General features: G+C 63.6%; 53 protein-coding genes (1 of these 53 only partly in view). 25 read left to right on the top strand and 28 right to left on the bottom strand.

Going from position 1 to position 54,380, the window contains the following annotated elements; genetic code table 11:
• Positions 1–143 precede the first annotated feature (143 nt).
• The 6 genes from BLU39_RS24680 to BLU39_RS24655 all read right to left on the bottom strand — a co-directional run bounded on the left by BLU39_RS24680 (position 144) and on the right by BLU39_RS24655 (position 3,222).
• Positions 144–482, bottom strand: coding sequence for a hypothetical protein (locus BLU39_RS24680; RefSeq protein WP_092718200.1), 339 nt, complete (start codon positions 480–482; stop codon positions 144–146).
• Between the two features lie 21 nt (positions 483–503).
• Positions 504–890: a phage holin family protein gene (locus BLU39_RS24675; RefSeq protein ID WP_092718197.1), complete on the bottom strand. Its 387-nt coding sequence runs from the start codon at positions 888–890 to the stop codon at positions 504–506.
• 18 nt (positions 891–908) lie between these two features.
• A complete protein-coding gene (locus tag BLU39_RS24670) occupies positions 909–1,211 on the bottom strand; it encodes an ElaB/YgaM/YqjD family protein (RefSeq protein ID WP_035826246.1) in 303 nt (100 codons plus the stop codon).
• 58 nt (positions 1,212–1,269) lie between these two features.
• Complete coding sequence (locus BLU39_RS24665; protein WP_070304102.1) at positions 1,270–1,806, bottom strand: ferritin-like domain-containing protein; 537 nt, start codon at positions 1,804–1,806, stop codon at positions 1,270–1,272.
• An 86-nt stretch (positions 1,807–1,892) separates the two neighbouring features.
• The gene (locus BLU39_RS24660) at positions 1,893–2,792 is read right to left on the bottom strand and encodes an OmpA family protein (RefSeq protein ID WP_092718195.1); all 900 of its coding nucleotides are present in this window, start codon (positions 2,790–2,792) and stop codon (positions 1,893–1,895) included.
• A gap of 25 nt (positions 2,793–2,817) precedes the next feature.
• The gene (locus BLU39_RS24655; protein ID WP_092718193.1) at positions 2,818–3,222 is read right to left on the bottom strand and encodes a DUF4398 domain-containing protein; all 405 of its coding nucleotides are present in this window, start codon (positions 3,220–3,222) and stop codon (positions 2,818–2,820) included.
• A gap of 257 nt (positions 3,223–3,479) precedes the next feature.
• Here BLU39_RS24655 and BLU39_RS24650 point away from each other — a divergent pair, with 257 nt between their 5' ends.
• Both BLU39_RS24650 and BLU39_RS24645 read left to right on the top strand, forming a co-directional pair.
• Positions 3,480–5,516, top strand: coding sequence for an AsmA family protein (locus BLU39_RS24650; protein ID WP_092718190.1), 2,037 nt, complete (start codon positions 3,480–3,482; stop codon positions 5,514–5,516).
• A gap of 174 nt (positions 5,517–5,690) precedes the next feature.
• On the top strand, positions 5,691–5,909 hold the full coding sequence (locus tag BLU39_RS24645) for an osmotically-inducible lipoprotein OsmB (protein ID WP_092718188.1): 219 nt from the start codon (positions 5,691–5,693) through the stop codon (positions 5,907–5,909).
• An 84-nt stretch (positions 5,910–5,993) separates the two neighbouring features.
• Here BLU39_RS24645 and BLU39_RS24640 read toward each other — a convergent pair whose 3' ends face one another.
• Positions 5,994–6,770, bottom strand: a complete 777-nt coding sequence (locus BLU39_RS24640; RefSeq protein WP_092718185.1) for a Crp/Fnr family transcriptional regulator — start codon at positions 6,768–6,770, stop codon at positions 5,994–5,996.
• Between the two features lie 186 nt (positions 6,771–6,956).
• Here BLU39_RS24640 and BLU39_RS24635 point away from each other — a divergent pair, with 186 nt between their 5' ends.
• The 4 genes from BLU39_RS24635 (at position 6,957) to BLU39_RS24625 (ending at position 9,151) form a co-directional block, all read left to right on the top strand.
• A complete protein-coding gene (locus BLU39_RS24635; protein WP_092718182.1) occupies positions 6,957–7,610 on the top strand; it encodes an outer membrane lipoprotein in 654 nt (217 codons plus the stop codon).
• Positions 7,611–7,703: 93 nt separating this feature from the next.
• Positions 7,704–8,012, top strand: coding sequence for a hypothetical protein (locus BLU39_RS24630; protein WP_100429289.1), 309 nt, complete (start codon positions 7,704–7,706; stop codon positions 8,010–8,012).
• 166 nt (positions 8,013–8,178) lie between these two features.
• Positions 8,179–8,325 (top strand): lmo0937 family membrane protein, encoded by a 147-nt coding sequence (locus BLU39_RS28405; RefSeq protein ID WP_121670992.1) that lies wholly within the window; start codon positions 8,179–8,181, stop codon positions 8,323–8,325.
• Positions 8,326–8,467: 142 nt separating this feature from the next.
• A complete protein-coding gene (locus BLU39_RS24625; protein WP_232731346.1) occupies positions 8,468–9,151 on the top strand; it encodes a YiaD family glycine zipper/OmpA-like lipoprotein in 684 nt (227 codons plus the stop codon).
• A gap of 70 nt (positions 9,152–9,221) precedes the next feature.
• Here the strand turns inward: BLU39_RS24625 and BLU39_RS24620 are convergent, their stop codons facing one another.
• The gene (locus tag BLU39_RS24620; protein ID WP_092718176.1) at positions 9,222–12,068 is read right to left on the bottom strand and encodes a M16 family metallopeptidase; all 2,847 of its coding nucleotides are present in this window, start codon (positions 12,066–12,068) and stop codon (positions 9,222–9,224) included.
• A gap of 292 nt (positions 12,069–12,360) precedes the next feature.
• Here BLU39_RS24620 and BLU39_RS24615 point away from each other — a divergent pair, with 292 nt between their 5' ends.
• The 3 genes from BLU39_RS24615 (at position 12,361) to BLU39_RS24605 (ending at position 14,913) form a co-directional block, all read left to right on the top strand.
• A complete protein-coding gene (locus tag BLU39_RS24615; RefSeq protein ID WP_092718173.1) occupies positions 12,361–12,636 on the top strand; it encodes a hypothetical protein in 276 nt (91 codons plus the stop codon).
• Between the two features lie 83 nt (positions 12,637–12,719).
• Complete coding sequence (locus BLU39_RS24610) at positions 12,720–14,267, top strand: TerC family protein (protein ID WP_092718170.1); 1,548 nt, start codon at positions 12,720–12,722, stop codon at positions 14,265–14,267.
• A gap of 67 nt (positions 14,268–14,334) precedes the next feature.
• The gene (locus tag BLU39_RS24605) at positions 14,335–14,913 is read left to right on the top strand and encodes a DUF3617 domain-containing protein (protein WP_092718168.1); all 579 of its coding nucleotides are present in this window, start codon (positions 14,335–14,337) and stop codon (positions 14,911–14,913) included.
• Here BLU39_RS24605 and BLU39_RS24600 read toward each other — a convergent pair.
• Positions 14,901–16,010, bottom strand: a complete 1,110-nt coding sequence (locus tag BLU39_RS24600; RefSeq protein ID WP_092718165.1) for a porin — start codon at positions 16,008–16,010, stop codon at positions 14,901–14,903. The genes BLU39_RS24605 and BLU39_RS24600 overlap by 13 nt on opposite strands.
• Positions 16,011–16,328: 318 nt before the next feature.
• On the opposite strand from BLU39_RS24600, the gene BLU39_RS24595 reads away from it, so the two are divergent.
• A complete protein-coding gene (locus BLU39_RS24595) occupies positions 16,329–18,440 on the top strand; it encodes a site-specific recombinase (protein WP_092718162.1) in 2,112 nt (703 codons plus the stop codon).
• Complete coding sequence (gene cls / locus BLU39_RS24590) at positions 18,437–19,828, top strand: cardiolipin synthase (RefSeq protein WP_092718159.1); 1,392 nt, start codon at positions 18,437–18,439, stop codon at positions 19,826–19,828. The genes BLU39_RS24595 and cls overlap by 4 nt, the downstream gene beginning before the upstream one ends.
• Positions 19,829–19,934: 106 nt before the next feature.
• Here the strand turns inward: cls and BLU39_RS24585 are convergent, their stop codons facing one another.
• The 3 genes from BLU39_RS24585 to BLU39_RS24575 are packed head-to-tail and all read right to left on the bottom strand — an operon-like array spanning position 19,935 to position 22,407.
• Positions 19,935–20,753, bottom strand: a complete 819-nt coding sequence (locus BLU39_RS24585) for a metallophosphoesterase family protein (protein ID WP_092718157.1) — start codon at positions 20,751–20,753, stop codon at positions 19,935–19,937.
• 4 nt (positions 20,754–20,757) lie between these two features.
• Positions 20,758–21,660 (bottom strand): diacylglycerol/lipid kinase family protein, encoded by a 903-nt coding sequence (locus tag BLU39_RS24580; RefSeq protein WP_092718154.1) that lies wholly within the window; start codon positions 21,658–21,660, stop codon positions 20,758–20,760.
• A 12-nt stretch (positions 21,661–21,672) separates the two neighbouring features.
• Complete coding sequence (locus tag BLU39_RS24575) at positions 21,673–22,407, bottom strand: phosphatase PAP2 family protein (RefSeq protein WP_092718240.1); 735 nt, start codon at positions 22,405–22,407, stop codon at positions 21,673–21,675.
• Positions 22,408–22,572: 165 nt separating this feature from the next.
• Between BLU39_RS24575 and BLU39_RS24570 the strand changes: the two genes are divergently transcribed.
• A complete protein-coding gene (locus BLU39_RS24570; protein ID WP_010396348.1) occupies positions 22,573–22,797 on the top strand; it encodes a hypothetical protein in 225 nt (74 codons plus the stop codon).
• 107 nt (positions 22,798–22,904) lie between these two features.
• Here the strand turns inward: BLU39_RS24570 and BLU39_RS24565 are convergent, their stop codons facing one another.
• The 3 genes from BLU39_RS24565 to BLU39_RS24555 form a co-directional block, all read right to left on the bottom strand.
• Positions 22,905–24,005: an AI-2E family transporter gene (locus tag BLU39_RS24565; protein WP_092718152.1), complete on the bottom strand. Its 1,101-nt coding sequence runs from the start codon at positions 24,003–24,005 to the stop codon at positions 22,905–22,907.
• Between the two features lie 89 nt (positions 24,006–24,094).
• Positions 24,095–25,285: a DUF1501 domain-containing protein gene (locus BLU39_RS24560; RefSeq protein WP_092718149.1), complete on the bottom strand. Its 1,191-nt coding sequence runs from the start codon at positions 25,283–25,285 to the stop codon at positions 24,095–24,097.
• An 11-nt stretch (positions 25,286–25,296) separates the two neighbouring features.
• Positions 25,297–26,841 carry a DUF1800 domain-containing protein gene (locus BLU39_RS24555; RefSeq protein WP_092718146.1) on the bottom strand — a complete coding sequence of 515 codons (1,545 nt, stop codon included), beginning with the start codon at positions 26,839–26,841 and terminating at the stop codon, positions 25,297–25,299.
• Positions 26,842–27,092: 251 nt separating this feature from the next.
• Between BLU39_RS24555 and BLU39_RS24550 the strand changes: the two genes are divergently transcribed.
• The gene (locus tag BLU39_RS24550; RefSeq protein ID WP_092718142.1) at positions 27,093–27,470 is read left to right on the top strand and encodes a c-type cytochrome; all 378 of its coding nucleotides are present in this window, start codon (positions 27,093–27,095) and stop codon (positions 27,468–27,470) included.
• A gap of 48 nt (positions 27,471–27,518) precedes the next feature.
• Here BLU39_RS24550 and BLU39_RS24545 read toward each other — a convergent pair whose 3' ends face one another.
• A complete protein-coding gene (locus tag BLU39_RS24545) occupies positions 27,519–28,424 on the bottom strand; it encodes a LysR family transcriptional regulator (protein WP_092718139.1) in 906 nt (301 codons plus the stop codon).
• Between the two features lie 172 nt (positions 28,425–28,596).
• Here BLU39_RS24545 and BLU39_RS24540 point away from each other — a divergent pair, with 172 nt between their 5' ends.
• A complete protein-coding gene (locus BLU39_RS24540; protein WP_092718137.1) occupies positions 28,597–29,613 on the top strand; it encodes a zinc-binding alcohol dehydrogenase family protein in 1,017 nt (338 codons plus the stop codon).
• Here BLU39_RS24540 and BLU39_RS24535 read toward each other — a convergent pair whose 3' ends face one another.
• Entirely contained in the window at positions 29,614–30,882 is a 1,269-nt protein-coding gene (locus tag BLU39_RS24535; RefSeq protein ID WP_092718134.1) for a glycerate kinase type-2 family protein, read from the bottom strand. It abuts the gene before it with no gap.
• 37 nt (positions 30,883–30,919) lie between these two features.
• Entirely contained in the window at positions 30,920–32,251 is a 1,332-nt protein-coding gene (locus tag BLU39_RS24530) for an MFS transporter (RefSeq protein WP_092718132.1), read from the bottom strand.
• 114 nt (positions 32,252–32,365) lie between these two features.
• On the opposite strand from BLU39_RS24530, the gene BLU39_RS24525 reads away from it, so the two are divergent.
• Together BLU39_RS24525 and BLU39_RS24520 are read left to right on the top strand one after the other, a co-directional pair.
• On the top strand, positions 32,366–33,556 hold the full coding sequence (locus tag BLU39_RS24525) for a sugar diacid recognition domain-containing protein (RefSeq protein ID WP_254789060.1): 1,191 nt from the start codon (positions 32,366–32,368) through the stop codon (positions 33,554–33,556).
• Between the two features lie 43 nt (positions 33,557–33,599).
• Complete coding sequence (locus tag BLU39_RS24520) at positions 33,600–33,953, top strand: YnfA family protein (RefSeq protein ID WP_092718129.1); 354 nt, start codon at positions 33,600–33,602, stop codon at positions 33,951–33,953.
• A gap of 6 nt (positions 33,954–33,959) precedes the next feature.
• Here BLU39_RS24520 and BLU39_RS24515 read toward each other — a convergent pair whose 3' ends face one another.
• Positions 33,960–34,361, bottom strand: a complete 402-nt coding sequence (locus BLU39_RS24515; protein WP_254789059.1) for a TerB family tellurite resistance protein — start codon at positions 34,359–34,361, stop codon at positions 33,960–33,962.
• A 63-nt stretch (positions 34,362–34,424) separates the two neighbouring features.
• Positions 34,425–35,387: a TerC family protein gene (locus BLU39_RS24510; protein ID WP_092718123.1), complete on the bottom strand. Its 963-nt coding sequence runs from the start codon at positions 35,385–35,387 to the stop codon at positions 34,425–34,427.
• Positions 35,388–35,546: 159 nt separating this feature from the next.
• Here BLU39_RS24510 and nhaR point away from each other — a divergent pair, with 159 nt between their 5' ends.
• Positions 35,547–36,446 carry a transcriptional activator NhaR gene (nhaR, locus tag BLU39_RS24505; protein ID WP_046682401.1) on the top strand — a complete coding sequence of 300 codons (900 nt, stop codon included), beginning with the start codon at positions 35,547–35,549 and terminating at the stop codon, positions 36,444–36,446.
• Positions 36,447–36,449: 3 nt separating this feature from the next.
• Here the strand turns inward: nhaR and BLU39_RS24500 are convergent, their stop codons facing one another.
• A complete protein-coding gene (locus BLU39_RS24500) occupies positions 36,450–37,463 on the bottom strand; it encodes a zinc-binding alcohol dehydrogenase family protein (RefSeq protein ID WP_092718118.1) in 1,014 nt (337 codons plus the stop codon).
• A 98-nt stretch (positions 37,464–37,561) separates the two neighbouring features.
• Between BLU39_RS24500 and BLU39_RS24495 the strand changes: the two genes are divergently transcribed.
• Together BLU39_RS24495 and BLU39_RS24490 are read left to right on the top strand one after the other, a co-directional pair.
• Positions 37,562–38,488 (top strand): LysR family transcriptional regulator, encoded by a 927-nt coding sequence (locus BLU39_RS24495; protein ID WP_314606934.1) that lies wholly within the window; start codon positions 37,562–37,564, stop codon positions 38,486–38,488.
• Between the two features lie 77 nt (positions 38,489–38,565).
• A complete protein-coding gene (locus BLU39_RS24490) occupies positions 38,566–39,900 on the top strand; it encodes a chloride channel protein (protein ID WP_092718115.1) in 1,335 nt (444 codons plus the stop codon).
• Position 39,901: 1 nt separating this feature from the next.
• Here the strand turns inward: BLU39_RS24490 and BLU39_RS24485 are convergent, their stop codons facing one another.
• From BLU39_RS24485 to BLU39_RS24465, 5 genes are all read right to left on the bottom strand, one after another.
• Positions 39,902–40,450, bottom strand: coding sequence for a MarR family winged helix-turn-helix transcriptional regulator (locus BLU39_RS24485; protein WP_232731343.1), 549 nt, complete (start codon positions 40,448–40,450; stop codon positions 39,902–39,904).
• 24 nt (positions 40,451–40,474) lie between these two features.
• Positions 40,475–41,590: a toxin-antitoxin system YwqK family antitoxin gene (locus tag BLU39_RS24480; RefSeq protein ID WP_175539407.1), complete on the bottom strand. Its 1,116-nt coding sequence runs from the start codon at positions 41,588–41,590 to the stop codon at positions 40,475–40,477.
• A 101-nt stretch (positions 41,591–41,691) separates the two neighbouring features.
• A complete protein-coding gene (msbA, locus tag BLU39_RS24475) occupies positions 41,692–43,527 on the bottom strand; it encodes a lipid A export permease/ATP-binding protein MsbA (protein ID WP_092718106.1) in 1,836 nt (611 codons plus the stop codon).
• A gap of 108 nt (positions 43,528–43,635) precedes the next feature.
• On the bottom strand, positions 43,636–44,019 hold the full coding sequence (locus BLU39_RS24470) for a hypothetical protein (protein WP_092718103.1): 384 nt from the start codon (positions 44,017–44,019) through the stop codon (positions 43,636–43,638).
• Positions 44,020–44,065: 46 nt separating this feature from the next.
• A complete protein-coding gene (locus BLU39_RS24465) occupies positions 44,066–45,028 on the bottom strand; it encodes a Dyp-type peroxidase (RefSeq protein ID WP_092718100.1) in 963 nt (320 codons plus the stop codon).
• Between the two features lie 159 nt (positions 45,029–45,187).
• On the opposite strand from BLU39_RS24465, the gene BLU39_RS24460 reads away from it, so the two are divergent.
• Positions 45,188–46,609 carry an aminotransferase-like domain-containing protein gene (locus BLU39_RS24460; protein WP_092718097.1) on the top strand — a complete coding sequence of 474 codons (1,422 nt, stop codon included), beginning with the start codon at positions 45,188–45,190 and terminating at the stop codon, positions 46,607–46,609.
• 5 nt (positions 46,610–46,614) lie between these two features.
• Here BLU39_RS24460 and moaA read toward each other — a convergent pair whose 3' ends face one another.
• Both moaA and BLU39_RS24450 read right to left on the bottom strand, forming a co-directional pair.
• Entirely contained in the window at positions 46,615–47,682 is a 1,068-nt protein-coding gene (gene moaA / locus BLU39_RS24455; RefSeq protein WP_092718094.1) for a GTP 3',8-cyclase MoaA, read from the bottom strand.
• A 102-nt stretch (positions 47,683–47,784) separates the two neighbouring features.
• Positions 47,785–48,066 (bottom strand): helix-turn-helix domain-containing protein, encoded by a 282-nt coding sequence (locus BLU39_RS24450; protein ID WP_092718091.1) that lies wholly within the window; start codon positions 48,064–48,066, stop codon positions 47,785–47,787.
• A gap of 166 nt (positions 48,067–48,232) precedes the next feature.
• On the opposite strand from BLU39_RS24450, the gene BLU39_RS24445 reads away from it, so the two are divergent.
• The 5 genes from BLU39_RS24445 to fdhD form a co-directional block, all read left to right on the top strand.
• Positions 48,233–50,545: an FdhF/YdeP family oxidoreductase gene (locus BLU39_RS24445; protein WP_092718088.1), complete on the top strand. Its 2,313-nt coding sequence runs from the start codon at positions 48,233–48,235 to the stop codon at positions 50,543–50,545.
• 13 nt (positions 50,546–50,558) lie between these two features.
• On the top strand, positions 50,559–51,938 hold the full coding sequence (locus BLU39_RS24440) for a cytochrome ubiquinol oxidase subunit I (protein ID WP_092718087.1): 1,380 nt from the start codon (positions 50,559–50,561) through the stop codon (positions 51,936–51,938).
• A gap of 30 nt (positions 51,939–51,968) precedes the next feature.
• Positions 51,969–52,949 (top strand): cytochrome d ubiquinol oxidase subunit II, encoded by a 981-nt coding sequence (locus BLU39_RS24435; RefSeq protein ID WP_092718084.1) that lies wholly within the window; start codon positions 51,969–51,971, stop codon positions 52,947–52,949.
• Between the two features lie 27 nt (positions 52,950–52,976).
• Entirely contained in the window at positions 52,977–53,897 is a 921-nt protein-coding gene (locus BLU39_RS24430; RefSeq protein ID WP_092718081.1) for a bestrophin family protein, read from the top strand.
• A 63-nt stretch (positions 53,898–53,960) separates the two neighbouring features.
• Positions 53,961–54,380: the 5' portion of a formate dehydrogenase accessory sulfurtransferase FdhD gene (gene fdhD, locus BLU39_RS24425; RefSeq protein ID WP_217635112.1), read on the top strand. The gene runs 387 nt beyond the window's last position; 420 of the gene's 807 nt are visible here — the first part of the coding sequence; it begins with the start codon at positions 53,961–53,963; its stop codon lies off the right edge, out of view.

Raw genomic sequence — 54,380 nt, 5'->3', positions numbered from 1 at the left:
CTGGCCGCATGATTGGCTCCCGCAGAGTGAGTATGCAGAGTCAGACAGCACGGCCACAGGAAGATTCCGGCATTTCCCCTACTTGCCGATGACAGAGCCAAAAAAAAACGCCGTCGATGACGGCGTTCCGGGCGATTCCAGCGTCAGCGCTTGCGGCGCAGCCAGCCGGCGGCAACGGCGGCCACGGCCACGAGGACCAGGGCCGGTTTCACCAGCTTCTTGCGTCCGATAAACGATAACGCCGTCAGCACATACGGCATGGCGCCTTGCAAACGCATGCCGCCCGGCGCCAGCAGCGATTCGACGCGGTGGCCGGCAAAGCCGACAGCCGTCTCGACGACGCCCTGCAACAGCGATTCAGGACGCAATGCATAGCCCACGTTGGCACGCGCATGCACGATGCCCACGCGGTACATTTCGCCCTGGGCGATCAGCAGGCGCTTGCGGGCGGCTTGCGCCGCCAGTTTGTCGTGTTCCGACATGAATTCTCCTCGTGAGGCAGCTTACATCAGCATGTCGCGGTCGGCCTTCAATTCCGCCATGGTGGCGGGCATGGACAGCTTTCCTTGACGCAGCATGGCGCGCGCATACAGGACCAGGGCGATGGCCAGCAGTACGAACACGACCGTCATGATGGCGAGGATCTTCCAGCCCAGACTATCCCAGGCCAGGAAAACGATCAGCACGCTGCCGTAAGCAATGGCAAACAAGCCCGCCACCGTCGCCAGCGCGAAAATGACAACCAGCTGCAGCATGTGATTGCGCACTTCCGACAGTTCGATGGTGGCCAGTTCCAGCCGCGACAACATCAGTCCGACGGCGTTTTTGGCCAGGCCGGCGACCGAGCCGATCAATCCCGGCCCCTGGTGAGACGTAGCAGACTTGTCCATATCGCTCCTGACAGTGGATTACTTGCGGCCCAGGATGAAGCCGACCAGCACGCCGACGCCAGCGGCGACAGCCACCGTACGCCATGGGTTTTCCTTGACATAGCCGTCCGCCTGGGCAGCCATCTGCTTGGTGGCGACGATGGCCGACGCTTGCGCTTCATGCGCCTTGGCCAGGGCGGCATCCAGGGTTTTCATGCCCTTGACGCGCACTTCGTCGGCCTTTTCGCCGGTCAGGGCGGCAGCGGCGCTGAACAGGGCTTGCGCATCCTTGACCAGGGTTTTGACATCGTTATTGACGGTGGTGATATTGTTTTCCAACATGGTTTAGCTCCTTAGCTATGGATGAATGTAGTTACTATACCTACTTTACTCAAAAACACTATTCCATCAGATCGCGCATATCATCGGCGTGCTCTTCCTCGACAGCCATGATCTTGATCAGCAAGTGGCGTGTGGTCGGATCCTTGTCGCCGATTTTGACGATCATCTGGCGGTAGGACTCGATCGCCACCCGCTCCGCGATCAGGTTGGCACGCACCATGCTTTGCACGTCTTCGGAGTCATCATACTCGGCATGGCTACGCGCAAGCAATGTTGCAGGATTAAAATCCGGCTTGCCATTCAATTGCACGATGCGTTCGGCCAGCCAGTCGGCGTGTTCCTGCTCCTGCTGCGCATGCTCGAGGAACTCGGCCTTGATGCTGCCGTTGTCGCGTCCGCTCACGGTGTAGTAATGGCGTTTATAGCGCGCGATACACACCAGTTCGGTGGCCAGCGCCCCATTCAGCAGGGTGATCAGCTCCTCGCGGTCGGCCTGGTAGCCGGCCGTCACCGCGCCGTCGTCCAGGTTTTTCGCGGCGGCGCGGATGGCCGCCGTGTCGATGCCGGCTGGGATCTCAACAGATGTTGGTGTCATGATGCTTCCTTTCAATACTTGCGTGGGTATCCACCGGCCAAGGTTCGGCCGGTGCTGCCTTTAGCGACTGCAACGCTTGAAGGCGTTTAACGGCGGGCGGGAATCGCCGTGTTGTCCTCGGACAAGACGATTTCCACCCGGCGATTCAGCTGGCGGTTTGCCGCCGTATCATTGCCGGCGGCCGGATAGGCGGCGCCATAGCCTTTGGTGGCGATGCGATCGCGGCTGATGCCTTGCTCCAGCAGGGCATTGCGCACGGATTCGGCGCGTCGTTGCGACAATTCCAGATTGTGCGCGGAACCGCCCGTGCTATCCGTAAAGCCTTCGATCAGCACGGTGCGCTGCGGATTGTTTTTCAGCACGTCGGCCAGCTTGCGGGCCGTATTCGCGCCATCGGCCGTCAAATTCGCCTTGTCCGTGCCAAACAGCACGTCGCCCAAGGTGATGACCATGCCGCGCTCGGTTTTCTTGGCGGCCAGGTCGGCCAGTTGCGCTTCGAGTCCGGCGGCGCGGGCTTGCGCATCGCGGGCCGACGCTTCAGCCGCTTGCGCCTGGGCCTTGGCCGCTTCCGCATCGGCTTGCGCCGACTGGGCGCGCGCCGTGGCCTGGTCAGCCTGCTGCGTGCGCGCATCGAGACGCAACTGGTCGCGCTGCTTGCCGGCGTTGGCGATGTCCGCCTCAGCCGCCTTCTGCTTGGCGACTTCTTGCGCCGTGGCTATCTTTTGCTTGGCCAGGTAGGCCAGCTTGTCGACTTTTTCGCTATCGTCCTGGCGCGTGGCGGCCGCGTTTGCCGCTTCCAGCGCAGCGCTCGCTTCGCGGAATTCGCGTGGCGCATAAGTCGACACCAGCGGATTCGATTGCGCCGCCATGTAATCGCCGCGCGTCTGGTCGAGCAGGCTGGTGGTGGTCGGTGCGGAGCTGCAGGCGGCGACAAAGGCAGCCATGGCCAGCAGGCCGGGAATGGTGGTGTAGTGAGCTTTTTTCATGATGGAATCCTGTTCTTATTGTTGCTTATTGTTTTGGGGCTTGCTGGTTGGCACGGTCGAGCTCTTCGCGCATGACGCGGATGTTCTCGTTGATTTCATCGGCGGCGCTGGTGGCCTTGGCCGAGTTGGCCTTGCTTTGCGCCAGCTTGGCGTCCGCTTGCGCCTGGTCGGCCAGGTCGCGCGCCGTCTTGTAGTCGCGGTCTTTCAGGGCTTGATTGGCCATGCGCATTTTTTCGCGGGCCGAACGCATTTCATCGGGTGCCAGGTCGGCGGCGCCGGCGCTGGCCGCGTTATCGACGGCGGCGCGCGACACGGCAACGTCGGCCGTGGCCGGCGTTTTCAGGCTGGAACAAGCCGTCATCAGGACAACGGCGGTGGCGCAAGCGGCAAGGGTAGCCAGCGGGGACATCTTGAAATCTCGGTTTGTCATTTTTCTTCTCCTGGAGAATGTTAAGCGTGGGGGTTCATACGTCGGTGCTTCTGGAATCAGGAACGGCGTTTGATGTAGACGTTATAGGCTCCCCCTCCCCGCATATCCGTTCGGTGCCGCACATACGGTAGGAAATCGACAATACTTGCATGGGCAACGTGCGCCAGCGCACGTGTCCGCCAACAAAACCTGAAACAGCCCCGGCCGTGAAGCGATTCCTGTAGCATCGTGGCTACTTGTCCAGAAAGAATCAGCTCATGCCCCTCTCCCGCCGTCAGAAAATCGCCCTCGCCAGCGCCGCCGTGCTCGTCGCCCTGCCCGTCACGGCTTCCATCGTCCTGATGAATATGGACTGGAACCGCGCCAGGCCCTGGCTCAATGCGCGCGCCAGCGAAGCGCTGGGACGGCCGTTCGCCATCGAGGGCGACCTGGCGCTGACGTGGCAGCAGCCGGCGCATGGCGGGCAACAAGGCTGGCGCGACTATTTGCCATGGCCGCACCTGCAGGCCAAGGATGTGCGCCTGGGCAATCCGAGCACGATGGCAGGGACGGATGACGAAGCGCAGCTGGCCACCGTCAGCCAGTTGGCGTTCTCGCTCAATCCCCTGGCCTTGCTGGACAAGAAAATCATCATCCCGCAATTGCGCTTCGACACGCCGCAGGTGAGCTTGCTGCGCAACAAGGATGGCAAGAACAACTGGACCTTCGACAAGCAGGAACAGCCATCACCGTGGCAGCTGGAACTGCAAAGCGTGGTGTTCAGCAAGGGCACGGTCGTGCTCGACGATGAGGTCACGCAAACGGCCATGCGCGCCGATGTCGACACCATCGCGGGCGATACGCGCTACGGCATCGCCTGGACGCTGTCGGGCAAATACCGTGGCGAAACCGTCAAGGGCGGCGGCAAGGCGGGCGGCGTGCTGTCGCTGCAGCAGCAAGGCACGCCCTTCCCCATCCAGGCCGACATGCGGGCGGGCGGCAACAGCATGGCCATCGAAGGCACGCTGACGCGCCCGGCGGACCTGGCCGCGCTCGACGTGCGCCTGAAGCTGTCCGGGCCCAGCATGGCGCGCCTGTATCCATTGACGGGCGTGCTGCTGCCGGAAACGCCGCACTACAGCACGGAAGGCCATTTGACGGGCACCCTGGCACCGCGCGGCGGCGAATGGGTATATGACAAGTTCAGCGGCAAGGTGGGGTCCAGCGACATCAGCGGCAAGCTGGCTTTTTCCGCCAGCACGCCACGCAAGCGCCTGACGGGCGAAGTCCACTCGCGCCTGCTGCAATTTTCCGACCTCGGCCCGCTGGTGGGCGCCGATTCCAGCGCCAGCAAGAAGGAACGGGGCGTGGCCTCGACGCAGCCAGCCGGCCGCGTGCTGCCCGTGGAAACCTTCAAGACGGAGCGCTGGACCAGCCTGGACGCCGACGTGCGCTACACGGCCGACAAGATCACGCGCGACGCTGATTTGCCGATCAGCAAGCTCGACACGCACGTGGTGCTGACGGATGGCGTACTGTCCTTGACGCCACTCAACTTCAACGTGGCGGGCGGCACGCTGACGTCGCAGATCAAGCTCGACGGCAGCGGCAAGGTCATCGCCAACGGCATCGCGGCCGAACTCAAGGCCAGCGCCCGCCATCTGCACATCCAGCAGCTGTTTCCCCGCCTGTCGGCACTGCACGCCAGCGCCGGCGAAATCAATGGCGACGCGTCGCTGTCGGCCACGGGCAATTCCGTCGCCAGCCTGCTGGGCAGTTCGAACGGCGAAGTGCGCGCGCTGATCGAGCGGGGCAGCATCAGCAAGCTGCTGCTGGAAGAGATGGGCTTGAATATCGGCAGTGTCGTGCTGACCAAGCTGGTGGGCGACAAGCAGGTCAAGCTGAACTGCATGGCCGCCGATTTCGTCGCCACCAAGGGACTGATGCGCACGCGTCAGTTCATCGTCGACACGGACGATGCCATATTGCACGTCGACGGCACGGTGAACCTGGCCGATGAACGGCTGGACCTGACATTGCAACCGGACAGCAAGGGCTTGCGCGTCTTTTCGCTGCGCTCGCCCCTGTACGTGCGCGGCACCTTCAGCAAGCCCGACGTGAGCGTCGACAAGGGCGTGCTGGCCCTGCGCGCGGGCGGCGCCCTCGCCTTGGCCGTGGTGGCGCCCGTGGCTGCCCTGCTGCCGCTGGTCAACACCGGCCCCGGCGAGGACAGCGCCTGCGCCGCCCTGCTGGCCCAGGCCCGCGTGAAACCGGTGGCGCCGAAGCCGGGCAAGACGCCGCGCAAAACATGGTGACAATATCGCCAGCCGTGCACAATTACAATTGTTACACCCCTATGTGCGTTGCCGAACAGACCCTGCCTTGTCACAATCCTATTCTGTGATCGTGCCTGAAACACACGGCGTCACGAAGTCATCCGGCCCATACCATGCCGGCGCCACGAGGTCCGAATTCATAGGAGAACTACCATGCAAATCATTAAAAAAATCGCCGCTACCACTTCCGTTGCCGCCCTGCTGTTGAGCCTGACGGCCTGCTCCAACATGTCGCGCCAGGATAAGAACACGGCCATCGGCGCCGGCGTCGGCGCAGTCGCCGGTTCCGTGCTGACGGGCGGCAGCGCCGTCGGCGCAGTCGGCGGCGCCGCTGTCGGCGGCGTGATCGGCAACCAGGTCAAACCGAAGTAATCATTGAACGAGAAAGCGGGGTGGGTGCCCAGGCGCCCGCCCCGCTTTTTTGCGTCTGTTGCACCAGGAAAGAAAACAGGGAAATCAGACGAAGACGTTGGCCATGCCGATGGTGCCGCTGTCCTTGACCAGCTCGTAGCAGCGGCAGGACACGGCTTCCAGGCCGGCCGAATCGAGGATTTCGATATTGCCGCGGCTGTAGGTGATGAGTTTTTGCTGTTGCAGCGCGCTGGCCGCCTTGGTCACGCCGACCCGCCGCACGCCCAGGGTATGGGCGAGGAATTCATGCGTCAGGTGAAATTTTTCCGACTGCAGGCGGTCGCGCGTGATCAGCAGCGAACGGGCCAGGCGCGCCTCGAGCACGTGGAAGCGGCTGCACACGGCAATCTGGATGGCTTGCGCCAGCAGGGTATCCGTGTAGCGGTACAGCAGGCGCTGCAGGGACTCGAGCTGGGCGAATTCGGCGCAGAAATCGGCCCGCGCGATGCGGCTGGCCGTGCCGGAACGTTGCACGACGGCACGCACTTGCGCCAGCTCATGGCCGAGCGCGACGGAAGCGCCCAGGACGCCTTCACGGCCGACGGAGCCCACTTCCAGTGTCATGCGGCCTTCCGCCACGGCCAGCAGCGAGATCAGGCAGTCGACGGGGAAATAGATGTGGCCGATGGGCTGGCCCGGTTCGTACAGCACCTCGCCCACCTCGACCTTGACGGTATCGAACAGCGCCGCCAGGTGCCGCAAGTCGTGCTCGGGCAGGCTGGCCAGCAAGCGGTTGCCGGCGTCGGGCGCGCCCACGGACGATCCCAGGCCGGATCGGCCCGTATCGCGGGACAGGGTCGTGCTGGCAGTCGTTGGTGGCATTGCTTTTCCTTGGTGTCGTTACAACTCGACATAATTTTTACCTAGCCTACGGTGCGTCACCGTCCCTGTATGTACGGTGACGCACGGAAGCGCGGCAAGCGGTACAGCACACTGGCCATACACGCGAATCGCACGGATAACACGCACGACCCATTTCATTATTTTAAAAAGACCAAGGAGCCTTCCATGACCACCACCACCAAATCCCTCCATCCGCTGGTGCTTGCCGCCGCCGTTGCCGTCCTGCTGTTTTGCGGCGTGGGCACGGCAGCCCTGATGGGCTGGCTGCCCTCGTCCCAGGGCGATAGCCAGCCCCTGCCGGCCAGCGCCTCGGCCGAACAGATGGCCAATTTGCAGGCAAACCAGCCGCAAGCGGCCTTGCCGCCTGCCGGCGCGCAGCCGCTGGCCGCCATGCCACCGCAGCCACAGCAGCAGCCCATGCGCCAGCAGCAACAGCAACAGCAGCAGCAGCAACAATACGCGGCAGCCCCTGCGCCACAGGTGTGCGGCAACTGCGGCGTGATCGAAGCCATCCATGAAGTCAATACGCGCGCCGAAGGCAGCGGCGTGGGCGCGGCCGGCGGCGCCGTCGTCGGCGGCTTGCTGGGCAACCAGGTAGGCGGCGGCCACGGCAGGCAGCTGGCCACCGTGCTGGGCGCCGTCGGCGGCGCCGTGGCCGGCAACCAGATCGAAGGCAATGTGCGCGCCACGCGCAGCTACAACATCGTCGTGCGTCTCGATAACGGCAAGACGCGCACCGTGCACCAGAGCGCCGCGCCGAACTGGCGCCAGGGCGACCGCGTGCGCGTCGTCAACGGCGGCTTGCGCGCCATGGGCTAAATTGGCCATGACAGCGCTGCAAGGCGTTGCAAACTGAATACACGCCCGGCCTGTCCGGGCGTTTTCTTTTTGATAATGTTCGTTGGCGTACAGATGAGCTTGCCGTCCCGCGAGATGATGCATTCAGGAAATTTCAACGACGACATCAAAGGAGGCGCCATGGAATGCGACAAGGCAGGCAGCAACAAAATCTGGCTGGGCTTTATCGGCGGCGGCTTGCTGGCCACCGCGCTGGGCTTTTGCGCGCTGGACCTGGCGCCGGAAACGGGCGGTCCCGTGTTTGGCGTCATGCTGCTGCTGACGGGCGGCATGGTCAGCTGCCTGGCCGGCGCCGTCGGCATGGCCGGCATGCTGGCGTGGGTGCCGGGCATGGCCGATGAACACGCCAACGGCCCCCGTTAGTTGAGCTTTGTGTACGACAGCGTACAGAAGGCAGGGAAAACAAAATAGACAATCAGTCATGGCATCAGCGTTCAGCGACCCGGTCGCCGCGCAATGACAAGAACCGATGACGGCGCAAGGCCAAGGCAGCCGCCGTCATCCACACACTACTTTCGGAGGACACATCATGCTGTATACAATCGCCGTCGTACTCATCATTCTTTGGCTGCTGGGCCTGGTAACTTCCTATACCATTGGCGGCTTCATTCACATCCTCTTGGTGGTGGCCGTCATCATGATCCTGTTGCGCCTGATCAGCGGGCGCGGTTTATAGAGGCCAATTGACTGGCCGGAGGGGGCGGTGCGCGTGCGAACGGGCGCCGCCCTTTTGCGTGCGCTGGCAAGCAGGCCCGTTTTGCAGTAACGTGTACAGGTAGTCCTGGGTATGTCCCAATAACAAAACTAGGAGAAAATCCATGAAAGAAACATTCAAAAAAGGCCCTGGCGCCAAATCCCTGATCGGCATGCTGGTGATCGCATTGGCCGCCAGCGGTTGCGCGGATATGTCCGCAACGCAACGTGGCACGGCCACGGGCGCCGGCGTCGGCGCAGGCCTGGGCGCCTTGATCGGCGGCACCACCGGTGGCGGCAGCAGCGGCCGCACGGCCGGCGGCGCCCTGATCGGCGCGGCAGCGGGCGCCGTCATCGGCAATATCTGGTCGAACCGCATGGAAAACCAGAAGCGCGCGATGGAACAAGCGACACAGGGTACTGGTGTGCAAGTGTCGCAAACGGCCGACAACCGCCTGAAAATGGAAATCCCGAGCGACATTTCCTTCGACACCAACCGTGCCGACATCAAGGGCAACTTCCGCCCCATCCTCGACCGCTTTGCCGCCACCCTGAATGAAAACCCGAACACGACGGTCAGCATCATCGGCCACACGGACAGCACGGGCAGCGATTCCATCAACGAGCCGCTGTCGGTGGAACGCGCGGCCCACACGCGCGACTACCTGTCCATGCGCGGCGTCTCGCCGACCCGCGTCGTGACGGAAGGCCGCGGCTCGCGCGAGCCGATCGCCTCGAATGCCGATGCATCGGGACGCGCACGCAACCGCCGCGTGGAAATCTACGTAGCCGAAATGGCGCCACGCTAAGTTGACATTCTTCAATAAAAAACCCGCCGGCAAGGTCACTTGCCGGCGGGTTTTTTCCATTTAAAACAGCTTACTTCGACGTCGTTGCCTTGGCGCCGCTCTCACCCTCTTTCGCCACCTTGGCAAAATCGCCCGCCGTCACGACCGACACGGCCGATGGCTTCAGGTATTCGCGCAGGCCCTGGTTCACTTGGGCCAGGGTCAAGGCAGCCACTTTCGCTTCCAGGTCCTTGTCGTAAGCCATGGTGCGGTCTTCGGCAAGGTAGGTGGCCAGCTCGCGCGCCAGGCCGCTGTCCTGCGTGCGGCCCACTTCTTCCGATTGCAGCCAGCCCTTCTTCGCTTCGGCCAGTTCCGCTTCCGTGTAGCCGTCGGCCAGCACCTTGGCGATTTCCTCGCGCAGGGCCGCTTCCACCTTGACCGTATTTTGCGGCGCACTGATGGCGTAGGCCATCCAGTAGCCGGCCGGTTCACGCGACGGAATGCTCACTTGCGAGCCGACGCCGTACGACAGGCCTTCCTTCTGGCGGATGCGGTCGGCCAGGCGGCTGCGCAAGGCGCCGCCGCCGAGCATGTGGTTGGCGATCAGCAAGGCCGGATAGCTGGCGGCGTCATCCTTGAGGGGAATCGGCTGGATGGCGAACAACACGCTGTTGGCCTTGTCCGGCGTTTCCAGCGTGACTTTCTCACCGCTGACGGGCTTGACGGCATCAGGAATACGCACATATGGCTGCTGCGCCTTCCAGCTGCCGTACAGGCTGGCCACTTGCGCCTTCAGCGCGGCCGGGTCGAAGTCGCCCACGGCGGCAAAAGTGGCGTTCGCCGCGCCATAGTAGGCGCCATGGAAAGCTTTTACGTCGGTGACCTTGATGGCTTTCCATTGCGCCAGCTCCGCCGGCAAGGTGGCCACGTGGCGCACATGGCCTTCCGGCGTGGCGTCGAGCAGGCGGCGGAAGGCGTTCACGGCCAGCGGCTGCGGTTCCGGCAATTCCTGCTCCGCGCGGCCAACGCGCTCGCGCTGCAACTCCAGGAATTCCGTCTCGTTCAGGGCCGGCTTTTGCAACACTTGCGCCAGCAGGTCCATGGCGGCGGGCAAGTTCTCGCGCTTGCCCATCAGCATGGCGGTGACACCCTCGGCGCCACCCGTGATGGCCACTTGCGTGCCCAGCTGGTCGAATTTGTCCTTCACTTCCTGGCGCGACAGTTTATCCGTACCGCGCGACAGCAGATTGGCCGTGTAGCTGCCCACTTGCGCCTTGCCGCGCAAGCTCTCTTCGCTGCCGAGCTGCAATTTCAACACGACGCTGACGGTGCCGCCCTTGGTTTTCTTCGGCAGCAAAGCGCCTTTCAAGCCGTTCGGCAAGGTGAAGCGCGTGGTGCGCGCTTCGATATTGTCGGGGCTCGGATCGAACGCTTCGCCCTGCGCCACCACGGCGCGGCCCGTGTAGCCGGCCAGTTGCGGCGCCACGTCGGCATAGGCCGGCACGACGGTGCGGTCCGGCGCATCGGTAGGGATGAAACGGCCCAGGGTGCGGTTCGAGCTCTTCAGGTATTTCTCGGCCGCCGCCTGCACCTGCGCCGTCGTCAGCTTGTCGAGCAAGTCGCGCTGCAAGAAGAACAGACGCCAGTCGCCGGCCGCCAAGGACTCCGTCAGGGCGATCGTCATGCGCGCCGTGTTCGAGGTGATCAGTTCGACCTGCTTGTTCAGCTGCTGTTTCACGCGCGCCACTTCGGCATCCGTGATTGGCTGCGATTTCAAGTCTTCCAGCACTTTCAGCATGGCCGCTTGCGCCGCGTCGAGGTTGCCATCGACGGGCACCAGCGCGCCGAACAGGTTGTAGCCCGGCTCGAGGTTGCTCACCGAGTTGTATTCGATCTTGCTGGCCAGCTTGGTTTCCACCAGCGCCTTGTGCAGGCGCCCGGCCGGTGCGTCCGTCAGCACGTGGCCCAGCACTTCGATGGCGACGGCGTCCGGGTTGCCGGAAGGCGCCACGTGATAGCCGGCGCCGACGAACTGCGTGCCGCCGCTGCGGCGCACCGTCACGGCGCGTTCGCCATCCTGCACGGGCTCGGCCGTGTAGGTCGGCTCGATCACGCGCGTCGGTTTCGGGATCTTGCCGAACAGCTCATTGATCTGCTTCAAGACCTTCGCTTCGTCGAAGCGGCCCGCCACCATCAGCACAGCGTTATCGGGCTGATAATATTTATGGTAAAACGCGCGCAAACGGGGAATGTTCACCTGCTCGATGTCGGAACGGGCGCCGATGGTCGACTTGCCATAGTTGTGCCAATCGTAGGCAATGGCCTGGATGCGTTCGCTCGTCACGCCGATCGGGTCGCTCTCGCCCATCTCGAATTCGTTGCGCACGACGGTCATTTCGCCTTTTTGCGTCTTGGGATTCCACAGGTCGTTCTGGTCGATGGCAGCGTTGACCATGCGGTCCGCTTCCATGGCCAGCATCTGGCGCAGATTGTCGTCGTTGGCGGGGAAGGTCGCGTAGTAATTGGTGCGGTCGTACCAGGTGGTGCCGTTGAACTGGGCGCCCGTCGAGTTCAGGATCTCGACGGGGGTTTTCGTGCCCTTCTTGACGCCGAAGTTGGCGCTGGGCTTGAACAGCAAGTGCTCGAGCAAGTGGGCCATGCCCGTTTCGCCATAGTTTTCATGGCGCGAACCGACCAGGTAGACGATGTTGGTGGTCAGGGTCGGCTTGCTGGCGTCCGGAAACAGCAGCACGCGCAAGCCATTGGACAGGCGGTATTCGGTAATGCCTTCGACGGACGTGACCTTGACGGCGGCGGCGCGGTTCGGTGCGGCCGTGCCGGTTTTCTGGGTCGGCGCGGCTTCGACCGGGGTGGCGGCCAGGATGAACGACGGCGACAGGATGCCGGCGGCAAGCAGGAGAGCGGTAATGGGTTTCAAGGCGGAGTCCTGGTAACACTACGTTTAAAGATGCGCAAGCGAAAGATGCTCGGGCGCAATGCGATACAAACGCAAGAATTGCCATGGGCCCGCGCTGCGTCTTCGCTGCCCAGGGAAATCATTGCTCTCGCAATTTACGGCATACTTATCAGTTACGCAAGTCCCTGTCATCGAGCTGTTATGTGCCCGTGTTATACTCCACGGTTCCAGAACTATCTGCCTGTATATGAGACGAGCTCTCGTCCTGCTCTGCCTTTTTGTCTTCATCGCTTTGCCCCAGGCGTTCGCCAGCATGGCCTACGCCAGCCCTTCCCCATTCCAGCATGCAATCGCGGCCGGCACTACAGCCACGCCCTCCTTCAGCATCGATAGTGCCGACGCCAGCCTCCATGCGGGTCTGCCTGGCGACAGCGGCGACGCCGACGACTGCGACAACGACCCCATCACGCTGTACCCGAGCTCGCGCCAGGCCGTGCCGTTTTACGCCATCATTTGGCAAGCGGGACCGGGCGCACTTTCCGAAGCGGACGTGCGGCTGGCCACACGGCCGCCGCGCGTCCGCCACTGAGACGAACACGGCAGCACCCATCCCGCCCGGGGCACTAGCCGCCAGGCAAGCTTGATACTTACTGACTTTACAAGGTTACACACATGGAATGGTTATTTGACCCGACAATCTGGGTCGGCCTGCTGACGCTGGTCGTACTGGAAATCGTACTGGGTATCGACAACCTGATCTTCATCGCCATCCTGGCCGAAAAGCTGCCGCCGCACCAGCGCGACAAGGCCAGAGTGCTGGGCCTGACCCTGGCCCTCGTCATGCGCCTGGGCCTGCTTTCGCTGATTTCCTGGCTGGTCACCCTGACGACGCCATTGTTTTCCATATGGACATTCTCGTTTTCGGGGCGCGACCTGATCCTGCTCGTCGGCGGCCTGTTCCTGCTGTTCAAGGCCACCAGCGAGCTGCACGAGCGCCTCGAAGGCGTGACGCACGCCCAGACGGGCCCGAAAGTCTACGCGGGCTTCGGCCTCGTGGTGGCGCAGATCGTCGTGCTCGACGCCGTCTTCTCGCTCGACGCCGTCATCACGGCCGTCGGCATGGTGGAAAACCTGTACGTGATGATGGCGGCCGTCGTCATTTCCATCGTCGTCATGATGCTGGCCTCGAAGGTGCTGACGCGCTTCGTCAACGCCCACCCCACCGTCGTCGTGCTGTGTCTGAGCTTTTTGCTGATGATCGGCCTGTCGCTGGTGGCCGAGGGTTTGGGCTTCCACATTCCGAAAGGCTATCTGTATGCGGCCATCGGTTTCTCCATCGTCATCGAGTTCTTCAACCAGCTGGCGCGCCGCAACTTCCTCAAGCTGCAGTCGAACGCCCCGCTGCGCGACCGCACGGCGCAAGCCGTGCTGAGCCTGCTGGGCGGGCGCAAGGGCCGCGAAACCGTGGAAGAGCACGAAGTCAAGGAATTGCCCGACGTCTCCGCCTTCGGCGTGGAAGAGCGCAACATGGTCAGCGGCGTGCTGACCCTGGCCGAGCGCTCGATCCGCTCCGTCATGACGCCGCGTGGCGACGTGTCGTGGGTCAACCTGAACGACAGCAGCGACAAGATGCTGCAACTGCTGCGCGAAACGCCGCACAGCATGATTCCTGTCTGCAATGACGACCTCGACAATGTGGTCGGCATCGCGCGCAGCAAGGACCTGATCGAAGACCTGGTATCGCACGGCAAGATCGACCCGGCCAGCATGCGCGAAGCCGTCGTCGTGCCGGAAGCGGCCGGCGTGCTGAAAGCCATGGAAACGCTGAAGCGCTCGCGCGGCCAGCTGGTGCTGGTGGTCGACGAGTTCGGCACCGTGCAGGGCGTGCTCACGCCGATCGACATCCTGGAAGCCATCGCCGGCGAATTCCCCGACGAGGACGAGCAGCCCGACGTGGAAGTGCTGGGTCCCGGCCACTGGCGCATCGACGGCGCGACGGACTTGCATTACCTGGAGCAAGTGTTCGAGACGGAAACCCTGGTCAGCGAAGACGGCGAGTACAACTCGCTGGCCGGCTTCCTGCTGGCGCATTTCGAAAACATGCCGGCCGTGGGCGAAGTGCTGGAACTCGACGATCTGCGCTATGAAATCCTCGAGGCCGACGAGCGCCGCATCGCCAGCGTCGACGTGCGCCGCATCGAACCCGATCACAGTTTGTAACACAATGGCAAGCGTGCCCCGCTTGCCATGCCGTATGCTGGGGTCTGCCTTTTCTGGAGACGCCAACATGAACCACTCTTTGCTAAGCCTGAGCCTGCTGGCTTGCGCCGCCTTGGGCGCCCAAGCCAGTGTCCAGGCCGCCCCGCCATCGACCACCATCAAGCCTGGCCTGTGGCAAGTCGACAGCAAGATGGCGTCGCCCGACGCCGCCACCGACAACGCCATGTCCATGGTGTTGCAGCAGCTGGGCAACCTTCCTCCCGATCAACGCAAGCAGCTGGAAAGCATGGCGGCCAGCCGCGGCATGGCCATGCCCACCGTGGACGCCAGCGGCGCCGTGCGCGTGACGGCGTGCGTGACGCCGGAAATGGCCGCGCGCAAGCAGATTCCCACGGGCCAGCCCGGCGATTGCACCTCGAAGAACAAGGACATCGCAGGCGGAATGCAGGTGTCGTTTACGTGCGCGAATCCGAAATCGAGCGGCGAAGGCAAGGTGATATTCAGCGGCGAGCAGGCGTTCAGCATGCAACTGGCGGTGACGACCAGCGCGCGCGGTACGCCGGAACAGGTGAACGTGACGAGCAACGGCAAGTGGCTGGGAGCAAACTGCCCCGCGCCATCAAGCGCTGCTGGTCAGAAACCGTGACGAAAGCCCATGTTGAAGGCGGCGTCGCCGCGTCCCGCATCGCTGGCATTGCCCACCGTGTAGCGGGCGCCGTTCCTGTTGTGGATCTTTGCGTAGGACGCGTAGAAATCGCTGCGCCTTGACAGCGAGTACGTGAGGCCCACGGCCACCTGGCTGGCGTCGCGGTTGGCCAGGTCGCGGTCATCCTTGCGCACCCAGGACGCCAGCAGCTTGAAGCCGCCCACGGGCACGGACACGCCCAGCAAGGTGTCGCGGCTGTCCGACGACGACATCGACAGGGCCAGCGAGCTGTAGGCATTGTTCGGGTCCCACGGCGAACTGCCATAGCCCTTGTTCACGCCCACGGCGGCAAAGGCGGTGGCCACTTTCAGGTCGATGTTGGCCGCGATCAGGGTGTTGCGGGCCGACATGTCGATGGCGGGCAAGGTCCCGGAGGCGAGGATGAAGTTGTTCTTGCGCTGGTGCGACACGCTGACATTCACGGCGCCGGCCGAATAGCCGAGGGTGGCGCCATAGGCGCGGTTGTTGGCGCTGCTGTACGGCGACTCGCCAAAGCTGTAGATGGCGCTGGCGGTCACGCCGCGCAAGGCCGGTGTCGCGTATTTGACGGTATTGTCGTAGCGTTTCACGCTGTAGCCGGCCAGGTTGCCGGCGCTGCCGGCCATGCCGCCCTTGAACGGGTCGGCCACGTCGGTCAGGGTCAGGTATTGCAGGTTGTACTGGCGTCCCAGGGTCAGCGCGCCCAGGCGGCTGTCGAGGCCCACATAGGCCTGGCGGCCGAACAGACGGCCCTCTTCCGACTGGCCCGTGTCGTTCTGGATGCCCGCTTCCAGGGTGAAGACGGCGGAGACGTCGTTGCCCAGCGCTTCGCGGCCCCGCACGCCCAGGCGCGAGCCGGACGCGACGCCGCCGGACACCTTGGCGCCGGCGCAATCGGCGGCGCAGCCCCGCTCGGCGACGATGCCCGCGTCGAGCACGCCGTACACGGCAACGTTACTGGATGCGGCACTGCCCGCGCCATCGGCAGCCTGGGCCGTCGCGCCCAGCGCAAAAGGCCCCATCCCTATCACAGCAAGCGCAAAATACGAGGTCTTCATGATAAATATCTCGGTAACGTGGATGAAACTTCCCGGTATTGATCAGGACATGCGCTGTGTGTCTGATCTCAGTGTTACCTTATCCCCGCTTTTTGTCCAGCCATCCGTGCGTTGTACAACAGAAACTTCAGCTTAGTCCCGGGAAATGCGTCGTACACTGACAACACGCAAGAATGACCATGATGTGTGGCAATCTGCGGCAAAATGACGTGAATAGCAGGCCCTGCCGTACAGCAATGTTCGGTGGCGAACGTTGCGTGATCTGATGCAGGCGGTACACTACTGGTTTTACCGACAGCGGCTCGCCCGTTTTTTTGCATGCTAGCTATCCTCGAACGCATTGACCCCAATTCCAGCAATATCGACTTGCTGGTGGAATTATTCAACTCACTGCGTCCCAAGCGCCCTCACGACAGCGCTACCGCGATTGCCAACGTGCGCACCCTGCGCCAGCTTCTCAAAGGTAACCCCGCCCAGGCGCGCGCCCTGCACGAATACGTGCTGCGCGTGCTGGCCGCGCGCCGCCACGCCAGCCTCTACACCGATATCGGCGTGCTGTCGAACAGCGGTTTTTTCACGGAATTGAAACGCCGCATCGCCTACCGCATGCTGCCGCCCGCCCTCGGCGATGAATATCTGAACGACGCGCTCGACCAGGTGCTGTACCTGAAGACCGATTATTTGTGGATCAGCAACGTGCCCGCGACGGACTGGCTGGAACTGTTCGACGTGCTCACCAGCGACGACATCGAACTGGCCGTCGGCGATGGCAACATCATGCTGCCAGGCATGCTCGACGCCATCCGCACCCTGTCCTACCGCGTCTGCGCGATGGGACTGGAACCGGAATTGACGCGTTTCCACAGTGAAATCGAAGTGTTCCAGTCGCCATTCATGGTGCAAAACACGGAAGTGAACGCCTACCTCGACGCCTACACGAATTTGCTGCAAGGCGACATCGAGCACATCGAGGATGCGCGCCATTTGCTGGTGATGCTGGACCAGTGCGACGCCGTCATCGCCAAGATCCGCAAAAAGGCGCTGTACCAGGGCACCAGCATTCCCCTCACGTATTTATTGGTGGCGCTGGCGCAAAGCATCGAGCGCCTGCGCAAGCTGCTGTTCCTCGTCGACACGAGCGGCGAGCTGCCCGCGTCGAACAACGTGGACATCGCCGCCATCACGGTCGACGCCACGCAAGACCTGCTGCACCCGCAACCCGTCAGCCGCCGCCGCGCGGGCGCCGTCGGGCTGGCGCTGGAACTGATCCAGGCGCACAACAACAAATACAAGGTCAGCGACCTGTTTTCCGACAATATCAACTTGCTGGCGCGCAATGTGACGGAAAACGCGAGCCGCACGGGCGAACACTACATCGCCGAAAACCGCCGCGAAATGGGCGCCATGTTCCTCTCGTCGGCGGGCGCGGGCATCATCATCGGCTTCATGGCCCTGTTCAAGATACTGATGTCGTATCTGCGCTCGGCGCCGCTGGTCGAAGCCTTCATGTTCAGCATGAATTACTCGATCGGCTTCATGTTCATCCACTTGCTGCACTTCACGGTCGCCACCAAGCAGCCGGCCATGACGGCGTCGCGCATCGCGGCAGGCCTGCACAGCAAGGATGGCCGGAACATCGACCTCGACAGCATGGCCGAACTGATCAACAAGGTCTTCCGCACGCAAAACATGGCCGTGCTGGGCAACCTGGCCACGGCCATTCCCACGGCGTGGCTGATCGCGCTCGGCTACAAGGCGATCACGGGGCACAATCTGGTGACGCCGGAAAAAGCCATGCGCCTGCTGCATGATATCGACCCCATCGGCAGCCCCGCCATCTTCTACGCCATGATCGCCGGCGTGTGCCTGTTCGTGGCGGGCCTGATTTCCGGCTACTATGACAACCAGGCCCTGTACACGCGCTGGGCGCAACGCATCGCGCAATTGCGCAGCCTGGGCCGCGTGATCGGCCAGGAACGCCTGCAGCGCCTGGGCCTGTACCTGGAAAACAACCTGGGCGGACTGATGGGTAACTTCTATTTCGGCATCCTGCTCGGCTCCATCGGCACCCTGGGCTTTTTGATCGGCCTGCCGATCGATATCCGCCACATCACCTTCTCGGCCGCCAACTTCGCCACGGCCCTCGTGGGCCTCGACCACAACATGAGCTGGCAGCTGGCCGTCAAGTCGCTGTCGGGCATCTTCGCCATCGGCACGGCCAACCTGCTGGTCAGCTTCGGCCTGGCCCTGTGGGTGGCCCTGCGTTCGCGCCAGGTGCGCTTCAAGCACGGCATGCAATTGCTGAAGATTCTGGGCAAGCGTTTCCTGCGCTCGCCCATCGTCTTCTTCTTTGGCTCGAAAAACCCGCCACCCCTGGCATTGGCCGATGAATCGGCAAACCTGTCACTGACGAACAAGGCTCAAAAATGACCGCTAGGCGCATGCAACCCTGCCTCACCGCCCTATTGCTGTGCTGGACCCTGGCTGCATGCGCCTCGCTGCCCAATGTCAAGAATCTCAATACCACCCTGGAACCCGTTGCCAAGCCCAAGGTGATCACGGGCAAGGGCGCCGTGCTGAACGTCAACAGCCGCGCCGCCCTGCTCAACAAGCGCTGGGCCAAGTCCGGCATGGACTTGAAAACCCAGGCCGCGCTGGAAGAGGCGGCCACGGGCGTGCCTTTGATCAAGGGCAACAAGGTAACCTTGCTGTTCGACGGCCCGCAAACCATGGCCGCCATGTTCCAGGCCATCAGCGACGCCAAGACCAGCATCAACCTGGAAACGTATATCTTCGACCAGGACCCGCTGGGCCTGAAATTTGCCGACATGCTGATCGAAAAGCAGCAAGCGGGCGTGACGGTCAACGTCATCTACGACAGCGTGGGCACCATCGGCGTGCCGCAGGCGTTTTTTGATCGCATGCGCGCGGCCGGCGTGCACCTGGTGGCGTTCAACCCCGTCAATCCGGCCAAGCTCAAGGGAGACGACTGGAAGATCAACAACCGCGACCATCGCAAGGTGCTGATCGTCGACGGCAAGACGGCTTTTACGGGCGGCATCAATATCAGCGATACCTATGCAAAAAGCTCGCTGTTCCGCTCCAAGAACAAGGCCGCCGACAAGAAGGACGTGGGCTGGCGCGATACCCACGTGAAAGTGGAAGGCCCGGCCGTGGCCGCCTTCCAGTGGCTGTTCATCCGCACCTGGGCCCAGCAAGACCAGGCCGACCTGCCGGACGCCAATTATTTCCCTGTCCTCGCCGAAGTGGGCGACAAGCTCGTGCGCGTCGTGGCCAGCGAGCCCGAGGGCGGCTTTGAAATCTACAAGGCCTACATCCTGGCCATCCAGGAAGCCAAGAAATCGATCCACATCACGTCCGCCTATTTCGTGCCCGACCAGCAGACGGTCGACGCCCTGATCGCGGCTGCAAAGCGGGGCGTGGACGTCACCGTGGTGCTGCCCGGCGTATCCGACAGCGGCCTCGTATTTCATGCTGGACACGCGCTGTACGACCAGCTGTTGGCCGGCGGCATCCGCATCTTTCATTTGAAACTGGCCGTGCTGCATGCCAAGACGGCCGTCATCGACGGCGCCTGGTCGACCGTCGGATCGACGAATATCGACATGCGCAGCTTCCTGCACAACAGCGAGCTGAACGTGATCGTGCTCGGTGACAGTTTCGGCCGTGAAATGGAAAACGCCTTCCAGGAAGACTTGCGCGATTCGGAAGAAATCACCAAATCGAAATGGGAAACACGGCCGCTCTCGGACCGCATGAAGGAATGGGCGGCGCGCTTCATGAATTACTGGCTGTAGGTCGGATTAGCGGAGCGTAATCCGACATCACCACAGCCATTACCAAAGCCAACAATATTGTCGGATTACGCCCGGCTTCGCCGCGCTAATCCGACCTACGGGAAACCTACAGCGGCCGCAAGCTGGCCCACACGCCACCCTGGCGCTCGAACGCTTCCGTGCTGACTTTTTCAAAGTCGGCGGCATCTTCATTCCAGCTGTAGCGCTCGACCCGGATGCAGCTGTTTTCCACGCGCAGCACGTTGAAGGAGTTCGACTCGCCCCTGCCCCGCGTGGACGTGGCCGTGCCCGCCTGCACCATCAGGGCGGCGTAGCCGGCGATCTTGTAGCGCTCGGCCGTATTGCCCGCCACGCTGGCATGCAAATGTCCCGCCAGCAGCAAATCGACGCCGCATTCGGAAAACATTTGCAAGGCTTGCGGCGCGCGGTCGACCAGGTCGTCTTCGTCGAAGTGCTCGGGCAAGTCGAACGGGTGATGCGTGACGATAATGCGCGTCAAACCGGGCGGCAAACGGCCCAGGCGTTCACGCAGGAAATCGATCTGCTCGTGGCTGATGCGCCCATCCTTGAAGGTCAGGGAGCGGGCCGTGTTGATGCCCAGCACGGCGATTTCCTCGTCCACATATTCAGGCGACAAATCGTCCGTCACATGGCGCCGGTACTTCACCAGCGGCGTGAGGAAGCGGGAAAAGACGTTGTACAGGGGAACGTCATGGTTGCCCGGCACGACGATCTGCGGCCCCGGCAAGCTGTCGAGAAAATGCCGCGCCTGCTGGAACTGGACGCTGCGGGCCCGCTGCGTGAGGTCGCCCGACACCACCACGACGTCCGGCTCCAGGCGCTCGACGAGCGCGCGCAAGGGTGCCAGCAAGTCCGCGTCGACCCTGCCAAAATGCAAGTCGGACAAATGCACGATGGTACGCATGGCCTTACTCCTTGACTGGCGCCGGCACGATCACGTCCAGCGCGGCCGGACGGATGCGGTACTGCAGCGGCGTATTCATGATGGTCACCTCGCCATCGGTGGCCACGCGCAGGCGGCGGTGATGCGTGGCGATTTCCAGGTCCGTTGCCGTCAGCACGTCAAAATCCTTGGCCTGCGACAACTTGCCGAACAGCGCATGCAAGGCCAGCTTGAGCAAGCCCAATCGGCCCGGACGCTGCGCCACGTACAGGCTCAGCTGGCCGCCATCGAGCCGTTCGCGCTCGCCGATATTCAAGCCTTCCATCAGGTATTCATTATTGCCGATGAAGACGAATGGCGTGCGCCGCGCATGCACGGCGTCGTTGAGTGTCAGTTGCACGCTGAGAAACGGGTAGCGGCGCAAGGCCGCCACCAGGGCCCAGCTGAAGGCCAGCCACTTGCCCCGCCCCAGCCGGCGCTGCTGCTTTTCGCGGTCGCGCACGATATCGGGATACAGGCCCAGGCTGGAATTGTTCAGGAAGATACGGCCATTGACTTCGCCCACGTCGACCTGCCGCGGCACGCCCTGCGCCACGTTGGCAATCGCCGCATCGAGCTCGAGCGGGATAGTCAAATCCTTGGCGAAATGGTTCAAGGTACCCAGCGGCAAGACGCCGAACGGCGTGCCGCTGCCCACGACGACGGAAGCGACGGCATTGATGGTGCCGTCGCCGCCGCCGGCCACGACGATGGGCGCGCCATCGCGCAGCGCTTGTTCGGCCGTGGCGATCATCTCGACACCGCTTTGCGCCAGGGTGATGGCGGCGTCAAGCCCCACGGTGGCGAATTTCGCTTCGAGCTGCTGCGCCCAGTCGGGCGCATAGCCGCAGCCGGCGCCCCCGTTGATGATAACTGCAATCTTGCTCAGGATCGTTCCCCCTTATTTGGTTTGCCGGATGTGCCGGCGCCGGCGCAGGGTCGACACGCCGGCGATGCAGATGGCGAGCCAGCCATAGCTTTCCGCCATGGCCGCCAGCACATCGCTCAGGTAATGCGCGCCCAGGTAGATGCGGCTGAAACCCACGAGCGCCGCCATCAGGAATGCCGCCAGCGCGATGGCGATGCGCTTGCCCCAGGCGCCCGGCGCCGTCTGGCAAATCAGGTAGGCGGCCAGCAAGCCGTACAGGGCCGTCGAGGTGGCGGTATGGCCACTGGGAAAACTGTACGTGCTCAAGGCCGTCTGCAGGATGGGTTCGTCAAAACTGGGCCGAGCGCGGACAAAAATGTACTTTAGCAGCAGGTTCAAAAACATGACGCCCGGCATGGTGATAACCAGGGTAAACAGCCAGTAATCGGCGCCCTTGCGGTGCAGATACCAGCCCAGCAAGACGGCCAGAGTAATGGCGCCGATCACGCCATGCATGTGCGTGACGACCAGCAGGCAGCGGGTAGCCCACGGCACGGCATGCTGGTTGAACCACTGCGCCACCTGCAAGTCGATCACGGTAATTTGGGCCATGCCCATGACGGCTTCGGCGATCTCGTGGAAGACCACGATGGCCACCAGCATCAGGGCCACGCCCACCGTCATATGCAGGCCCAGCTCGCCTTCGGGCGACAGACGCGCCTCGACGAAGCGGCGCAGTTTCGTGGCCCAGCCCGTGGTCATGCTCATGTCATTTTTCTCTTGCAAACTCATCTCTCTTTCATGTTCCTGGTGCTGATCAAAAAAACCACACCAGTAAAAAAATACTGTTTATTCATACAGTAGCTGTGTATTCATACAGTAGTTATGCTATTCTGATGACTCGTTCAACACATCTCCCTCAAAGGAATTGTCATGGCAACATTGAATAGCGGTTTTGGCTCACGGTTCGGCCTGGAATACGCCCCAAGCTCTTTCCTCGTCCGCATGGGCAAGCGCGAAATCCTCGTCTGCCGCGACTTCCGCAAGCGCTACTACACCGTCAATCCCTTGATCGAGTGCGGTACGGGCATCGAGCCGGGCTATGTTGAAGTGCTGCTGATGCGCCGTTGGTTGCTCATTCTATCCAAGGCACATTAAGAATGACTTTAAAACAAGGTGCTCGCACCCTGTTGTAAAGTCAGCTCCGCCCGGCCACGCCGGGAGCGCGCCAGTACTGGCCAGCGGCAACGCTGGCCAACCCCTCATTACTGTGTGCGTTCCGGTGCGGCCGGGCTGGCAGGTGTTTGCACTGGCAGTGCCTTGTCAGACACGTTCGCTTCGTACCACAAGGTCACGAACAGCACCATGACGACAGGGCCGATGAACAGGCCCACGAGTCCCAGGGTTTCCACGCCGCCCAGGATGCCGAACAGCACGGCCAGGAAAGGCAAGCGGGTGGCGTTACCGATCATGCCGGGACGCACGAAATGGTCGGCCACGAACAGCACCACCGTGCCCCACACGGCCACGCCGATGGCGGCGCCGACATTACCCTGGAAAACCAGCAAGGCGGCCGCACACAAGTAGGCGAGCGGCGCGCCAAAGGGGATGATGGCCAGGATGCCCGTGGCAAAGGCCCACAGGGCGGGCGACGGCAAGCCGGCGATGGCGTAGGCAATGCCGATCAGCACGCCTTCGGCCAGGCCCACCAGCACCAGGCCGTTGACTGTCGCGCGGATGGCGGTCGGGATCTTTTGCGCATAGCGGCCCCACCGTTCGGGGCGCAGGAAATGGCTGCCGACAGCCGTGATCTGGCGCGTCAGCGCTTCGCCATCCTTGTAGAAGAAAAACAGGCATAAAAACGCCAGGCCGAAGTCGACCAGGCGGTGGAACACGTCCGCGCCCAGCACCTTGAGCATGTCGCGCGCCGAATGAAAGCCGCCCACGGCGCTGCCAGCAAAGAAGTGGCCGAGGCCATGGGGCTGGCTCAGGGTGGCTTGCCACCAGTCGCCGATGGCACTGCCGGCCAGGGGAATGTGCGCCACCCAGTCCGGCACGGGCAAGCCGTCGGTATTCGCATGGACGACGAAATTGGCCAGCACGGGCACTTCGCGCGCCGCCTGTGCCACGCCGAACAGCACGGGAATGATGAAGATGCAGGCAAACGCCAGGGTCAGCACGGCGGCCGCCACGATGGGACGCTGGCCCAGGGCCGCGCGCACGCGCAGGTACAAGGGCCAGGTGGCCACGCACAGGATGCCGGCCCACACGAGCGGCAAAAAGAAACGCTGCATGACGAAGGCCGTCACGGCGACCAGGGCCAGGGAAAAGCCTGCGCTGACGATGTCGCGCTGGGTATCGTTCATGCCACTCCATTCGTGCCCGGCGCCAAGCGCGGCCAGGATACGCTACGCGCCAGTCGCGCAGGCGTAGCGTAACACGGCGGCATGGCGATTTACACGAGGCCCAGTTCCACCGGTTTCACGCCGGCAAACACGTGGTCAAGCTGCGCCGGGGTCAAACCGAAAGTGCGGCGCAGCAGGCCGCCCAGCACGGCCCGGTATTCATTGAGCACGGGCATGTCGCGGTTCTGGAACAGGTTCGCCTGCGAAATCGCCACCTGCTCGCCCGCCACCTGCTTGCCATGGATCGCCCCGCCCAGCACCCAGAAGACGCTGCCGTGGCCATGGTCCGTGCCGCGGTTGCCGTTTTCGCGGAAGGTGCGGCCAAATTCGCTGACCACGACGACGACGGTATTGCGCCACTCGCTGCCCATTTCCTGCGAAAACGCGGCCAGACCACGCCCCAGCTCGTCGAAGCGCCCCGCCAGGTAGCCGTTGGCGCCGCCCTGTCCCACGTGCGTATCCCAGCCGCCCACGTCCACAAAGCCCAGCTTGTATTTGTCCTTCATCAAGCGGGCAATGCGCTGCGCTTCCAGTTCAAAGCCCTTGGTACTGATGGCGTTGCGGTTGGCCGCCTGCATCTCTCCCGTCAATTCCTTCGTTACATCGTCGCGCACGGCAAAGCCCGCGCTGACCGGCTGCTGCAGGGGCGTGCCCTTGTACATGGCGGCGATGACCTGGCTTTGACGCGCATCTATGCCCGACTTGCCCACGGAGCGCAGTGCCATGTTCGGCACTTGCACGCCGCCCTGGAAGATCAGCGGCAACTGGTCCGTGAAGGAAATGGCGTGGTTGCCTTGCTTGCTATTGAGGCTTTGCGCCAGCCGGTTCAAAAAGCCCGAGCGGAAATCTCGGCGCCCACCGAGTTCCTGCCCCAGTTCGATGCTGTCCTGCGTCTCGAAATGGCTGCGCGTCAAATCCGTCGTGCCCGCAAATGGGATGAAGGCCGCCTCGCCGCTCGTAAACATGGGATAGATGGTTTCGCGCAAGGCCGGATGCAGGGCCCAGTCGGCGTTCAAGGCCAACGCGCCGTTTTCCTCGCCTGGTTTCGCGATGGCGATATTCGGCCGCGATGCATAGTAAAAATCGCTGCCGATGGGCACCAGCAAGTTGTTCGCGTCATAACCGCCGCGCAAAAAGACGAACAGCAGCTTCGCATTCGTGGCGGGCGCGGCCAGCAAGCTGCCCGCATGCGACAACAGCGGCGCGGCGGCCAGGGCTTTCAACAGGTCACGACGGTTCATGACAATTCCTTTCAGCGGTGCATCATTTCGGGCGACGAGAGCAGGAAGGTGTTCCACTCCTGCGGCGAAGCGGCCTGTTCCAGGGCCTGGCGCGTGGCGGGACTCAAGGTTGGCTGCAGCGACTGGTAATACAGGGCGCTGGCCAACTGGGGAAACGCGACCTTTTCCTGCGGCTGCGGGCCATCCGTCTTGAACAGGCCGGCGCTGCCCGAACCGATGGTGCGGGCGATATCGAAGCGCGTCGTCATCTGTCCGGGGCTGGCCCAGGAAGCATCCGTCAAGGGATAGCCGTCCGGCGTCTGGCGTCCGTACAGGGGTTGGCCCATGCGCGAAAGCCAGTTCAGCATGGGGCCCGCGTTCAGGATGGGCTTATCGTCATAGCTGAGGCGCACGGCCGACACCACGTAATGCATGGGGTCCTTGAATTTCTTGCCCAGCGATTGCGTGAATTCGGGGCTGTTGAACATGGTTTGCAGCACGTCGGCGATCATGCCGTCGCTCTGCTGGAAGGTGGCCGCCATGCGCGCCACCAGGGGCGCGGGCGGATTGTCGCCGACGAAATACTGGGCCAGCTTGCCGCTGATAAAGTGCGCGGTGGCGGGACTGCGGCTGAGGCGGTCCAGCGCTTCATCGAGCTCGGCCAGTCCCCTGCCCTTCACCGTTTTGCCGAGGAATTGCTTATCGCCGTAATCGTGGCGGTTCGGGTTGAACTCGAACAAGCCCTGGCGCACGTATTGCGACTGCAAGGCCGGTTTCACCTTCGGCGTATCCGGTCCCAGGTTCACGCCCACGCCCGTCAGGATGCGCGCCAGCTCCTGCACGTCCGCCTGGCTGTAGCCGCCATTGACGCCAAGGGTGTGCAGCTCCATCAGTTCACGCGCATAGTTTTCATTGATGCGCTTGGCAGCGTTGGCTTCATTGTCCAGGTAGCGCAGCATGGCCGGATGGTGGACGGTGGCGCCCAGCAAGTCGCGGAATTTCCCCAGCGCATGCGGGGCGATGGCGTTCGCCTCATAATCGCCGACCATGGCGCGCAAGTTGTGCTTGCCCTGGTGCACGCTGAAATGGTTGAGCCAGAACCAGCTCAGTTGCTGTTGCAGCTGGTTAGTCGAATACACGTCCAACAGCAAGGAGCGCGTGGCCGCCTCGCGCGCCAGGCGGTTGAGTTCCTGCTGGTAATCCTTTTGCGCCTGCTGCTTGGCCATGTCATCCATGACGGCGGCCGACTCCTTGCGTTTTTGCTCCATAGAAACCACCAATTGATCCAGCGGCACCTGACTGATGGTCATGGCGTCGATCTGCGCCTGCACGGCGGGCGGCAGGCTGGCTTTGCCCGGATGCAATTGCGCCTGCAGGTAGCGCTGCCAGCCTTGCGCCTGCACCTGGCGCGCGCTGCCGGCATTGACGCCCCAGCTGACCCTTTCCAGCAAGGCAATGTCCTGCGAGGAACTGGTCTGCGCGCGATGGTCGGCCTGGACGGCAGGTCCGGTGGCGGCGCAGCTGGCCAGCAACAGCAGGGAAATCAAGGTCGTGGGCAATATTCGGCGAGGGGTCATGGCAGTCCTTCAAGCGGTTTCAACCAGAATGCCTGAGGGTACGCCCAGGTTGACCTGCGCATGATTGCCATTTGCAACGAGTTGTAATCAAGCGCGACGGTTTGCCTGCCGATTTCCCTCGGGCGCGGGCACATTAGCAATGAACAATCTCGGATAAAATATTATCGAGAGAACTGCGTATTGCAATGGCACTGCCGTATTTTCTCTCGATCCAGGCATTATCCATACAATAAGTCCACATTAAAAATGAAATGAAAATATTATTTATCGCCGCACTGGGAATGTTATCGCTGATGCAAACGCCGTCATCCTTCGCGGATAATCTCAATGGAAAAACGCTGTATGTACAGAGATGTGCCGTCTGCCACGGAGCAGATATCAAGGGAACGGGGCCATTGGCAAATAAAAGCAATCCTCCCACGCCGGACCTGACAACAGCCGCGTTCAAAAAACGCCTCAAGGATTATCCCGGCGTGATTGTATCGTCGGTCATCCTTCGCCCGAATGGCGACTTGATTCCAAAGACCTTGAAAGAGAATGGCGTCAAGATCGCGCCCTATGCGTGGCGGGTAAAGGATTTTCGCGATTTGAATCAATACATGAGCGAGGTGATTTTAAAGAATCGATGATGCGCAGATCGGCGGCGCGCACATCGGAAATGAACCATCCACGGTCAATCATGCTGTTCGCTCCGCGCACTTGTCGCGCAGAAAATCGCGCAACTGCAGCACGAGCGGCGTCACTTGCGCCCGGTGCATGCACAGCAGCTGCAAGGGCGCGGCCTCGCCCGCCACCTCGGGCAGCAGCACTTGCAGCCGGCCGGAGGCCACGTCGCCGGATACGTCGAGCCGCGACTTGTAGGCGATGCCCAGGCCCGCCACGGCCCAGCGGCGCACCAGGTCGGCATCGTCGGCGCTGCGGTTGCCGCTCACGGTTATCGTCACCTGCTCGCGCTGCGGCAGGCGGTAAAAGGTCCAGCGGTCGTGCAAGCCGTCTTCCAGCGCAAAGCGCAGGCAATTGTGCTGCGCCAAATCTTCCAGCGCCTGCAGGGGGCCTTGTTCGCGCAAATAGGCGGGCGACGCCACCAGCACCCGGTCGTTGGCAGGCGCGACCGGCATGGCGACCATGCTCGAATCGTCCTGCCGGCCATAGCGGATGGCCACGTCGACTTGCTGGCGCACCATGTCGGCCACCCGGTCGCTGACGCTGAGCTGGTAGTGCAGCTTCGGATGGCGCGACTGGAATTCGTCGAGCCAGCCCAGCATCAGGTTGCGGCCCAGGTCCGAAGGCATGGCAATTTTCAAGGTTCCGCCGAAACTGTCCTTGCCTGCCAGCAGCGCATCGTGACCGGCGCGCAGCAGGCGCAAGGCTTCGCGCGCATGTTCCAGGTATTGCGTGCCTTCCGCCGTCAGGCTCAGCGAACGGGTCGTGCGGGCCAGCAGGCGCAAGCCCAGTTCCCCTTCCAGGCGCTTGACGGCGGCGCTGGCCAGCGCGGGCGAAATGCCGATCTCGCGCGCGGCCGCCGACAAACTGCCCCGGTCGGCCGTGCGCACAAATACCTGCAAGTCATCGAGTCGCAGCAATTTTCAGCATTCCTTTGAAAGTGTTTCGGTACGCGCCCCCTGTTTCCAGGGCGAGAAAATGGCCATGATACGTCAAGCCCGTATGGCCACGCCAACAATGGTGTCGGATTACGGTCCTTCGGACCTGATCCGACCTACGCCGACTCCATCACTGTTTACCGAAAGAACACCCATGAAAGCCATCGCCTACCACCACAGCCGGCCCATCACGGATGCCGACGCCCTGCTCGATATCGAGCTGCCCGTGCCCGCCGCCACGGGGCGCGACCTGCTCGTCGCCGTCAAGGCCATTTCCGTCAACCCCGTCGACACCAAGGTGCGCAAAAACCGGGCGCCGAAAGACGGCCAGCCGGAAGTGCTGGGCTGGGATGCGGCCGGCGTCGTCACCGCCGTCGGCCCCGACGTGAGCCTGTTCCAGGTGGGAGACAAAGTCTGGTACGCGGGCGCCATCAACCGTCCCGGCAGCAACAGCGAATTCCAGCTGGTCGACGAGCGCATCGTGGGCCACATGCCGGCCAGCCTCGACTTCGCCCCGGCCGCCGCCCTGCCTTTAACCGCCATCACGGCCTGGGAATTGCTGTTCGACCGCCTGCAGATCAGCCGTGACAAGAGTCATACCGGCAAGTCGCTGCTGGTGATCGGCGCGGCCGGTGGCGTCGGTTCCGTACTCGTGCAACTGGCGCGGCAATTGACGGGCGTGACCATCATCGGCACGGCGTCGCGCGCGGAAACGGCGGACTGGGTCAGGGAGCTGGGCGCCCACCACGTGATCGACCACAGCCTGCCGCTGGCGCAGGAAATCACGCGCCTGGGCTTGCCACCCGTCGATTATGTAATCAGCCTGAACCAGACGGACAGGCATTTCGAGCAAATCGTGGAACTGATCGCGCCGCAGGGCAAGTTTGCCCTGATCGACGACCCCGAGCACATCGACGTGCGCAAGTTCAAGGGCAAGAGCGTGTCGTTGCACTGGGAACTGATGTTTACCCGTTCGCTGTTCCAGACGGCCGACATGATCAAGCAGCATGAATTGCTCGAGGAACTGGCGCAGCTGGTCGATGCGGGCGTCATCAAGACCACCCTGGCCGAGCGCTTCGGCACGATCAATGCGGCAAACCTGAAGCGCGCGCATGCCCTGCTGGAAAGCAATACCGCGAAAGGGAAAATCGTACTGGAAAGTTTTAATTAATCAGGCAATCAAAATGGCCCGGAAATCATTGACGTTCGTCAAGGTTGGGCCAGTGATCACGCTATCTCCCAGCGCCTGGAAGAAGCCGTGGCCATCGTTGTTGTCCAGGCTGTCGCGTGGCTTGATGCCTTGCGCCCAGGCCCGTTGCAGGGTGTCGGGCGCCAGAACCGCGCCGGCGATATCTTCCTGGCCGTCGACGCCATCCGTGTCGCCGGCCAGCGCGTGGATGCCCTCGTGGCCGTCCAGCGCGATGCCCAGCGCCAGCAGGAATTCCACGTTGCGCCCGCCGCGCCCGTCGCCGCGCACGGTGACCGTCGTTTCGCCGCCCGACAGCAGCACGCACGGGGCGGGAAACGGCTGGCCCCTAAGGGCCGTTTGCAGCGCGATGCCGGCCATCACCTTGCCCACGTCGCGCGCCTCGCCTTCCAGGCTGTCGCCCAGGATATACGGCGTGAAGCCGGCCGCGCGCGCCACGCCAGCGGCCGCTTCCAGCGCCATCTGCGGCGTGGCGATCAGGCTCGTGCGCGTGCGCGCCAGCCGTGGATCGTCGGGTTTCATGGATTCGCCGCGCCCGCTTTCCAGGGTCTTTCGTATGCTGTCCGGCAAGTCCATGCCATAGCGGCGCACGATGGCCAGCGCGTCGTCGCACGTCGTCGCGTCGCCCACCGTGGGGCCGGACGCGATGTCGCCGAGCTTGTCGCCGGGCACGTCGGAAATCGCCAACGTGATGACTTGCGCCGGATGGCAGGCGGCCGCCAAGCGCCCACCCTTGATGGCGGACAAATGCCGGCGCACGCAATTCATTTCGCCGATGGTGGCGCCCGACGCCAGCAGCGCGCGGTTCAATGCCTGCTTGTCTTCCAGGCTGATGCCGTCAAGTGGCAAGGCCAGCAGGGACGACCCCCCTCCCGAAATCAGGCACAGCACCGTATCGTCAGCGTGCAAATTGCCGACCAGCTCGAGCATGCGGCGCGCCGCGTCCATGCCTGCCTGGTCGGGCACGGGGTGCGACGCTTCGACGATCTCGATGCGTTCACACGGCACGGCATAGCCGTAGCGCGTCACCACCAATCCCGACAGCGGCCCCGGCCAGTGCCGCTCCACGGCTTGCGCCATGGCGGCCGACGCCTTGCCCGCGCCGATGACGATCAGCCGACCCTTGGGCGCGGGCGGCAGATGGGGCGGTATGCAGTGCGATGGCTGGGCCGCTGCGATGGCGGCCTGGAACATCGCTTGCAGCAAGGCGCGTGGCGGTGGGGTCGTCGTCATGGTCAATTCCTCCGGTTCGATGGCATCAGCGGTTCACTCAACGGTTCACAATCCGCGCGGGAACGCGCAGCACCAGTATGGCGCCCAGCAGCAGGACTGCGGAAAGAATATACAGTGCCACGTCGGTGCCGCCCGTCGCATCCTTGATCCAGCCGACGAGGAAAGGACTGACGAAACCGGCCACCTGGCCCAGCGAATTGATCAGCGCCAGGCCGCCGGCCGCCGCCGCGCTGCCGAGAAACGCCGTCGGCAAGGGCCAGAACATGGGCAGGCCGGACAGCGCGCCCATGGTCGCCAGCGACAGGCCGATGAGGGCGACGACCACGTTGCCGTGCGCCTGTGTCGCCAGCAGCAAGCCGCACAGCGCCATCAGCAAAGGGCCGCTCAAGTGCCAGCGGCGTTCCTTGTGCCTGTCGGCCGAACGGCCCACCCAGATCATGAAGATGCTGGCGCACAGGTAGGGAATGGCGCTGACCCAGCCCACGGCCACGGGGCTGGCGAAACCGAGCGACTTGACGATGGTGGGCAACCAGAAGTTGATCGCGTACACGCCCATCTGGATGCAGAAATACACAAGGCCCAGCATCCACACATGCTTGTTGCGCAGCACGCTGGCAAAGGTGTCGGCCGTATTCGCGCTGTTGCGGCGCTGGCGTTCGTCCTCGTCGAGGTCGGCGCGCAGCAGCTGCTTTTCTTCCGCATTGAGCCATTTCGCCTGGGCGATGCCGTCGTTCAGCAGCACGTACACAAGCAAGCCCAGCAGCACGGTGGGGATGCCTTGCATCAAGAACATCCATTGCCAGCCGGCCAGTCCGCCGTGACCGGCGAACGATTGCATCATCCAGCCCGACAAGGGGCTGCCCAGCAAGCCGGAAATGGGAATGGCCGACATGAACAGGCCCATGATGCGGCCCCGGCGCGAAGCGGGATACCAGTTCGTAAAGTACAGCACGATGCCGGGGAAGAAGCCCGCCTCGAACACGCCCGTGATGAAGCGCAGCGAATAGAACGCGGCCGGCGTGGTGACGAACATCAGGCAGGCCGAGGCGATGCCCCAGGCGATCATCAGGGTGCCGATGACCTTGCGCGCGCCCAGGCGGTGCAGCAGCAGATTGCTGGGCACGCCACTGGCCACGTAGCCGATGAAGAAAATGCCGGCGCCCAGGCCGTACACGCTTTCGCTCCATTGCAGCGCATCGAGCATTTGCAGCTTGGCAAAGCCGACATTCACGCGGTCCAGGTAATTGAACAGATAGCAGATGAAGATGAAGGGGATCAGATGCAAGGTGACCTTGCGGTAGGCGCCTTCGCGCACGCCGTCCTGCGCGGACGCGCCGGCGGACAGGCTGGCGCCTGGATGGGTGGTCATGGGTGTCTCCTGACTATTTTTTTATGGGATACGGCCAGCCCATCGTACAATCGCCGGCAGAAACAGTCATCGTGCGGATGCATGAAAAAATATGGTGCTTGATACGATGATTCCATGCAAATGCACAAGACGGACCACCATATGCCGAATATTGACCTCCCCCTGGCGCAGGACATCGTCCGGCGCACCATGCACATCATTCCCTTCAGCGTGAACGTCATCGATGCGCGCGGCGTGATCCTGGCCAGCGGCGATCCGCAGCGCGTGGGCGACCTGCATCCGGGCGCGCAACTGGCGCTAGCCCGGCGCGCCAGCGTGGAAATCGGCGCGGCCGACATGGCCCGGCTGCCCGGCACGCGGGCCGGCATCAACCTGCCCCTGACGGTGCGCGGCGAGATTTGCGGCGTGCTGGGCCTGACGGGCGAGCCGGACGCCGTGCGCCAGTTCGGCGAACTGGTGCGGGCCATGGCGGAAATGATGCTGGAGCAGGCGCGGCTGGTCAGCGAATTGCAGCACGAAAAGCGCTACCGCGAGGAATTCGTGTTCCAGCTCGTCTACCGCACGGGCATTTCGGACGCCAGCATGCAGGCATGGGCGGCGCGCCTGGCCGTCGATTTGCGCGTGCCGCGCGCCATGTTCGTGCTGGAAATACCCGATGCGGGCGAAGGCCCGGGCGAGCGGCTGGACCAGGTGCTGACACAGCTGCAGCAAGTGCAGTCCGACCTGTCCGCCCGCTGGCCCTCGCTGCTGATGGCCGTCGTCTCGCCGGGAGAACTGGTGCTGCTCGACGCCTTTCCCGCCAGCGGCCCGCAGCAGGCGCGCGCGGCGCAAGCCAGGCAGCGCCTGCTCGAACTGCACCAAGTGGCGCAGCAGGCGCTCACGCCGAGCGCCACCCTGTCCATGGGCGTGGCCTTGCCGGGCCTCGATGGCGCGACGGCCTCGTATGAATCGGCAAAGCAGACGGCGCGCGTGGGGCGTACCCGCGATGGCGGGCAATCCACTTTTTCCTATCTGGAACTGAGCCTGCCCGTGCTGTTGTCCGGCCTGCAAGCGGGTTGGCAGGCCGAGCAATTGCGCCAGACCCTGGCGCGCCTGCTGGCGCACGACCGCAAGTCGGGCACCCTGATGCGCACCCTGGCCGCCTGGTTCCGCCACCACAGCCACCCGATGGCCACGGCCAAGGCCCTGCACATCCACCGCAACACGCTCGATTACCGGCTGCAAAAGATCGCCGAACTGACGGGGCTGGACCTGGACGACACGGATGACCGTTTGCTGCTGTATGTCGCCCTGCAGCTCAATTGACGCCCCCGTCTACAATGACGGCTGACCGCACAACAGGAATAGCATGAACGACGCCATCGAATGGACCAGTCTTGCCCGCACTTTCGGGCTGTTTACCGTCACGGCCGTGGCCGAACTGCTGGGCTGCTACCTGCCCATGCTATGGCTGAGCAACAAGGGCAGCGCCTGGCTGCTGGTGCCGGCCGCCCTCAGCCTGCTCGTCTTCGTCTGGCTGCTGACCTTGCATCCGGCCGCCAGCGGCCGCGTGTATGCCACGTATGGCGCCATCTACATCGCCACGGCGCTGGGCTGGCTGTGGCTGGTGGACGGCGTCACGCCCGCCTGGACCGACATCGCCGGCGTGGGCCTGGCCCTGGCTGGCGCCGCCGTCATTGCCATGGGGCACAAAGCGGCTTGACGTGCATCAGGCGGCATGCGCGCGGAAATTCGTTTCCGCCGACCACACCGCGTTGGCGCGGGCCAGCAACACGGCTTCGCCATCGGCCAGCCAGTCGTCCGCATCGGCGATCTTCCACATGGCTTGCAGCAACTGGCGGCGCAGGTCCGGCTCGGTGATTTCATCGAGCAGGCTGTCGATCACGCCATGGGCCAGTTGCACGGCGCCATGCACGGTCGACGTCAGCATGTCGTCGCACAGGTCTTGCAGCAATTGCTGGAAAGCGGCCGGTTCGAGGTCGATGTGCTCGAGGATCTTGCTGCGGTGCATGGCTTGCAGCTCGGCGCTGGCCAGGTTGCCATCGACCACCATCATCAAGGCCAGAATACGTCCCGCTGCCTGGGGACTGTTCATTGCATAGGTACGCATAGTTCACCTTCCATTCTCGGTTAAAAAACGCGCCCCGCCATTGCAGGGCGCGCGGTACGGCATTTACTTCTTGTCGCCGCGGGTGATGAATACGCTCGCCACGCAGCTAGCCACGATCAGGACCGCCACCACCAGCAACGATGCTTCCACCGGCACGTGGTACCACGGCATGATCAGCATCTTGGCGCCGATGAACACCAGCACCATCGCCAGGCCATACTTGAGCATGTGGAAGCGGTCAGCCACGTCCACCAGCAGGAAGTACAGGGCGCGCAATCCCATGATGGCGAACAGGTTCGACGTGAAGACGATGAACGGGTCCGTCGTGATGGCGAAAATCGCCGGGATCGAATCGACCGCAAATACCAGATCCGTCACCTCGATCAGGATCAGCACGAGGAACAGCGGCGTGACATAGCGCAAGCCACCCTTGGCCACGAAGAAACGTTCGCCATGGTCGCCGTCGGCCACCCGCAAATGGCGGCGGGCAAAGCGCAGCACGGGGTTGTTCGCCACGTCCGGTTCCGCATCGGCCGCCACCAGCATGCGCATGCCCGTTACCAGCAGGAAGGCGCCGAACAGGTACAGCACCCAGCTGAACTCGCTCACTACCCACGCACCGGCCATGATCATCACGGCGCGCATGACGATGGCGCCCAGCACGCCATAGATCAACACCCGGCGCTGGTACTGGATCGGCACCTGGAAGGCGCTGAAGATCAGCAGGAAGACGAACACGTTATCGACCGACAGGGCTTTCTCGATCAGGTAGCCGGAGAAAAATTCCAGCGCCTTCTGGTTGGCGATCTCGGGACCGGCCGTGCCGTTCAGATACCACCACAGACCGCCGTTGAACAGCAGGGCCAGGCTGACCCACACGAGCGACCACGTCGCCGCTTCCTTGACACCGACCTTGTGCGCCTTGTTGCCGCCGAAAACGAACAAGTCCAGCGCCAGCATCACGAGGACAAAGGCGATGAAGCCGGCCCACATGGGTGTTGTCGCAATACTTTCCAGGCCATTCATCGGCGGCCTCCGCAACTATCCGTTTGTATCCTGAGGTCCATGACACTCTCCTTGCATGAATTGAGCAGCCATCATAGTCTGAATATAAACATCGAACAAATCGAATATAATTTAATAATACATCGAAAAACTCGATGTATTAATCTGCCGGGAAAACCCATGTCGACACTCAACTTCAAGCACTTGCGTTATTTCTGGATGGTGGCCAAGACGGGCAGCATCGCCCGCGCGGCCGAGCAGCTGCACCTGACGCCGCAATCGATCTCCGGCCAGCTCAGCGAGTTTGCCGACACCCTGGGCGTGGAACTGTTCCGCCGCAGCGGGCGCCAGCTGGAATTGACGGACACGGGCAGGCGCATCCTCAGCCATGCCGAAAGCATTTTCAGCACGGGCGATGAATTGCTGGAAATCGTGCGCGACCAGTCGCGCACGACGACGACGACCTTCCGCGTGGGCTGCGCCGATTCCGTGTCGAAACTGATCGCCTGCCGTCTCGTGGAGCCGGCGCTGGGCCTGGCCGAGCCGCTGCGCATCATCTGCCGCGAAGGCCGGCTGGCCAGCCTGCTGGCGGACCTGGCCGTGCACCGGCTCGACCTGATCATGGCGGACCGCCCCATGCCGGCCCACTTGAGCGTGCGCGGCTTTAACCATTTGCTCGGCGAAAGCGGCATGACCCTGTTCGGCACGCCAGCCCTGGCCGCCACCCTGACGGGCGGCTTCCCGCAATGTCTGGACGGCGCGCCGCTGCTGCTGCCGGGCGAAGACTTCGCCATCTACGGGCGCTTGCTGCAGTGGCTCGGCGACAATAATTTGCACCCGCGCATCGTCGGCGAGTTCGACGACAGCGCCATGATGAAGGCCTTTGGCCAGTCCGGCGCCGGCCTGTTCTTCGCCCCCACCGTCATCGCGCCCCAGGTGTGCGAGCAATACGCCGTCGTGGCGCTGGGCCGGGTCGACAGCCTCGTCGAGCAGGTGTATGCGATCACCACGGAACGGCGCTTGCGCCACCCGGCCACCGTCGCCATCAGCCAGAGCGCGCGGCGCGAGCTGTTCGTCTAGGCGCTACACGGCGCTGACGACGATCTTGCCCGGCTGCCCGCCCCGCTCCAGCAGCGCATGGGCGCGCCGCAAGGTGGCCGCGTCCATGGGCGACAATTCCTGCCGCACGGTATGGCGCAGCACGCCATCTTCCAGCAAGCGCGCCACGCGGTTCAGTATCCGGTGCTGCTCGATCATGTCTTCGGTGGCAAACAAAGGCCGCGTAAACACCATTTCCCAGTGCAAGGAGATGCTCTTGCCCTTCAGCGGCGCCGCATCAAACTGCTCGTGGTCGTCGATGACGGCCAGCTTGCCATGCGGCGCGATGAGCTCCACCAGTTGCGCAACGTGTTGCGCCGTGTGCGACAGCGCGGCGATATGGCGCACGGGCGCCACGTTCAATGCCGCCACCTGCGCCGGCAGGGGTTGTGCATGGTCGATCACGTGATGGGCGCCCATGGCGCGGCACCAGTCGCCGCTGTCGCCGCGCGAGGCCGTGGCGATCACCGTAAAACCCGTCAACTGGCGCGCCAGCTGGATCAGCATGGAACCGACGCCGCCCGCGCCGCCCAGCACCAGCAGGCTGCCCCGTTCCCGCCTGTCGCCGGGCGCGACGGCAAAACGCTCGAACAGCAATTGCCACGCCGTCAGCGCCGCCAGCGGCACGCTGGCGGCCTGCGCAAAATCCAGCGTCACCGGCATGCGCCCTGCGATACGCTCATCGACCAGCTGATATGCGGCATTTGCACCCGCGCGGTGGAACGAGCCCGCGTAATACACGGCTTGCCCCGGTTTAAACAGGGTCACTTCGCTGCCCACCACATCCACGACGCCGGCCGCATCCCAGCCCAGAGTCGTGACGGCATCGGGTACCGTCACCAGCCCCGCGCGCACCTTGGTGTCGAGCGGATTGATACCGACGGCGCGCACCTGCACCAGCACCTCGCGCGGGCCGGGCACGGGCATCGGGCCTTCCATGTCGAACAGGCCGCCTTGTTCGCCCACACTGCTGCCTTTCTTGAAACCGATCATCTTCATTGCATGCTCCCGCAGGTCAAAACCCCATGGTAAGCAGCCACGCGAGAAAGAAAAATATGCTTCAATGCGTTTCACACCTGACCAAACTGTCATGAATCATGCAAGACATCGATAATCTCTCCGGCGTGGCCCTGTTCGTGCAACTGGCGCAGGCGGGCAGCTTTGTCGCCGCCGCGCGCCAGGCCGGCATTTCACCATCGGCCGTCAGCAAGAGTCTGGCCCGACTCGAGCAGCGGCTGGGCGCGCGCCTGTTCCAGCGCAGCACGCGCCAGCTGAGCCTGACGGCCGAGGGCAAGCTGTTCCTCGCGCGCAGCGAGCGCATCCTGGCGGAAATGCAGGCGGCGCAGGAGGAGCTGGCGGGCAAGCTGGCGCCGCGCGGACGCCTGCGCCTGGGCTTGCCGGAACTGGGTAGCGTGTTCCTGCCCGCGCTGGCCGATTTCGCCGCGCAGCACCCGGCCATCGCCCTCGACCTGGACTTTTCCGATGCGCTGGCCGATGTCGTCGGCGACGGTTTCGACGCCGTCATCCGCATCGGCGCCCCGCGCGATTCGCGCCTGGCCGCGCGCAAGCTGGGCCAGTTCCGCTCCTGCCTCGTGGCCTCACCCGCCTACCTGGCGCGCCACGGCACGCCCAGCCATCCCCTTGAACTGCAACAACATGCTTGCCTGCACTACCGCTTCCGCCACAGCGGCAAGGTGGAACAGTGGCAGCTGCGCCAGCAAGCCGAGGCGCCGGTGCCGGAATTGCCACTGTCCATGGTCTGCAACAACGTCGAGGCACGGCTGCACTTCGCGCGGCAAGGCCTGGGTATCGCCTGGCTGCCCGACTTTTATGTGCGCTCCGCCATCGACGACGGCAGCCTGGTCGAAGTGCTGAGGGACTACGCGATCGCCGGCCATCCGGCCCACAGTTGCTGGCTGCTGTGGCCATCCGGGCCGCACCTGGCGCCGAAAGTGCGGGCGCTCGTCGATTTCCTGGCCGGAGCGGATCTTCTGTTGCCAGCCGCCTACGGATCAGGCCGATAAAATACATTCGGACAAATACACATATATAATGGCAAGTCTCCCCGACGCCCTGCGCGCCCCTTCCTGGACTTGCCGCAATGAAGCATTTGCACGATATTCCCTCTGCCTTCAAGCATGAATTTGCCAACCCGCGCCTGTGGTGGTCGCGCGCCGTCGTCGTCGGCATGGCCGCCATCGCGGGGCTCGTCGTCGTGGGCTTTACGTGGCTGGCGGAGGAAGCGCTGGACTTGTTTCTCTTTTTTAACGGCAAGGCCTGGTGGTTCGCCCTGCTGTGGACGCCGGCCTGCGCCGCCCTGCTGGTCTGGCTGACGCGCCGCTACGCGATGGGTGCGGCCGGTTCCGGCATCCCGCAAGTGATGGCGACACTGGACCCGGCTGTCGCGCCCGAGCAGCGCTCATTGTTTGTCTCCCTGAAACTCAGCGCCGCGAAGATCGTCCTGACGGCGGGCGGCTTGCTGGGGGGATTGTCGCTGGGGCGCGAAGGGCCATCCGTGCAGATCGCCGCCGGCGTGATGCTGTCCGCGCGCCGCTGGCTGCCCCGTCATTCGCAGGTGAGCGCCCATTCCCTGCTGGTGGCCGGCGGCGCGGCCGGCATCGCGGCCGCCTTCAACACGCCGCTGGCCGGCGTCATGTTTGCCATCGAGGAACTTTCGCGCTCGCCCGAGCAGCGCAACAGCGGCCTCATCGTCGCCGGCATCGTGCTGGCCGGCATGATGGCCGTGTCCATCCACGGCAACGCCACCCACTTCGGCATCATCCACCCGGGTCCCATCGGCCTGGCGCTGGCCTTGCCGGGCTTGCTCGTGACCCTGGTCGCGGGCGTGGCCGGCGGCCTGTTCGCGCGGCTGCTGCTGGCGTCCGCCCGCGGCAATCCGCTGGGCAAATTGTCCGCGTGGAGAAAAGGCCGGCCCGTGCTGTTCGCCGCCGTGTGTGGCCTGCTGGTGGCGGCCATCGGCATCGCCAGCCATGGCGCCACGTTCGGCAGCGGCACCGTGGCCACGCGCGCCATGCTGGAAGGCTCGTCCGACGTGGCGCCCGCCTTTGTCGCCTTCAAATATGTGGCGACGTGGCTGACCGTGTGGTCGGGCGTGCCGGCCGGCATCTTCGCGCCGTCGCTGGCCATCGGCGCCGGCATCGGCCACGATATCGCCGTGCTGCTCCATTACCCGCACGCGCCGGCCCTGATCGCGCTGGGCATGGTCGGTTTCCTGGCCGCCGCCACGCAGGCGCCGCTGACGGCGTTTATCATCGTCATGGAAATGGTCGATGGCCACGGCATGGTGCTCAGCCTGATGGCCTGCGCCGTCGTGGCCAGCACGGTCTCGCGCGTCCTGAGCGAACCGCTGTACGGCGCGCTGGCCCAGCTGCAGCTGCAGCGGCTGCCGCAGGCCAGCCGGGAAACTACATCGTAAGCTACATCGTAAACGGAAACGGCTGCATGCCCGCCTGCCTGTCATCGGGAGCGATGACGGCCAGCAAGGCGCTCAAGCCCTGGTTCAGGTGCGCCAGGCTGGCGGCGTCCAGCTGGGCCAGGGCACTGGGCAGCAAGCCGCGCGCCGGCTGCGGCGCGCCGGCGATGACGGCCTGCCCTTCCACCGTCAGGGTCAATGTCACCACGCGCTGGTCGGGCTGGTCGCGCGCCTTGCGCACATAGGCTTTCTTGACCAGCGCGTCGACCAGGTTGCTGGCCGTCGTCTGGTGGATCGACATCTTGCCGGCCAGCTCGCCCATGCGCAGGCCTGGGCGCTCCAGCAATTCCTGCATCACCCACAGTTGCGCGCCCGACACGCCGCATTGCTTCTCGATCTGCGCCGAGTGCCGCTGCGCCGCGCGCATGACGACGCGCATGTTTTGCAAGGCCAGCCCCTGCGCCCTGGCCACCGCCGAAACTTCCGCTTCCACCACCATTGCCTCCGTTATCGTGCCGGCTTCGCGCCTGCTGGCGGGCCGGAATCCCTGCATGATACCTGCAATGGCGGCGCGGAACTAACTGCCTGTCACCGGCTGGCCGTCACGCCATGCCTGTTCCAGCACCAGCTTGCCGGTCTTGTCCCACTGGCGCTCGATGCCGTGCTTCTTGCCATGTTCATACGGCACGATCTGCCGCAGGCTGCCGTCGCTGTACCAGGTTTGCAGCAAGCCGTGGCGCTGGCCTTTGACGAACGGCGTCACGCTGGCGCGCACGCCGTTGGCATGCCAATCCGTCGTGTCGCCGTGGTCGCGCCCCTGCGCGTCTTTCTGCCAGGCAAACACGGGCCGGCCACTCGGGCCCCACGTTTGCAAGCTGAGCACGGCGCCTTTCCGGTACAGCGTTTTGTTCGACATGACGCCATTGCCATGGCTTTCAAACGACCAGCCGTCGGGCTGGCCGTGCACCCACACGGTTTTGGCCAGCACCTTGCCGTCCTGCGCATACGTGACAAACTCGCCCTCGCGCTTGCCATCGACGAACTGTCCCCGCTGGAACAGCTTGCCATCGTCATAAAACGATTCCTGCACACCATCCATCTTGCCATTGCGTTGATAAGACCGGTTGCTGACGGCCCCGTTCGCGCCATATGACACGTGCTCGCCGTCGGCCATCTCGTCGCCGTGATACAAGGTGCGGTTCATCAGCTGGCCATTCTCGTGATACGTTTCCGAGATGCTGTCGCGCCCGTTCGGCAAGGCCGTCACCCGCTGCTTGACCTGGCCATTCTCGAAGTACACGCAGCCGCCGAGCAGCTCCTCGCCCTGGTCATTGAAATAGGTTTCGCGCAACAACTGACCATTTTCGTAGTAGTACTTGCGAAAACGCACGAACCTGACCTGGCTCAGATCCAGGTCGGTGGCATAGGTTTCAAAGGCCAGCACGCCCGGCGTGTCGGGAAATTCGAGCCGCACGTGCCAGGCGCCCAGCGCCTCGTCGCGCACGGGCGGCGTGCGCAGCGCATAGGTAGCGCGGCGCTGCTTGCTGGGCATGAAATCTTGATCCAGGTACATGGTGTGGTCTTCCTCCTGCAGCGTTGGCGTTGGCGCTGCCAGCTGTTCCTGCGCCACCACGGGCAAGGCTGCGCCCAGTGCGGCGGCCAGCAGCCAGCGCAGCGTCTGTTGATTCTTCATGTTGTTCCATTGTTCATGTTGCTTTGCGGCCACCATCATAAAGGCAAGCGCCGTGCGCCATGGGCACGATTGCCGCACGCAATGAAAAAGAGAGGGACAGCTCAGCCCACGCTGTCCTTGACGGGCGACAACTGGCTCGCATGCAGGCGCGCATACGCGCCGCCCTGTTGCAGCAAGTCCGTGTGGCTGCCCGATTCCACCAGTCGCCCGCCCTGCATGACGACGATGCGGTCGGCGCTTTCGATGGTCGACAGGCGGTGGGCGATGACGATGGTGGTGCGGTTGCGCATCAGCACTTCCAGCGCCGCCTGCACGGAACGCTCCGACTCCGTGTCCAGCGCGCTGGTCGCTTCGTCGAGCAAGAGTATCGGCGCATCCTTGTACAGGGCGCGCGCAATCGCCAGGCGCTGGCGTTGCCCGCCCGACAGGCGCGAACCGTTCTGGCCCGCCTGCGTGGCGTAGCCTTGCGGCAGCTGCATGATGAAGTCGTGCGCGTAGGCGGCGCGCGCCGACGCTTCGATACGGGCCTGGTCCGGGGCAGGGTCGCCGTACGCGATATTGGCCGCCATCGTGTCGTTGAACAAAATCACGTCCTGGCTGACGAGGGCGAACTGGCGCCGCAGGGCCAGCAAGGCGTAGTCGCGCACGTCGACGCCGTCGAGCAGGATCCGACCGCCGCTGACGTCGTAGAAGCGGGGCAGCAAGCCCAGCAAGGTCGTCTTGCCGCCGCCGGAGCCGCCCACCAGGGCCACCGTTTCGCCGGCGCGGATGTCGAGCGTGATGTCGCTCAAGGCCGTGGGCGCGTCGGGGTCGTCGCTGTTGTAGCGGAATTGGACGTTTTGCAAGGACAGATTGCCCTGCACGGCAGCCGGGGCCACTGTGCCCGGGTCCGGTTCCAGCGGCGTGTCGATCAGGCCAAAGACGGACTCGGCCGCCGCCAGGCCACGCTGCAGCGGTTCATTGATCTTGGTCAGATTCTTGATCGGCGACTGCATGGCCATCAGCGCACCCATGAAGGCAACAAAGGCGCCCGGCGTAATGGCGCCGCTTTGCGCGCGCAGCATGGCGAAATAGATCACGGACGACAGGGTAATACCGACGAGCATCATGATGAAGCCGGAATTCATGGCCGAGGTAGCCGCGTGCTTGACGGCCAGCTGGCGGTTGCGCTTGACGACGTCGACGAAGCGCGCCTGCTCGTAATCCTGCCCGCCGAAGATTTTCACGACGCGCTGGCCGGCGATGCTTTCGTCGAGCACGGACGTCAGCTCGCCCACGGCTTGCTGCGAACTCTTGCTCAGGTGGCGCATGCGGCGCCCCGCCAGGGTCACGACGATGGCCACGATGGGCATCGACGCCATGCAGAACAGGGCCAGTTTCACGTCGATGCTGAACAGCAAGATCAAATAGCCGACGGTGGCGACGGAATCGCGCACCATCACGTTAAGCACGTTCAAGCCCGCCTGCGACACTTGGCTGGCGTCGAAAGCCACGCGCGACTGCGTCAAACTGGTGGTGGTGGTATCGAAAAAGCGGCTGGGCAAGCGCATGATGGTGGCGAACATTTTTTCGCGCAAATCAGCCTGCACCCGGCTCGAGAGCCAGACGGAACCGTAATCGCCGGCAAAGCTCGACACCATGCGCAGCACGGCCAGGCCCAGGATGGTGGCGGGAATCACCCACAAGTCCACCTGCCCCGCCTGTGCCGGCAGGAAACGGTCGACCCAGCCCTGCAACATGCCCATCACGCCGGACGCGGGCGCAGCCTGCGTGCTGGCCGTCGCGCGCATGGCGTCGACGACGTTTTGCAACTGACGGATTAACAACACATCGGTGGCGGACGCCACGCCCACGGCCAGCAAGGTGGCGGCAACGATGGCGCCATAGCGGCGAAACTGGCCGGCCAGGCGGAAGAACAGGAGGCGACTTTGCTGCATGCAGGTGAGAAAAGTGAGGGTAAAGCGTGATTCTAACCGCTGCCAGACTTACCTAGAGGAAAGTCGCACCTTGCCGGTGCGGAACCGGCAAGGGAGCAACACGGACGATCAGCTCTTTGCCACTTTCCACGCGGCCGTGCCGGCCTTGCAGACCTTCAGCTTGAGCGTCTGTTCCTGGCCCTTGGCGCTCAAGCCCACCTGCACCTTGCGGCAGGTTTGCGCATCCGTCTTTTCCGTGTCGCTGGCCGTGATGTCGGCGGCGATGCGCACGGAATTGCGCAAGCCTTCATTGCTCCATTGCACGGTTTCGCCATCCTTCTTGTCATTGAGCACGTCGGTGACGGCCTTCACGAAGGCGGGCTTGTCATTCTTGTTCAGATAAGCCATCGGCGTATCGGCCAGGAAACCCAGGCCGACGGCGGAGGCGGAAGCGCTGAAGACGACGCTGCCGAAGATCAGGGCGGACAGCAAGGTGGCGGGACGAATACGCATGAAAAACTCCTAGTGAAAGTAAAAATCGGAACCGCCGGAGCGGCCCTTAGCCGGGATCCGCCGGCGAAATACCCACGGCCAGCAAGGCATCGATGCTGGGCACGAAATAGATCGCCGACGACAGCGCCGTGGAAAAATCCAGCAGCCTGTCCGTCTTGGTGACGCCATCATAGCCTACGCCATACATTTGCCGCAGCATGCCCATGGTCACCGTGATGTCCTTGCAGAAACCGACGAACATGACGCCCGCCTCGCTCGCATTGGCGTAATTGGCATTGCGGCGCACGATGTCGGCTTCCTCGCCATCGCGGATGAACTGGTTGCGGCCCACGTGGGAATCGACGGGCAGCGGCGACAATTCATGGCTGCCGGCCTTGCTGCGGCCCCATACCTGCTCGGCCGCGTGCACGGGCAAGGCGCGCAGGCGCTCCACGTCCATGCGCCATTTCTGCAGCAGCACGGTGGAGCCGCCCGCGCCCGCCTCGCCGTCCGGAATGATGGCCACGCCATTGGCACGGAACGGATTCGGATTGGCGACGCCATCGGCAAAGCCGTCGAAGGTCACGTTATTGTGATACGGAAAACACACCTGCTCGCTGGCCAGTTCGGCGAAGGGACTCAGTAACGTGAGCGTCGTGCGCATGCTGTCGTACAGGGTGGCCGCGTTCGACTGCGTGATCCAGACCCAGAAATCGTGCTGGGTGGCCGGCGCCGTCTTGCCGTTGGCGCCCACCAGGTCTTGCGCGAACGATGCCATGTTGTCCGGCACGCAGCCGGGGCAAGCGGCGCGCCACAGCTCGGGCTTGAATCCCAGTACCACGTTGGCCGTGCCGCCCGTCAACTGATGGTGGCGGTTCAGGGTGGGGTCGAGGATGCCCGTGACTTCGGATTCCCACAGCTTGCCCAGCAACTTGAACAACTGCCGCATGTCGACGCCGGCCTTCACATTGAACTGCAGATGCACTTCGTCGCGCGCGACGACAGACAGCATGCTTTGTGGAATTGCCATGACCAATATTCCTTTTTATTTGCTAAGTAGATATTAAACCAGAACTGTCGAATGAAAGTTTCATTTCGACAACATGCGGTGACCGCAGCCGTACCGCCCTCATGAATTGGACGATAATGCAATGACGTAGAGCAAGAATCAAAGAATGGATACCATTGCATGAAACTGTATGAAAAGCTCGTCGGCGACATCGAGCAACTGGTGGCCAAGGGTGTGCTCCTGCCCGGCGAACGCATACCCTCCGTGCGCCAGACCAGCCAGCAGCACAAGCTGAGCATCACCACGGTGCTGCGCGCCTACGTCAAGCTGGAAAGCATGGGCGTGATCGAAAGCCGGCCCCAGTCCGGCTACTTCGTGCGCGCCCGCGCCGGCGATGCGCGGGCCACCGACCTGTGCATGCAGGCGTCGCAGCCCAGTACCGTGCCGGCGGAAGTGCACGTCAGCCGCCTGGTGCTGTCGACCTTGCGCTCGATCGGCTTGCACGACGCCATCCCGCTGGGCTCGCCTTACCCCGACCCTTCACTGTTTCCCTGGGAACGCATCAACCAGTATGCGGGCGCCGTGGCGCGCCGCAACCGCGCGTGGAACGTGACGGACGACCTGCCGCCGGGCAACCCGCAACTGATCCGCGAAATCGCCCGCCGCTACATGGAAAACGGGCTGGCCGTCGATCCCGACGAAATCATCGTCACCGTGGGCGCCACGGAAGCGATCAACCTGTGCCTGCAAGCCGTGGCCAAGCCGGGCGACACCATCGCCGTCGAGTCGCCCACCTTCTATGCCATGCTGATGGCCGTCGAACGGCTGGGCATGAAGGTGGTGGAAGTATCCACCGATCCGTACGACGGCATCAGCATCGAAGCGCTGGCCGACATCATGGCCCGGCAACCGATCGCCGCCGTCATGGTGATGCCGAACTTCCAGAATCCGCTGGGCTTCCAGATGTCCGACCAGCGCAAGCGCGCCCTGGTCCAGCTGCTGGAGCAGCACGACGTGCCCGCCATCGAAAACGGCGTCTACAACGAACTGTATTACGGCGACGCCCACCCGTCCTCGCTCAAATCCTGGGACCGCAAGGGCATGGTGCTGCACTGCTCCTCGTTTTCCAAGAGCCTCAGTTCCGCGCAGCGCGTGGGCTGGGCCCTGGCCGGACGCTACCGGGGCAAGGTCGAGGAACTCAAATTCCTCAACACCCTGGCCACGTCCTCGTTCCCGCAGCTGGCGATTGCCGAATATCTGCAAAACGATGGCTACGAACAGCATCTGCGCCGCACCCGCAAAGCCTATGCCCAGCAGGCGCGCATCATGGCCGCCGCCGTGCTGCGCTTCTTCCCTGCCGGGACGAAAATCTCGCACCCGCAGGGCGGCTACGTGCTGTGGGTGGAATTGCCCGGCGACATAGACTCCATGCAACTGTACCGGCGCGCGCTGGAATGCAAGATCACGGTGGGCCCGGGACGCATGTTTTCCGTCAGCCAGGCCTACAGGCATTGCATCCGCCTCAACTACAGCTATCCGTGGAGCGTGGGCGTGGAACAGGCCATCATCCTGCTCGGCAAACTCATCACCGAGTTTTTGTAGACTGTTCACCCGCCCACCAGCGACATGCGCACGGTGGGATACTGCTTGCGCCCGCCAAGCTGGGCCAGTGCGCCGCGCACTTCCGAGTAGCGGTCGCCACGGCGCTGCCAGTGCTGGCGCAGCGCGGTTTCCAACCCTTGCGCGGAGTCAAGCAGGGGCCGCAGGTCGAGGCCGTCCTGGGCGAACAAACAAGTGAACAGCTTGCCATCGGACGACACGCGCACCCGACTGCAGTCGCCGCAGAACGGCTGGGACACGCTGGAAATGAAGCCTACTTCGCCGCCGCCATCAAGATAGCGGTAGCGGCTGGCCGTTTCATGCGACATGGGCTTGCCGTTCCCCAGCGACTCGAGGGGGAATTCGGCCGCGATCAGCGCGCGTGCCGCCTCGGACGTGACGATGTGCGTGCGCGACCAGGCGCCGATGCCGCCCACATCCATGAACTCGATCAGGCGCAAGTTCACGCCCGTATGGCGGAAGTGGCGCGCCAGCGGCACGATCTGGCTATCGTTGACGCCTTTCTGCACCACCATGTTGACCTTCACGGGGTTCAAGCCCACGGCTTGCGCTACCGCTATGCCGTGCAGCACTTTCTCGACGGGAAAGTCGACGCCATTCATGCGCTGGAAAATACCGTTGTCCAGGCTGTCGAGGCTGACGGTGACCCGGTCCAGGCCCGCATCCTTCAGCGAGCGCGCCTTGGCCGCCAGCAAGCTGCCATTCGTCGTCAGCGCGATGCTTACGGCGCGCCCGTCCGGCGTGGTGAGCCGCGCCAGCGTCTCGATCAGCTGCTCGAGGTTCTTGCGCAGCAGCGGCTCGCCGCCCGTGATGCGGATTTTATTCACGCCGAGGCGCACGAAGGCGCGCGCCATGGTTTCAATCTGCTCGAAGGACAGGCGCTCGCTCGATGGCAGGAATGGATAGTCGCTCGGGTACAGCTCGGCCGGCATGCAATAGGTGCAGCGGAAGTTGCACTGATCGATGACGGAAATGCGCAAGTCCGTCAGGGGGCGGCCCAGCATGTCCAAGCATGGTTCACTCTCGTCTGGCTGCGGATACCTGATGGTGTTCATTGTGCTTCCCCTTGATGTGCATTCGTCTGGAAGTAGCATAGGACGAATGCAGGCACTCAGTGAGGTACAGTCCGGCGCCAGCCGATAGAGTACAGACGCACGCTAATCCGCTGCCGGCGCGAACACGCTGGCGCACAGCTCGGCGCCCGCCGCGCTCAAGGAAGCGCTGCCGCCGCCGCTCTCCGCCGTGGCAACTGTCACCAGTCCCGCGCTGGACAGCGCATTGAGCTGGCGCAGCAAGGTGCTCATCTGTATTCCCGCCCGCTTGGCCAGCTTGGCCAGCGACCACGGTTTTTCCGGCGCCTCCCGCCGCGCTTCCCACAGCAGCGCCAGCAGCGCGATCAGCGCCGCGTCGATTCCCTCTTCCTTGTCTTCCTTGTGCATGTTCTTTCTCCTTGCCCGCATCATAAATCACGGCCGGCGCCGGCGCGGCCGGCATCGTCGTCTTGCCATCTGTACTCTGTATTTTTGTCCGGAACTGTGCGCCTACGGGGCAAGCCGCCGCCCCTACCATGTGATTGTCCCATCGCACATCACCAGGAGAGTCATCATGAGCAAGCCAAAGTCCGACGCGCGCATCGCGCCCTACACCCATGCCGCGGCCGGCTGGGGTGCCCTCAAGTACGTGGCCATCAACCTGTTCAAGGAAAAAGTCAGCGCGGGCAATTACCGCTCGCTGTTCGAGCAAAACCAGCCCGACGGTTTCGACTGCCCGGGCTGCGCCTGGCCCGACCGCGAACACGCGTCGACGTTCGAGTTCTGTGAAAACGGTGTCAAGGCCGTAGCCGCCGAATCGACGAGCAAGCGCGTGCGTCCCGAGTTTTTCCAGGAGCACACGGTCACCGAACTGATGGAGCAGTCGGACTATGATCTGGAGCAACATGGCCGTTTGACGGACCCCATGGTGTACGACGCCGCCAGCGACAAATACCAGGCCATTTCCTGGGACGACGCGTTCGCCCTCGTGGCGCACCACCTGCACGCGCTGGACGACCCGAACCAGGCCGCCTTCTACACGTCGGGCCGCGCCAGCAACGAAGCGGCCTTCCTGTACCAGCTGTTCGTGCGCGCCTACGGCACGAACAACTTCCCCGATTGTTCCAACCTGTGCCACGAAGCGACGAGCCGCGGCTTGCCGGAAACCGTGGGCATCGGCAAGGGCACGGTGCTGCTGGACGACTTCGAGCATGCGGACACCCTGCTGCTGTTCGGCCAGAATCCCGCCACCAACCACCCGCGCATGCTGGGCGAATTGCGCGAAGCGTCGCGCCGCGGCGCCACCATTGTTTCCATCAACCCATTGCACGAACGGGGCCTCGAGCGTTTTACGAGCCCGCAGCATCCGCTGGAAATGCTAACGGGCGGCAGCACGAACATCTGTTCGCTGTTCATCTGCCCCACCCTGGGCGGCGACTTCGCGCTGATCAAGGCCATGGCCAAGCGCGTCGTCGAGCTCGATGACGAGGCCATCGCCCACGGCCAGGAGCGCGTGCTCGACTGCGCCTTCATCGCCGAACACACGGCGGGCTTCGATGCCTTCGCGGCCGACCTGCGCGCCGAAAGCTGGGACTTGCTGCTGGCCGAATCGGGCTTGGCGCGCGACAAGATCGAGGAACTCACGCAGATCTACGTGAAGGGCAAGGCCGTCATCGCCACCTGGGGCATGGGCGTGACGCAGCACAAGAATTCGCTGGCCACCGTGCAAATCCTGTCGAACTTGATGATGATGCGCGGCAATATCGGCAAGCGCGGCGCGGGCCTGTGCCCCGTGCGCGGCCACTCGAACGTGCAGGGCGACCGCACCATGGGCATCGAGGAACAGCCGACCAAGGAATTCCTCGACCGCCTGGGCCTCGTCTTCAACTTCGAACCGCCGCGCCACCACGGCTACGACGCCGTCGGCACCATCGCAGCCATGCTGGAAAAAAAGGTCAAGGTGTTTGTCGCGCTCGGTGGCAATTTCTCGATGGCCACGCCGGATACGCCGCGCACCTGGGACGCGCTGCGTTCGTGCGACCTGACAGTGCACATCTCCACCAAGCTCAACCGCAGCCACCTCGTGCACGGCAAGGATGCGCTGATCCTGCCCACCCTGGGCCGCACGGAAATCGACGTGCAGGAAGGCGTGGCGCAAGGCGTGACGGTGGAAGACTCGATGAGCATGGTGCATATCTCGTTCGGCATGAACCAGCCAGCTTCGCCCAATCTGCGTTCGGAAATCGCCATCGTGGCCGGCATGGCGCAAGCGACCATCGGTAGCGAAAAAATCGACTGGCTGCGCTATGCCGGCAACTATGCGCTGCTGCGCGATTCCATCGAACAAGTTTTTGAAGACTTTTTCGACTACAACTTGCGCGTGGCCAAACCGGGCGGTTTCCATCTGAAAATCGCCTCGCGTGAACGGGTATGGAAGACGGACAGCGGCAAGGCGCAATTCCTCGTCAACGCCATCGAACTGGACACACCGATCCACCGTGCACGCCAGCAATATGGCGAGCGCCTGATGGTGCTGATGACGACGCGTTCGCACGACCAGTACAACACGACGATCTACGCCATGGACGACCGCTACCGCGGCGTGTTCGGCCAGCGCCGGGTCGTTTTCATCAACAAGGACGACCTGGCCATGCTGGGCTTTGCGGCCGGCGACTGGGTCGACCTGATCGGCGTGTGGCATGACGGCATCGAACGCCGCGCCGACCGCTTCCTGCTGGTCGAGTACGACATTCCGCGCGGCTGCATCGGCGCCTACTACCCGGAAACCAATCCGCTGGTGCCGCTCGACAGCGTGGGCGAAGGCTCGCGCACGCCGACCTTCAAATCCATCCCCGTGCTGCTGTCGCCTTCGGCCGCCCTCAGCTGATCAGGAGAACGCCATGTTCGGTTTCGATACCCTGGACCTGTCGCGCGCGCAATTTGCGATGACGGCCATCTTCCACATCCTGTGGCCCATATTGACGATCAGCCTGTCGCTGTTCCTGTTCGTTGTCGAGGCGCTGTGGCTGCGCACCAGCGACCCCGTCTACTACCGCCACGCGCGCTTCTGGAGCAAGCTGCTGGTGCTGAACTTTGCCGTCGGCGTCGTCAGCGGCATTCCCCTGGAATTCCAGTTCGGCACCAACTGGGCGCCGTTCTCGCACCACTCGGGCCAGTTCATCGGCAACATCCTCGGCTTCGAGGGCGCCATGGCCTTCATGCTGGAAGCGGGCTTCATCGGCGTCATGATGTTCGGCTGGGGCCGCGTACCGAAGGGCGTACACCTGCTTGCCACCGGCATGGTGGCGCTGGGATCGAGCATTTCCTCGTTCTGGATCATGGTCGCCAATTCCTGGATGCAGACGCCGGCCGGCGTGCGCGTGGTCGACGGCAAGATCATCGTCACCGATTACGTGGCCGCCATCTTCAATCCCGACATGGCCTGGGCCGTGGGCCACATGTGGGTGGCCGCCGTGGAAACGGGCTTGTTCGTCATCGCCGGCATTTCCGCCTGGTATATGTTCAAGCGCCGCGAACCGGCCTTCTTCGCCCGCTCGTTCAAGCTGGCGCTGATGCTGCTGCTCATCATCGCGCCGTTGCAAGTCTGGCTCGGCGATTCGAGCGGCGTCGACGTCTTCAAGACCCAGCCCGCCAAGGGCGCGGCCATCGAAGGCCACTGGCACACGAACCGCGATGGCGAGGGTGCGGCCTGGTCCCTGCTGGCCTGGCCCAACCAGCTTGACCAAAAGAACGACTGGTCCATCGAAGTGCCCGGCATGCTCAGCGTGATCGCCACGCATAGCGCGACGGGCAAGATCACGGGCCTGGCCGACATCGCCCGCGCAGACCAGCCGCCCATGCTGCCGCTGCTGTACTACGCGTTCCGCGCCATGGCCGGCATCGGCATGTGGTTCGTGCTGCTGTCGTTCTGGACCTTCGTCGCCTGGCGCAAGGTGGGCGGGCGGGTGCAGGAGTTCGTGCGCAACAGAAAACTGCTGCTGGCCTGGGTGCTGACGATACCGCTGCCCTACATCGCCGTCGAGTGCGGCTGGATCGTGCGCGAAGTGGGCCGCCAGCCATGGGTCGTGTACGGCTTGCTGCGCACGCGCGACGCCGTCTCCGACGTGGCGGCCCATGCCGTGGCCGGCAGCATGCTGATGTTCTGCGTGTTTTACATCGTGCTGTTCCTCACTTTCTTTGTATTTGCCAAGAAATGGCTGCAACAAGGCCCGGACGTGGCGCTGCCGCTGCCGGACGCCGCCCATGCCGTGGGGTATTGAAATGCGCCGCTACCAATCAAGGAGTTTGTAATGGATATCAATTCGCATGCCATGCTGGGCAATGCCTGGTTCGGCCTGATCGGCCTGATGCTGATCTTTTACGTGGTCACGGACGGCTTCGACCTGGGCGTGGGCATCCTCAGCCTGTTTACCCGCCGCGAGCAGGAACGCAACCTGATCTTCCAGTCCATCGAGCACGTGTGGGACGCCAACGAAACCTGGCTGGTGGTGGTGGGCGGCGCCCTGTTCGGCGCCTTTCCCAGCGCCTACGCCACCTTGCTGGAACAGCTGTATATCCCCATCATGCTGCTGATCGCCAGCCTGATCATGCGCGGCGCCTCGATCGAGTTCCGCCATGCGGCCGGCAAGAAGCGCCAGTGGGACCTGGTCTTCGGCGTGGGCAGCCTGCTGGCCGCCGTGGCGCAGGGCGTGGTGCTGGGCGAGATCGTCACGGGCTTGCAGCCGGGATGGCTGAGCGGCATCTTCACGGCGTGCACGGCGCTGGGCGTGGTGGCCGGCTATTGCCTGCTGGGCAGCACTTATCTGATCAAGAAGACGGGCGGCCAGCTGGAAGCGGCGGCGCGCCGCTATGCGACGGCCAGCGTGCTGGCAACGGTCGCGGCCGCCATCGTGCTGTCGGCCGGCACCATGGTCTTCAGCGCCATCGGCCACGACCGCTGGGCGCAGCCGGGCGTGTTCGGCGTGCTGCTGGCCCTGGCAGCCATCGCCGCCAGCGCTTTTATTTATATCCTGTGGGCCGTGCACGTGAACGGCGTGCGCGGACCGTTCCGTGGCGCCATCGTGCTGTTCCTGGCCTCGTTCGCGGGCCTGGCCATCAGCTTCTTCCCCGATCTCGTGCCGGGCAAGCTGAGCATCGCGGCGGCCGCGTCGGATGAACCGACCCTGATCTTCATGCTGATCGGCATGGGTTCCATGCTGCCGATCATGATCGGCTACAACCTGTTCCAATACTACGTCTTCGAGGGCAAAGTCGTGCCCCGGAAACATTAACCGGCATCACGGCATGCGTCTTCCATCATGATCATTCGCCCCACCACCAACTGGTTCCGCATGCTGTTCGTCTGGGATGGCTCGGTGCTGCAAGCCATCATCCCGCAATTGCTGCTGATGCTGGTCGTCAGTTCGCTGGCCCTGCTGACGGATGGCCGTATCTTCGGCGTCAAGATTCCGCTCGATACGGCGCCGTTTCCCATGGTCGGCATCAGCCTGGCGATCTTCCTCGGCTTTCGCAACAACGCCAGCTATGCGCGCTTTGTCGAGGCGCGGCATATCTGGGGGCAATTGCTGATCGCCGCGCGCGCCCTGGCTTCGCAGGCGCTCACGTATCTGCCGCAGGAAACGGGCGGCCTGGACCGCGAGTTGCTGCTGCGCCGCCTGATCGCCTTCGTCTACGCGCTCAAGCACCAGCTGCGCCAGACGGATGCGCAGCAAGACCTGGCGCGCTACCTGCCGGCCGAGGAAGTTCAGCGTCTGCAGGGCATCGCCTTCAAGCCCGTCGCCGTGCTCCATTCCGTGCGCGCCATGCTGCACGACGCCGTGCAGCGCCAGCCGGGCCAGACGCAGCTGCTGTGGATGCTCGACACGCAGCTCAACGACCTGGCCGCCACCGTGGCCGGCTGCGAGCGCATCAAGAACACGCCGATACCGTATCCGTACGGCGTGCTGGTGCACCGCACCGTCTATATGTACTGTTTCTTGCTGCCGCTGGGCCTGGTGGACGCCATCGGCGTGGCCACGCCCCTCATTTCCGTCTTTGTTGCCTACACCCTGTTTGCGCTGGAAGCCATCGCGCAGCAGATCGCCGAACCGTTCGGCCTGGCGCCCAACTGCCTGGCCCTGAACGCCATGACGCGGGAAACGGAACGCTCGCTGCTGGAATTGAATGGCGACCCGCTGCCGCCCTCGATCCGGCCCTGCCCGCGCTATCAAATCAATTAACGGGAGAACAGCATGGACTTTGATACCACTACCACCGAACGCGACGGTTTCCTGGAAGTTCCCATGGTGCGCCATCAGGCCGGCGTGGCCACGGCGGGCCACGACATGGTGGCCGAGGAGTATCCCGTGGCCCTCGTCTACAACGGCATCGCCCACGCCGTGATGATGGCCACGCCGCGCGACCTCGAGGAATTCGCCGTCGGCTTTACCTTGACGGAAGGCATCGTCGGCAGCGTGCGCGACATCTACGACCTCGACGTATGCTGCGGCGAGGATAGCGCGGAAGTACGACTGACCATCGCGCAGCCGGATTTGATCAAGCTCAAGGCCCGCCGCCGCGCGCTGACGGGGCGCACGGGCTGCGGCGTGTGCGGCATCGAAAGCCTGGCCCTGCTGGACCTGGTGCCGGAAAAGATCACGCGTCCCCTGCCGCCGCTGGTCGCCAGCAGCGCCATCCTCGGGCGCGCCGCGCGCGAACTGCTG

Origin of the sequence: Janthinobacterium sp. OK676, assembly GCF_900103595.1 — a bacterium.
Lineage (GTDB): Bacteria > Pseudomonadota > Gammaproteobacteria > Burkholderiales > Burkholderiaceae_D > Janthinobacterium.
This window is presented reverse-complemented; position numbering and strand designations above follow the sequence as displayed.

Excerpts from the sequence above, each read along its gene's own strand:
- BLU39_RS24450 (WP_092718091.1), bottom strand. The coding sequence starts at position 48,066 with ATGCACAAGGAAGACAAGGAAGAGGGAATCGACGCGGCGCTGATCGCG.
- BLU39_RS24640 (WP_092718185.1), bottom strand. The coding sequence starts at position 6,770 with ATGCCACCAACGACTGCCAGCACGACCCTGTCCCGCGATACGGGCCGA.
- BLU39_RS24575 (WP_092718240.1), bottom strand. The coding sequence starts at position 22,407 with ATGAGCATGACCACGGGCTGGGCCACGAAACTGCGCCGCTTCGTCGAG.
- BLU39_RS24600 (WP_092718165.1), bottom strand. The coding sequence starts at position 16,010 with ATGAAGACCTCGTATTTTGCGCTTGCTGTGATAGGGATGGGGCCTTTT.
- BLU39_RS24675 (WP_092718197.1), bottom strand. The coding sequence starts at position 890 with ATGGACAAGTCTGCTACGTCTCACCAGGGGCCGGGATTGATCGGCTCG.
- msbA (WP_092718106.1), bottom strand. The coding sequence starts at position 43,527 with ATGCAGCAAAGTCGCCTCCTGTTCTTCCGCCTGGCCGGCCAGTTTCGC.
- BLU39_RS24495 (WP_314606934.1), top strand. The coding sequence starts at position 37,562 with ATGCAAGACATCGATAATCTCTCCGGCGTGGCCCTGTTCGTGCAACTG.
- BLU39_RS24615 (WP_092718173.1), top strand. The coding sequence starts at position 12,361 with ATGGCCTACGCCAGCCCTTCCCCATTCCAGCATGCAATCGCGGCCGGC.
- BLU39_RS24470 (WP_092718103.1), bottom strand. The coding sequence starts at position 44,019 with ATGCGTATTCGTCCCGCCACCTTGCTGTCCGCCCTGATCTTCGGCAGC.
- BLU39_RS24555 (WP_092718146.1), bottom strand. The coding sequence starts at position 26,841 with ATGACCCCTCGCCGAATATTGCCCACGACCTTGATTTCCCTGCTGTTG.
- BLU39_RS24480 (WP_175539407.1), bottom strand. The coding sequence starts at position 41,590 with ATGAAGAATCAACAGACGCTGCGCTGGCTGCTGGCCGCCGCACTGGGC.
- BLU39_RS24520 (WP_092718129.1), top strand. The coding sequence starts at position 33,600 with ATGAACGACGCCATCGAATGGACCAGTCTTGCCCGCACTTTCGGGCTG.
- BLU39_RS24630 (WP_100429289.1), top strand. The coding sequence starts at position 7,704 with ATGAGCTTGCCGTCCCGCGAGATGATGCATTCAGGAAATTTCAACGAC.
- nhaR (WP_046682401.1), top strand. The coding sequence starts at position 35,547 with ATGTCGACACTCAACTTCAAGCACTTGCGTTATTTCTGGATGGTGGCC.
- BLU39_RS24540 (WP_092718137.1), top strand. The coding sequence starts at position 28,597 with ATGAAAGCCATCGCCTACCACCACAGCCGGCCCATCACGGATGCCGAC.
- BLU39_RS24655 (WP_092718193.1), bottom strand. The coding sequence starts at position 3,222 with ATGACAAACCGAGATTTCAAGATGTCCCCGCTGGCTACCCTTGCCGCT.
- BLU39_RS24680 (WP_092718200.1), bottom strand. The coding sequence starts at position 482 with ATGTCGGAACACGACAAACTGGCGGCGCAAGCCGCCCGCAAGCGCCTG.
- BLU39_RS24560 (WP_092718149.1), bottom strand. The coding sequence starts at position 25,285 with ATGAACCGTCGTGACCTGTTGAAAGCCCTGGCCGCCGCGCCGCTGTTG.
- BLU39_RS24525 (WP_254789060.1), top strand. The coding sequence starts at position 32,366 with ATGCAAATGCACAAGACGGACCACCATATGCCGAATATTGACCTCCCC.
- BLU39_RS24445 (WP_092718088.1), top strand. The coding sequence starts at position 48,233 with ATGAGCAAGCCAAAGTCCGACGCGCGCATCGCGCCCTACACCCATGCC.
- BLU39_RS24605 (WP_092718168.1), top strand. The coding sequence starts at position 14,335 with ATGAACCACTCTTTGCTAAGCCTGAGCCTGCTGGCTTGCGCCGCCTTG.
- BLU39_RS24565 (WP_092718152.1), bottom strand. The coding sequence starts at position 24,005 with ATGAACGATACCCAGCGCGACATCGTCAGCGCAGGCTTTTCCCTGGCC.
- BLU39_RS24635 (WP_092718182.1), top strand. The coding sequence starts at position 6,957 with ATGACCACCACCACCAAATCCCTCCATCCGCTGGTGCTTGCCGCCGCC.
- BLU39_RS24435 (WP_092718084.1), top strand. The coding sequence starts at position 51,969 with ATGGATATCAATTCGCATGCCATGCTGGGCAATGCCTGGTTCGGCCTG.
- BLU39_RS24490 (WP_092718115.1), top strand. The coding sequence starts at position 38,566 with ATGAAGCATTTGCACGATATTCCCTCTGCCTTCAAGCATGAATTTGCC.
- BLU39_RS24670 (WP_035826246.1), bottom strand. The coding sequence starts at position 1,211 with ATGTTGGAAAACAATATCACCACCGTCAATAACGATGTCAAAACCCTG.
- BLU39_RS24430 (WP_092718081.1), top strand. The coding sequence starts at position 52,977 with ATGATCATTCGCCCCACCACCAACTGGTTCCGCATGCTGTTCGTCTGG.
- BLU39_RS24510 (WP_092718123.1), bottom strand. The coding sequence starts at position 35,387 with ATGAATGGCCTGGAAAGTATTGCGACAACACCCATGTGGGCCGGCTTC.
- BLU39_RS28405 (WP_121670992.1), top strand. The coding sequence starts at position 8,179 with ATGCTGTATACAATCGCCGTCGTACTCATCATTCTTTGGCTGCTGGGC.
- moaA (WP_092718094.1), bottom strand. The coding sequence starts at position 47,682 with ATGAACACCATCAGGTATCCGCAGCCAGACGAGAGTGAACCATGCTTG.
- BLU39_RS24570 (WP_010396348.1), top strand. The coding sequence starts at position 22,573 with ATGGCAACATTGAATAGCGGTTTTGGCTCACGGTTCGGCCTGGAATAC.
- BLU39_RS24625 (WP_232731346.1), top strand. The coding sequence starts at position 8,468 with ATGAAAGAAACATTCAAAAAAGGCCCTGGCGCCAAATCCCTGATCGGC.
- BLU39_RS24465 (WP_092718100.1), bottom strand. The coding sequence starts at position 45,028 with ATGGCAATTCCACAAAGCATGCTGTCTGTCGTCGCGCGCGACGAAGTG.
- BLU39_RS24500 (WP_092718118.1), bottom strand. The coding sequence starts at position 37,463 with ATGAAGATGATCGGTTTCAAGAAAGGCAGCAGTGTGGGCGAACAAGGC.
- BLU39_RS24645 (WP_092718188.1), top strand. The coding sequence starts at position 5,691 with ATGCAAATCATTAAAAAAATCGCCGCTACCACTTCCGTTGCCGCCCTG.
- BLU39_RS24585 (WP_092718157.1), bottom strand. The coding sequence starts at position 20,753 with ATGCGTACCATCGTGCATTTGTCCGACTTGCATTTTGGCAGGGTCGAC.
- BLU39_RS24595 (WP_092718162.1), top strand. The coding sequence starts at position 16,329 with ATGCTAGCTATCCTCGAACGCATTGACCCCAATTCCAGCAATATCGAC.
- cls (WP_092718159.1), top strand. The coding sequence starts at position 18,437 with ATGACCGCTAGGCGCATGCAACCCTGCCTCACCGCCCTATTGCTGTGC.
- BLU39_RS24660 (WP_092718195.1), bottom strand. The coding sequence starts at position 2,792 with ATGAAAAAAGCTCACTACACCACCATTCCCGGCCTGCTGGCCATGGCT.
- BLU39_RS24515 (WP_254789059.1), bottom strand. The coding sequence starts at position 34,361 with ATGCGTACCTATGCAATGAACAGTCCCCAGGCAGCGGGACGTATTCTG.
- BLU39_RS24440 (WP_092718087.1), top strand. The coding sequence starts at position 50,559 with ATGTTCGGTTTCGATACCCTGGACCTGTCGCGCGCGCAATTTGCGATG.
- BLU39_RS24535 (WP_092718134.1), bottom strand. The coding sequence starts at position 30,882 with ATGACGACGACCCCACCGCCACGCGCCTTGCTGCAAGCGATGTTCCAG.
- BLU39_RS24610 (WP_092718170.1), top strand. The coding sequence starts at position 12,720 with ATGGAATGGTTATTTGACCCGACAATCTGGGTCGGCCTGCTGACGCTG.
- BLU39_RS24485 (WP_232731343.1), bottom strand. The coding sequence starts at position 40,450 with ATGCAGGGATTCCGGCCCGCCAGCAGGCGCGAAGCCGGCACGATAACG.
- BLU39_RS24550 (WP_092718142.1), top strand. The coding sequence starts at position 27,093 with ATGAAAATATTATTTATCGCCGCACTGGGAATGTTATCGCTGATGCAA.
- BLU39_RS24650 (WP_092718190.1), top strand. The coding sequence starts at position 3,480 with ATGCCCCTCTCCCGCCGTCAGAAAATCGCCCTCGCCAGCGCCGCCGTG.
- BLU39_RS24530 (WP_092718132.1), bottom strand. The coding sequence starts at position 32,251 with ATGACCACCCATCCAGGCGCCAGCCTGTCCGCCGGCGCGTCCGCGCAG.
- BLU39_RS24460 (WP_092718097.1), top strand. The coding sequence starts at position 45,188 with ATGAAACTGTATGAAAAGCTCGTCGGCGACATCGAGCAACTGGTGGCC.
- BLU39_RS24665 (WP_070304102.1), bottom strand. The coding sequence starts at position 1,806 with ATGACACCAACATCTGTTGAGATCCCAGCCGGCATCGACACGGCGGCC.